Origin of the sequence: Ramlibacter sp. (assembly GCF_036383835.1) — a bacterium.
In the GTDB taxonomy this organism is placed as follows: domain Bacteria; phylum Pseudomonadota; class Gammaproteobacteria; order Burkholderiales; family Burkholderiaceae_C; genus Ramlibacter.
In genome coordinates, this window is record NZ_DASVNN010000092.1 from 1 (window position 1) to 41,560 (window position 41,560).

At 70.4% G+C, this 41,560-nt stretch carries 44 protein-coding genes and 1 pseudogene; 23 read left to right on the plus strand and 22 right to left on the minus strand.

The window, feature by feature from the left end; genetic code table 11:
• Positions 1 to 21: 21 nt before the first annotated feature.
• From VF522_RS15030 to VF522_RS15040, 3 genes are all read right to left on the minus strand, one after another.
• Positions 22 to 3,360, minus strand: coding sequence for a PAS domain S-box protein (locus tag VF522_RS15030; protein ID WP_330909097.1), 3,339 nt, complete (start codon positions 3,358 to 3,360; stop codon positions 22 to 24).
• Positions 3,361 to 3,432: 72 nt separating this feature from the next.
• The gene (locus VF522_RS15035; protein ID WP_330909098.1) at positions 3,433 to 3,819 is read right to left on the minus strand and encodes a hypothetical protein; all 387 of its coding nucleotides are present in this window, start codon (positions 3,817 to 3,819) and stop codon (positions 3,433 to 3,435) included.
• Between the two features lie 163 nt (positions 3,820 to 3,982).
• The gene (locus VF522_RS15040; protein ID WP_330909099.1) at positions 3,983 to 4,828 is read right to left on the minus strand and encodes an SDR family oxidoreductase; all 846 of its coding nucleotides are present in this window, start codon (positions 4,826 to 4,828) and stop codon (positions 3,983 to 3,985) included.
• A 75-nt stretch (positions 4,829 to 4,903) separates the two neighbouring features.
• Between VF522_RS15040 and VF522_RS15045 the strand changes: the two genes are divergently transcribed.
• Positions 4,904 to 5,329 carry a helix-turn-helix domain-containing protein gene (locus tag VF522_RS15045; protein WP_330909100.1) on the plus strand — a complete coding sequence of 142 codons (426 nt, stop codon included), beginning with the start codon at positions 4,904 to 4,906 and terminating at the stop codon, positions 5,327 to 5,329.
• A gap of 223 nt (positions 5,330 to 5,552) precedes the next feature.
• Positions 5,553 to 6,614: an LLM class flavin-dependent oxidoreductase gene (locus VF522_RS15050; protein ID WP_330909101.1), complete on the plus strand. Its 1,062-nt coding sequence runs from the start codon at positions 5,553 to 5,555 to the stop codon at positions 6,612 to 6,614.
• Here the strand turns inward: VF522_RS15050 and VF522_RS15055 are convergent.
• Positions 6,521 to 7,741 (minus strand): MFS transporter, encoded by a 1,221-nt coding sequence (locus VF522_RS15055; RefSeq protein WP_330909102.1) that lies wholly within the window; start codon positions 7,739 to 7,741, stop codon positions 6,521 to 6,523. The genes VF522_RS15050 and VF522_RS15055 overlap by 94 nt on opposite strands.
• Before the next feature lie 128 nt (positions 7,742 to 7,869).
• Here VF522_RS15055 and VF522_RS15060 point away from each other — a divergent pair, with 128 nt between their 5' ends.
• The 7 genes from VF522_RS15060 to VF522_RS15090 all read left to right on the plus strand — a co-directional run bounded on the left by VF522_RS15060 (position 7,870) and on the right by VF522_RS15090 (position 16,026).
• Entirely contained in the window at positions 7,870 to 8,814 is a 945-nt protein-coding gene (locus tag VF522_RS15060; protein WP_330909103.1) for an MlaD family protein, read from the plus strand.
• Positions 8,814 to 9,419, plus strand: a complete 606-nt coding sequence (locus tag VF522_RS15065; RefSeq protein ID WP_330909104.1) for an ABC-type transport auxiliary lipoprotein family protein — start codon at positions 8,814 to 8,816, stop codon at positions 9,417 to 9,419. Before VF522_RS15060 ends, VF522_RS15065 begins: the two co-directional genes overlap by 1 nt.
• A 32-nt stretch (positions 9,420 to 9,451) precedes the next feature.
• Positions 9,452 to 10,558, plus strand: a complete 1,107-nt coding sequence (locus VF522_RS15070; protein ID WP_330909105.1) for a CapA family protein — start codon at positions 9,452 to 9,454, stop codon at positions 10,556 to 10,558.
• 188 nt (positions 10,559 to 10,746) lie between these two features.
• Entirely contained in the window at positions 10,747 to 13,443 is a 2,697-nt protein-coding gene (locus tag VF522_RS15075; RefSeq protein WP_330909106.1) for a S8 family serine peptidase, read from the plus strand.
• Between the two features lie 116 nt (positions 13,444 to 13,559).
• A complete protein-coding gene (locus VF522_RS15080) occupies positions 13,560 to 14,033 on the plus strand; it encodes a Spy/CpxP family protein refolding chaperone (protein ID WP_330909107.1) in 474 nt (157 codons plus the stop codon).
• A gap of 9 nt (positions 14,034 to 14,042) precedes the next feature.
• A complete protein-coding gene (locus VF522_RS15085) occupies positions 14,043 to 14,729 on the plus strand; it encodes a response regulator transcription factor (protein ID WP_330909108.1) in 687 nt (228 codons plus the stop codon).
• A complete protein-coding gene (locus tag VF522_RS15090; RefSeq protein ID WP_330909109.1) occupies positions 14,722 to 16,026 on the plus strand; it encodes a HAMP domain-containing sensor histidine kinase in 1,305 nt (434 codons plus the stop codon). Before VF522_RS15085 ends, VF522_RS15090 begins: the two co-directional genes overlap by 8 nt.
• Here the strand turns inward: VF522_RS15090 and treF are convergent.
• Both treF and VF522_RS15100 read right to left on the minus strand, forming a co-directional pair.
• Complete coding sequence (gene treF / locus VF522_RS15095; protein ID WP_330909110.1) at positions 16,001 to 17,584, minus strand: alpha,alpha-trehalase TreF; 1,584 nt, start codon at positions 17,582 to 17,584, stop codon at positions 16,001 to 16,003. The two genes, VF522_RS15090 and treF, sit on opposite strands and share 26 nt — an antisense overlap.
• Positions 17,572 to 18,123, minus strand: a complete 552-nt coding sequence (locus tag VF522_RS15100) for a cytochrome b (RefSeq protein WP_330909111.1) — start codon at positions 18,121 to 18,123, stop codon at positions 17,572 to 17,574. Before VF522_RS15100 ends, treF begins: the two co-directional genes overlap by 13 nt.
• Positions 18,124 to 18,265: 142 nt before the next feature.
• On the opposite strand from VF522_RS15100, the gene VF522_RS15105 reads away from it, so the two are divergent.
• From VF522_RS15105 to VF522_RS15115, 3 genes are all read left to right on the plus strand, one after another.
• The gene (locus VF522_RS15105; protein ID WP_330909112.1) at positions 18,266 to 18,499 is read left to right on the plus strand and encodes a DUF2630 family protein; all 234 of its coding nucleotides are present in this window, start codon (positions 18,266 to 18,268) and stop codon (positions 18,497 to 18,499) included.
• 11 nt (positions 18,500 to 18,510) lie between these two features.
• Positions 18,511 to 18,744, plus strand: coding sequence for a hypothetical protein (locus VF522_RS15110; protein WP_330909113.1), 234 nt, complete (start codon positions 18,511 to 18,513; stop codon positions 18,742 to 18,744).
• Between the two features lie 124 nt (positions 18,745 to 18,868).
• A complete protein-coding gene (locus VF522_RS15115) occupies positions 18,869 to 19,060 on the plus strand; it encodes a hypothetical protein (RefSeq protein ID WP_330909114.1) in 192 nt (63 codons plus the stop codon).
• A 10-nt stretch (positions 19,061 to 19,070) separates the two neighbouring features.
• Here VF522_RS15115 and VF522_RS15120 read toward each other — a convergent pair whose 3' ends face one another.
• Both VF522_RS15120 and VF522_RS15125 read right to left on the minus strand, forming a co-directional pair.
• Positions 19,071 to 20,438, minus strand: a complete 1,368-nt coding sequence (locus tag VF522_RS15120; RefSeq protein ID WP_330909115.1) for a dicarboxylate/amino acid:cation symporter — start codon at positions 20,436 to 20,438, stop codon at positions 19,071 to 19,073.
• A gap of 93 nt (positions 20,439 to 20,531) precedes the next feature.
• Positions 20,532 to 20,888 (minus strand): winged helix-turn-helix domain-containing protein, encoded by a 357-nt coding sequence (locus VF522_RS15125; protein ID WP_330909116.1) that lies wholly within the window; start codon positions 20,886 to 20,888, stop codon positions 20,532 to 20,534.
• A 129-nt stretch (positions 20,889 to 21,017) separates the two neighbouring features.
• On the opposite strand from VF522_RS15125, the gene VF522_RS15130 reads away from it, so the two are divergent.
• From VF522_RS15130 to aac(3), 8 genes are all read left to right on the plus strand, one after another.
• The gene (locus tag VF522_RS15130; RefSeq protein WP_330909117.1) at positions 21,018 to 21,218 is read left to right on the plus strand and encodes a hypothetical protein; all 201 of its coding nucleotides are present in this window, start codon (positions 21,018 to 21,020) and stop codon (positions 21,216 to 21,218) included.
• Between the two features lie 109 nt (positions 21,219 to 21,327).
• Positions 21,328 to 22,242, plus strand: coding sequence for an alpha/beta hydrolase (locus VF522_RS15135; protein WP_330909118.1), 915 nt, complete (start codon positions 21,328 to 21,330; stop codon positions 22,240 to 22,242).
• 4 nt (positions 22,243 to 22,246) lie between these two features.
• Complete coding sequence (locus tag VF522_RS15140) at positions 22,247 to 23,215, plus strand: tripartite tricarboxylate transporter substrate binding protein (protein ID WP_330909119.1); 969 nt, start codon at positions 22,247 to 22,249, stop codon at positions 23,213 to 23,215.
• Between the two features lie 32 nt (positions 23,216 to 23,247).
• Positions 23,248 to 24,141, plus strand: a complete 894-nt coding sequence (locus VF522_RS15145) for an MBL fold metallo-hydrolase (RefSeq protein WP_330909120.1) — start codon at positions 23,248 to 23,250, stop codon at positions 24,139 to 24,141.
• Positions 24,142 to 24,305: 164 nt separating this feature from the next.
• The gene (locus VF522_RS15150; protein WP_330909121.1) at positions 24,306 to 24,812 is read left to right on the plus strand and encodes a hypothetical protein; all 507 of its coding nucleotides are present in this window, start codon (positions 24,306 to 24,308) and stop codon (positions 24,810 to 24,812) included.
• Positions 24,813 to 24,904: 92 nt separating this feature from the next.
• A complete protein-coding gene (locus VF522_RS15155; RefSeq protein WP_330909122.1) occupies positions 24,905 to 25,444 on the plus strand; it encodes a glycine zipper 2TM domain-containing protein in 540 nt (179 codons plus the stop codon).
• 130 nt (positions 25,445 to 25,574) lie between these two features.
• The gene (locus VF522_RS15160) at positions 25,575 to 26,549 is read left to right on the plus strand and encodes a tripartite tricarboxylate transporter substrate binding protein (RefSeq protein WP_330909123.1); all 975 of its coding nucleotides are present in this window, start codon (positions 25,575 to 25,577) and stop codon (positions 26,547 to 26,549) included.
• Positions 26,507 to 27,382 carry an aminoglycoside 3-N-acetyltransferase gene (aac(3), locus tag VF522_RS15165; RefSeq protein ID WP_414709538.1) on the plus strand — a complete coding sequence of 292 codons (876 nt, stop codon included), beginning with the start codon at positions 26,507 to 26,509 and terminating at the stop codon, positions 27,380 to 27,382. The genes VF522_RS15160 and aac(3) overlap by 43 nt, the downstream gene beginning before the upstream one ends.
• On the opposite strand, the gene VF522_RS15170 is transcribed toward aac(3), so the two are convergent.
• From VF522_RS15170 to VF522_RS15195, 6 genes are all read right to left on the minus strand, one after another.
• A complete protein-coding gene (locus VF522_RS15170; RefSeq protein WP_330909124.1) occupies positions 27,349 to 27,822 on the minus strand; it encodes a hypothetical protein in 474 nt (157 codons plus the stop codon). The genes aac(3) and VF522_RS15170 overlap by 34 nt on opposite strands.
• Positions 27,823 to 27,979: 157 nt before the next feature.
• On the minus strand, positions 27,980 to 28,831 hold the full coding sequence (locus VF522_RS15175) for a hypothetical protein (protein WP_330909125.1): 852 nt from the start codon (positions 28,829 to 28,831) through the stop codon (positions 27,980 to 27,982).
• A 5-nt stretch (positions 28,832 to 28,836) separates the two neighbouring features.
• Positions 28,837 to 29,427 carry a YceI family protein gene (locus VF522_RS15180; protein WP_330909126.1) on the minus strand — a complete coding sequence of 197 codons (591 nt, stop codon included), beginning with the start codon at positions 29,425 to 29,427 and terminating at the stop codon, positions 28,837 to 28,839.
• A gap of 91 nt (positions 29,428 to 29,518) precedes the next feature.
• Positions 29,519 to 29,794: a YkvA family protein gene (locus VF522_RS15185; RefSeq protein ID WP_330909127.1), complete on the minus strand. Its 276-nt coding sequence runs from the start codon at positions 29,792 to 29,794 to the stop codon at positions 29,519 to 29,521.
• 93 nt (positions 29,795 to 29,887) lie between these two features.
• Positions 29,888 to 30,721, minus strand: coding sequence for a class I SAM-dependent methyltransferase (locus VF522_RS15190; protein WP_330909128.1), 834 nt, complete (start codon positions 30,719 to 30,721; stop codon positions 29,888 to 29,890).
• Positions 30,722 to 30,760: 39 nt separating this feature from the next.
• Positions 30,761 to 31,681, minus strand: coding sequence for a LysR family transcriptional regulator (locus tag VF522_RS15195; RefSeq protein WP_330909129.1), 921 nt, complete (start codon positions 31,679 to 31,681; stop codon positions 30,761 to 30,763).
• 112 nt (positions 31,682 to 31,793) lie between these two features.
• Here VF522_RS15195 and VF522_RS15200 point away from each other — a divergent pair, with 112 nt between their 5' ends.
• Together VF522_RS15200 and VF522_RS15205 are read left to right on the plus strand one after the other, a co-directional pair.
• Positions 31,794 to 32,942 (plus strand): mandelate racemase/muconate lactonizing enzyme family protein, encoded by a 1,149-nt coding sequence (locus VF522_RS15200; protein ID WP_330909130.1) that lies wholly within the window; start codon positions 31,794 to 31,796, stop codon positions 32,940 to 32,942.
• A gap of 29 nt (positions 32,943 to 32,971) precedes the next feature.
• A complete protein-coding gene (locus VF522_RS15205; protein ID WP_330909131.1) occupies positions 32,972 to 33,943 on the plus strand; it encodes a tripartite tricarboxylate transporter substrate binding protein in 972 nt (323 codons plus the stop codon).
• On the opposite strand, the gene VF522_RS15210 is transcribed toward VF522_RS15205, so the two are convergent.
• From VF522_RS15210 to VF522_RS15225, 4 genes are read right to left on the minus strand one after another with little or no spacing between them, the layout of a single operon-like run.
• On the minus strand, positions 33,930 to 35,285 hold the full coding sequence (locus VF522_RS15210; RefSeq protein ID WP_330909132.1) for an ATP-binding protein: 1,356 nt from the start codon (positions 35,283 to 35,285) through the stop codon (positions 33,930 to 33,932). The genes VF522_RS15205 and VF522_RS15210 overlap by 14 nt on opposite strands.
• Entirely contained in the window at positions 35,282 to 35,953 is a 672-nt protein-coding gene (locus tag VF522_RS15215; protein ID WP_330909133.1) for a response regulator transcription factor, read from the minus strand. Before VF522_RS15215 ends, VF522_RS15210 begins: the two co-directional genes overlap by 4 nt.
• Before the next feature lie 13 nt (positions 35,954 to 35,966).
• Positions 35,967 to 36,209 (minus strand): PepSY domain-containing protein, encoded by a 243-nt coding sequence (locus VF522_RS15220; protein WP_330909134.1) that lies wholly within the window; start codon positions 36,207 to 36,209, stop codon positions 35,967 to 35,969.
• Between the two features lie 9 nt (positions 36,210 to 36,218).
• Positions 36,219 to 37,268, minus strand: a complete 1,050-nt coding sequence (locus tag VF522_RS15225) for a hypothetical protein (RefSeq protein ID WP_330909135.1) — start codon at positions 37,266 to 37,268, stop codon at positions 36,219 to 36,221.
• 109 nt (positions 37,269 to 37,377) lie between these two features.
• On the opposite strand from VF522_RS15225, the gene VF522_RS15230 reads away from it, so the two are divergent.
• The gene (locus tag VF522_RS15230; protein WP_330909136.1) at positions 37,378 to 37,776 is read left to right on the plus strand and encodes a hypothetical protein; all 399 of its coding nucleotides are present in this window, start codon (positions 37,378 to 37,380) and stop codon (positions 37,774 to 37,776) included.
• Positions 37,777 to 37,810: 34 nt separating this feature from the next.
• On the opposite strand, the pseudogene VF522_RS24545 reads toward VF522_RS15230, so the two are convergent.
• The 4 genes and pseudogenes from VF522_RS24545 to VF522_RS15245 form a co-directional block, all read right to left on the minus strand.
• Positions 37,811 to 38,228: pseudogene (locus VF522_RS24545) on the minus strand (Mut7-C RNAse domain-containing protein).
• Positions 38,228 to 39,679, minus strand: coding sequence for an amidase (locus VF522_RS15235; RefSeq protein ID WP_330909137.1), 1,452 nt, complete (start codon positions 39,677 to 39,679; stop codon positions 38,228 to 38,230). The pseudogene VF522_RS24545 and the gene VF522_RS15235 overlap by 1 nt, the downstream one beginning before the upstream one ends.
• 187 nt (positions 39,680 to 39,866) lie before the next feature.
• Positions 39,867 to 40,289 carry a universal stress protein gene (locus tag VF522_RS15240; RefSeq protein WP_330909138.1) on the minus strand — a complete coding sequence of 141 codons (423 nt, stop codon included), beginning with the start codon at positions 40,287 to 40,289 and terminating at the stop codon, positions 39,867 to 39,869.
• Positions 40,290 to 40,301: 12 nt separating this feature from the next.
• The gene (locus tag VF522_RS15245) at positions 40,302 to 41,000 is read right to left on the minus strand and encodes a TerC family protein (protein ID WP_330909139.1); all 699 of its coding nucleotides are present in this window, start codon (positions 40,998 to 41,000) and stop codon (positions 40,302 to 40,304) included.
• Between the last annotated feature and the right edge of the window lie 560 nt (positions 41,001 to 41,560).

A 41,560-nucleotide genomic window follows, 5' to 3' on the forward strand; every position in this document is an offset into this window, starting at 1 on the left:
GGCACGCGAAGCTTGCCCACCCTACACAACGCTACGATGCGCCAGCAGGTCGCGCAGCAGCGGCCGCAGCACCGCGGTGTCGATGGGCTTGCGCAGCAGCGCGGAAACGCCGCTGGCGGACAGGTCCTGTTCGGCGATGTCCAGGGCGTTGCCGGTGTACAGCAGCACCGGCAGGCCGGGACGCTGCGACTGCGCCAGGCGCGCCAGCGCGAGGCCCGTCATGCCCGGCATCGTCTGGTCCGTCAGCAACAGGGCGAAGGCCTCGTCGGGCGCCGAGAGCCGGCGTGCGGCGGAGCGCGGATCGGCTTCGAGCACCACCTCCAGGCCCCAGCCGCGCATCAGGTCCTGCATGAAGCCGCTGACGATCGGCTCGTCCTCCACCAGCAGCACGCGGCCCTGCAGCGGCGACGCCGGCGGCACGTCGGCTGCCACCGCCGCCGGTGCGTCCGCGGGTTCGCTGTCGTCGAGCGCCGCCGGCAGCAGCACGCGGAACGAGGAGCCCAGTCCCGGCGCCGTGGCGACCTGGATGTGGCCGCCGTGATCGTGCAGGATGCCGTGGACCATCGCGAGACCCATGCCGGTGCCGCGGCCGACCTCCTTGGTCGTGAAGAAGGGCTCGAACATGCGGTCGACGACGTCCTGGCGCATGCCCGGGCCGTCGTCCGCCACCTCGAAGGCGACCCAGCGCTGGGACTCCAGGCGCGCGCTGCAGGAGGCGCAATGCCCCTGCGCCAGGGCGTGGGCGATGCGCAGCCGGATGCAGCCCTGCTCGCCGATGGCATCGCGCGCGTTGATGAAGAGGTTGAGCAGCACCTGCTCGAACTGCACCGGGTCGACCAGCACCGGCGGCACGGCAGCATCGCCCCCACTGCCCGCGTCCCAGTCGACGGTGATCGACGACGGCAGGTTGGGCCGCAGCAGCTGCACGGCTTCGGCGGTGAGCTGCGCGGGCACCAGCAGGCGGCGCTCGCCGCGGCGCGGCCGCGAGAAGGCGAGCAGTTGCGCCACGTGCTCGCGGGCACGCTCCGCGGCCAGGCGCGCCTGGCCCAGCTCGCGCGCGAGCGCCGGGTCGGCGCCGGCCGCCGGGCGCTCCAGCGCCATGTCGACATAGCCGAGCACGCTGGTGAGGATGTTGTTGAAGTCGTGGGCCAGCCCGCCGGTGAGGTGGCCGATGGCTTCCATCTTCTGCGCCTGCCGCAGCTGCCGCTCGAGTTCGGCGCGGCGCTGTTCGGCGGCGACGCGCTCGCTGATGTCGCGCACCGCATAGAGCACGTGCGGCTGGCCGCGGTACGTCATCGGCGTGCCGCGGACTTCCGCCTGCAGCGTGGTGCCGTCCTTGCGGGTGGCCGTCACCTCGAAGCGCAACTGCCGGCCGGCGAGCGCGAGGTCGTGGTCGAGACGGTGGCGCGCCTGCAGTTCGCGGTCGGCCTGCGTCAGCACCCGGGCGGCGGCCGTCACTTCCTCGCGGCTGTAGCCGCTCATGGCCAGGTAGGCCGGGTTCACCTCCACCGCGCGGTACGAGGCATCGCGCAGCACCAGCGCGTCGGCCGACGCATGGAAGATGGCCCGGTACTGCTCCTCGCTGTCGCGCCGCGCCTGCTCGGCGCGCTTGGCCTGGGTGATGTCGCGGCCGATGTAGAGCACGTGCGGCTCGCCGCGGTGCACGATGGGGACGCCGCGCAGCTCGAGCTCGCGCGACGGCCCGTCGCGGCACAGCAGCTGGGTCTCGAGGCGGACCGTGGCGCCGGCCAGCGCCTGCTCGTGCAGCGCGCGGATGGTGGGGCCGATCGCCGCCGGATTGGCCACCACGCGGTCCACGCCGAGCACTTCGGCGCGCGAGTAGCCCGTCCACGCCTCGTACGTCGCATTGACGTCGACGATGCTGAAATCCGCGGCGCGCAGCACCATGGCATCGACCGAGGCGTTGAAGATCGAGCGGTACTGTTCCTCGCTCTGCTGCAGTTCGCGTTCGCGCCGGCGCCGCTCGCTGATGTCGCGCACCGCGGCCAGCGCATGCGGCCGGCCCCCGCGCACGAAGGGCATGACGCGCAGCTCCGCATCGAAGCTGCTGCCGTTCGGCCGCAGCACCCAGGCCTCGACGTGCGTGCTCTCGCCGGCGAGCGCCCGCCGCACCATGTCCAGGCGATCGCGCACGTACTCGGCGGGCATGGTGCGCGGAAAGGTGCGGCCGATCACCTCCTCGCGGCTGTAGCCGTACAGCGCCAGCGCGGCGCGATTGGCGTCCACCACGCGCAACTGCTCGTCCCAGAGGAACAGGCCGTCGAGGGAGCTCTCGAAGATCGCCCGGTACTGTTCCTCGCGCTGGCGCAGGTCTTCCAGCGCCTGCTTCTGCGCGTCGCCCGCGCGCAGCCGTTCCACCTCCGCCGCGGCGCGCACCGCGAAGATCTTGAGGGTCGCCTTGACGCGGTCGAGGTGCGCGAGCGGCCGCTGCGAAGCCACCGACACGAGTCCCAGCGCGCTGCCGTCGCCGGCGACCAGGGGATGCCCGGCATAGCTCTCGACGCCCAGGCCACGCAGCTCCCGGTCGTCCGGAAAGTGCGATTGCACGTGGCCTGGATAGGCGCGGAAGCACTGGCCGACGACGGTGGCGCAGGGAGAGCCGGCGAGCGGATAGGCGATGTCCTGCAGCACCTTGCCGCCGCAGTACAGGGCGAGCATGCGCATGCCACCGGGGCGCTCCGCATCGGGCTGCGCGATGAAGGCGACTTCCACCTGCAGCACGGTCGCCAGCACGCGCACCAGTTCGTCGAACACGGAGCCGCTGCGCGAGGCGGACACCGCCAGCGCCACGGCCCGCAGCGTCTCGTCCGTCCGATGGCGCTCGATCTCGGCGGAGGCACGGCCGGCGGCGATGTGCAGGAGCGCCTCCATGCGGCCGACCTCGCTGCCGGCCAGCGGCCGCCTGTGCATCGCCACCAGCATGCCGAGCGGCTCGCCGGCGCTGTCGGCGAGCGGCAGCGCGAGAAACGCGTCCATGCGTTGCCGGGCGAACAGCGAACGGGGCTGCCACTGCGCCAGCGCGCCGTCGGGAATGAAGTGGCAGGCGCCCGGCGGCAGCGCCGCCTCGGGCAGCGCCGCAGCGGGGAAGCTGAAGTTCGCGCGGACCTGCCCGTCCAGGCACGCGGCGAGCGTGCGCAGCGTGCCGCCGGCCTTCGGCTTGGCGGCGGCCAGGAAGACGAGGGGTGCCTCGAGCGTGGCTGCCAGCTCGCGCACCAGCAGCGTGAACAGCTCCTGTCCCGTGGCCTGCGTGCCCGACAGCACGAGCCGTGCAAGCGGCAGGGCCAGCGCGGGCGACACGTCCTCGCGCGGCTCGACGGGCGGCGGGTTGCGCCTGCGCATGCTGCAGTCTAGGACAGTGGCCGGACCGGCGGGGATGTCCTTGCGCAGGCATCCCCGCGGCGCCCTCGACGGTCAGCGTTCGCCGGCGGCGATCAGCGTGCTGGCCGGCCTGGCCGCCCGGGCCATCGTGGCATGACCGGAGCTGCCGGCCTCCGAGTTCATCACGCGCACTTCGTCGCGCGCGGCGATGTACTCGGCCCGCGCCTGCGCGGGGGTGTAGTCGCTCGTCGGGCGGAAGGAGCCCAGGTAGAGCGCGAACTCGTTCACGTAGCTGGTCAGCTGCGCGCGGTCGCGCATCACTTCGGCGCGCACCTCGGCGCGGGTGAGCGTGCCGACGAAGGGCTTCTGCACTTCGATCGGGCCTTCGGCCAGGGCGTTGCCGGTCATGAGTGCCGCGGCGACGCTGGCCGCTGCGACAGTGCCGGCGAAACCGAGGAAGGATGCGATGCGCTGGTTCATGGTCTTCTCCGTGAGCGAAGGGGTGGGGGATGGGCTGCGGCCTCGCTCCTTGCGCGCGCCCGGTGGGGGTGAACGCAGTCTGGACGCCGCAGGTATTCGCGCCGTTTCCCCTTGCCGCGGATTTGTATTGCGCCGGTATTCGCCGGCGGCACGCGGCCGGCCCCTAGGCCAGGGCGCGCTGCACGGCGACCGACAGCGGCGTCGTGCGGCGGCCGATCAGCCGCGACAGCGTGTGGCTGCCGTCGTCGAGCGCGCCTTGCGCCGCATCGGCGTCCCAGCTGGCGATCGCCTGCGCGAACCCCTCGGGCAGGCCGAATCCCTGCAGCGCCTGCGCGTAGTCGGACGGGGACAGATCGCGGTAGGGCACCGGCTTGCCCGCCTGCCGCGCGATCTCGGCCGCGACATCCGCCAGCGTGTAGGGCTCGTCGCCGGCCAGTTCGTAAACCTTGCCCTGGTGGCCGCTTCCGGTGAGCACGGCCACCGCCGCTTCGGCGTAGTCCTCGCGCGTGGCGCCGGCGATGCGGCCGCTGCCCGCGCTGCCGATGAAGGCGCCGGCCGCGACCGCGCCCGTGGCGGAGCCGAGGTGGTTCTCCATGTACCAGCTGTTGCGCAGGATCGTCGCCGGGATGCCGGAGGCGGCCAGCATCGCTTCGGTCTCGCGGTGTTCGCCCGCGAGGTTCAGGGGCGAAGTGTCGGCGCGCAGCAGGCTGGTGTAGACGATGTGCCTGACGCCCGCCTGCTTCGCCGCGTCGATCACGTTGCGGTGCTGCGGCACGCGCTGGCCGACCTCGTTGCCGGAGATGAGCAGCAGGGTGTCGACGCCGGCGAGCGCCGCCGCCAGCGCCTTGGCGTCGCCGTAGTCCGCGGCGCGGGCCGGCACGCCGAGGTCGGCCGCCTTGGCCGGCGAGCGCATCAGCGCGACGATGTCCGAAGCGGCCACCTTCTGCTTGAGCTTGTCCACCACGATGCGGCCGAGCTGGCCGGTGGCGCCTGTGATTCCGATCTTCATGGTCTGGTCCTGTGAGGGGTGGAGGAAGTCGATGAAGCACTGTAGGATGGTCACAAACTTTTGGTAAGTACTTACATGAAGGTAAGTCAGGAATCCGCGCGCGCCCGGCGCGCCGCCGCGAAAAAGCCGCCCCGCGCCAAGCTGCTGCGCAAGGGCAACCTGCTGGCGGAAGCCTGCCCGTCGCGCGAGGTGCTCATGCACATGACCAGCCGCTGGGGCGTGCTGGTCCTGCTCGTGCTGGAGCAAGGCACGCACCGCTTCAGCGAACTGCGCCGCGCCATCGGCGGCGTCAGCGAACGCATGCTGGCGCAGACGCTGCAGTGGCTGGAGAGGGACGGCCTCGTCGACCGCGTGGCCTACGCGGTCGTGCCGCCGCACGTCGAGTACAGCCTCAGCCCCCTTGGGACACAGGCCGCCCGGCGCGTGCGCGCGCTCGCCGACTGGATCGAGGACAGCCTGCCGAGCGTGCTGTCGGAGCGGGCGAAGCGGGCGGCGGGGTAGACGGCGAACGGGACGCCTTAGGGTGGGCAAGCTCTGCCTGCCCACCGTTCACGATCCGTTCAGCAAGCGGCAACGAGACTATGCGAGTCCTCCCGCGAGGCCTCCCATGCGCATCAAGCTCGTCGCCCAACTCGTCTCCTCCGTGCTGCTGGTGTGCCTGCTGCTCGTCGTGGCGGCGGTTGCGGGCGGCCGCCTGGCCTGAACCCGGGCATCATGGCGGGTCATGCAAGCGAACCCGTCCCGCATCCCGCTGTCCGTCCTCGACCTCGCGCCCATCGTCGAAGGCGGTGACGCCGCGCAGTCCTTCCGCCACACCGTGGAGCTCGCGCAGCATGCCGAGCGGCTCGGCTACCGGCGCTACTGGCTGGCCGAACACCACGGCATGCCCGGCATCGCCAGCGCGGCCACCTCCGTGCTGATCGCGCACGTCTCCGGCCACACGCGCACGATCCGCGTCGGCGCGGGCGGCATCATGCTGCCCAACCACTCGCCGCTCGTCATCGCGGAACAGTTCGGCACGCTGGAAGCCCTCTTCCCCGGTCGCATCGACCTCGGGCTCGGACGCGCGCCCGGCTCCGATCACGCCACCGCCCGCGCGCTGCGGCGCAACCTCGATTCGGACCCTGAGCAGTTTCCGCGCGACGTCGTGGAGCTGATGGACTTCCTGTCGGATGCGCCGCGGCAGGCCGTGCGCGCCGTACCGGGCATCGGTGCGAAGGTGCCGGTGTGGATCCTGGGCTCCAGCCTGTTCGGGGCGCAGCTGGCGGCGATGCTGGGCCTGCCCCATGCCTTCGCCTCGCACTTCGCGCCGCAGCAGCTGATGCAGGCGATCGAGATCTACCGCGCCACCTTCCGTCCTTCGGAGCACCTGGACAAGCCCCACGTGATGCTGGGCTTCAACGTGATCGCCGCGGACAGCGACGAACAGGCCGCGGTCCTTGCGACCTCGCTGCAGCAGGCCTTCGTGAACCTGCGCTCCGGCCGGCCGTCGCGGCTGCCGCCGCCTGCGCCGGGTTTCGCGGAACGCCTGGGTCCCGCCGAGCGCGCGATGCTGGACAGCGTGCTGGCCTGCACCGCGATCGGCGCGCCCGCAACGGTGCGGCGGACGCTGGAGGCTTTCGTCGAGAACACGCAGGCCGACGAGTTGATGATCACCTCGCAGGTGTTCGACCACGCCGCGCGGCTGCGCTCCTACGAGCTCACGGCCGGGGCCTGGGCCTTGCGCCAGAGCAGCACCGCCACCAGCAGCAGCGGCACGGCCAGCACCGCGAAGCCCGCGCGGTAGCTGCCGAACAGCGCGGCGAGTGCGCCGAACACCGGCGGGCCGAGCACCGTGCCGAAGAAGGTGATCGCCAGCGTGCCGCCGGTGGCGATGCCGGCCTTGCCCGCGGGCGCCTGGCGCGCCACCTCGGCGAGGTAGACGCCGTTCCAGCCGATGGCCGAAGCGCCGAACAGGAACAGCACGGCCACCACCACCACGTGCGGCACGCCGGGCACGAGCAGCGAAGTCGCGACCGCGCACAGGCCCATCACGGTGGCGAGGGCCGCCAGCGTGCGCCGCGCGCCCATCCAGCGGTCGGAGGCATAGCCCCAGGACACGCGCCCCAGCACGCCGCCCACCTGCGAGATCGCCAGCACCGCGCCGGCCGCCACCAGGCCGTAGGCGAGGTTGTCGGTGAGGAAGGTGACGAGGTAGGTGGTGAGCGACAGCTGCGCGATCGAGAACATGAAGGAGCAGCCGGCCAGCATGCGCAGCGGCTTTTCCGACAGCACCATCCGCACCGGGTCGAGGAAGCTGCCGAAGCGCAGCGCCCTCGCGGGGTCGCGGTCGGCATCGAAGTCCTTGCGCAGCACCTGCGAGACGAACGCGCACACGATGCAGGCGGCGGCCACTGCGAGCAGCGCCTGCTGCCAGCCCGTCACCTGCTGCAGGCCCGGCACGATGGCCCCGGCGAGCGCGCCGCCCAGCGGCACGCCCGTCTGCTTGATCGAGAACACCAGCGACATGCGATGGACCGGCGTGGTGCGCGCGAGCAGGTGCGAGCTGGCCGGCGTGATCGGCCCGTAGCCGATGCCCACCAGCACCGCGCCGAGCGCGATGGCAGGCACCCACGGCACCGCGCACAGCAGCAACCCGGCGGCGCAGATCCACAGCCCGAGCTGGCTCACGCGGATGGCGCCGTAGCGCCCTACCGCAGGGCCGGCCGCGAGGCTCGCGAGGATGGCGCCCACGTAGGCGAGCGCGATGTAGAGGCCGACGTAGGCGGCGGAGATGCCCACGGCCTGGGCCACGGGGGGCGCCATCGCCGGCAGTGCGAGCAGCGCCATGGACACCATGGACTGGATCGCAAGCGTGATCGTGAGGGGGGCCCAGCTGTTGTCGTCGGGGGAAGGTCGTTCGCGGTCCGTCATCGGCGTGCAATGCTAACGCGACGGGCCAGGAGGCCTTTCGTACGCCTCCACGAAGCGGCAGTTGCAGCAGCACGCCGGGCGGGGCGAGAATCGGCACGCATCCGCCCTGTCCTCGAAGGAGCCAGGTCATGTCCCTCAGTGCCGAAGCCCGCGCGCGGGTGCTCTTCGTCGCGGCCGTGCTGCTCGTGGCGGTGGCCGCGGCCGGCTGGCTCGCCTGGTCCGCGACACGGCATGCGACCTACGAGATCCGCTCGCAGGAGCCCGTCTCCGGGCTGATCCGGGGCGCGCCGGTGGAATTCCATGGCGTGGAGGTCGGCCAGGTGCGCGAGGTCCAGCTGATGGGTCCGCGCGCCGTGCGCGTGCTGCTCGACGTGGCACGCGACGCGCCGATCACATCGGCCACGCGCGCCACCATCACCGGCCGCGGCCTCGCCACGCGCGGCTTCACCGGCTATGTCTACGTGACGCTGGAGGACGAAGGCGCGCCGGGGAAGAAAGTGGCCGTGGCGCTCGGCGAGACCTACCCGCGCATCGCCACCTCGCCGGCGCGCTCGGTGAGCCTCGACACCTCGATCCAGCAGCTGAACGACAGCATGCAGTCGGTGACTGCCCTCCTCGAGTCGGTCCTCGACCGCGAGACGGTGGGCTCGCTGAAGCGATCGCTGGCGCAACTCGACCAGGTGACGCGCACGCTCGCGGCCAACAACGCGAAGCTCGAAGCCCTGATCGACAACGCGGAACTCGCGAGCGGCCAGCTGCCGCCGCTACTGCGGTCCGGCCAGGCCGCCGTGAGTTCCCTGCACGCATTGACCGCCAACACGCAGGACCGGCTCGGCAGCATCCTCGCGCACACCGAGCAGGCGAGCGGGCAGTTCGTGCCGCTGCTGGAATCGACCAGCGAAGCCGTGCGCTCGCTGCAGAACCAGGTGCTGCCGGAGGCGCAGCGCACGCTCACGCGACTGGACCATCTCTCGAGTTCGCTGGACGAAACCGCCACGCGCATCCGCCGCAATCCGGCGGTGCTGCTGCGCGGCAGCGCCTCCGGAACGCTCGGCCCCGGCGAGGGCCGGTGATGCGGGTGACGCGGCGCGTGCCGCTGCTCGGCGGCCTGTGCCTCGCAGGCTGTGCGGCCCTGGCGCCCGTGGATGTGGAAGTGACCACGGCGGTGCTGGACCGCGTGCCGGCCGACGTGCCGCGCGCTCCCCGCAGGCCGGAGACGCTGCTGGTCTATCCGCTGGAAGCCGCCGACCGCATCGACACGCGCCGGATGGCCTACACGCTGCGGCCGCACCACTTCGCCTACTACGCCCGCAACGAGTGGGCGGAAAGCCCGGCACGCATGCTGCAACCGCTGCTGGTGCGCACGCTGGAGGCCACGGGCCGCTTCGCGACGGTGGTGACGCCGCCCGCCTCCGGCGCGCACTACGGACTGCGCGCCGACCTGGAGGAACTGGTGCAGGACTTCGGCCAGGTGCCTCCGGTGCTGCACCTGTCGCTGCGGCTGCGGCTCGTGGACGAACGCAGCAACCGCACGCTGGCCGTGCGCGAACTCGAGGTCCGCGAGCCGCTGCAGCAGCAGACGCCCTATGCCGGCGTCGTCGCGGCCAATGCGGCGCTGGACCGCGCACTGCGCGACGCCGCCGTGTTCGTGCTGGAGGCGGCGCGGCGCACGCCCTAGCCCGCGCGCGCCGGCGGGAACATGATGCGGGCGTGGACACGCTGAAGCTGCTGCTGGCCGGCGACGTCATGACGGGCCGGGGCATCGACCAGGTCCTGCCCCATCCCGGCGACCCTCGCCTCTACGAACACTGGGTGCGCGACGCGCGCGAGTACGTGCGCTTCGCGGAACGCGCCCATGGGGCCATCGCCGCGCCGGTCGCGTTCGACGATCCCTGGGGCGAGGCGCTCGCGGCCATGGACCGGCAGGCGCCGGCGCTGCGTGTCGTCAACCTGGAAACGGCCGTGGCGGACGTCGGGCAGCCGTGGCCCCGCAAGGGGATCCACTACCGCATGCATCCCGCCAACACGCCTTGCCTCGCCGCAGCGCGCCTCGATGCCTGTGGACTGGCCAACAACCACGTGCTGGACTGGGGTCACGCCGCGTTGGAGCAAACCCTCGAAAGTCTTGCCGCGGCCGGACTGCGGACCGCGGGCGCGGGGCGCGATCGCGTGCAAGCCTGGGCGCCGGCCGTCCTGCCGCTGCCGGACGGCCGCCGCGTCCTGCTGTTCTCGATGGCCACGCCGAGCAGCGGCGTGCCGCGGGCCTGGGGCGCGCGCGCCCCTCGGTCCGGAGTCGCGCTGTTGCCGGGACTGTCGGACCGCGCCGCGCGCGTCGTGGCCCGCGCCGTCGCGGCGCATCGGCAGCCCGGCGACCGCGTGATCGTTTCGGTGCACTGGGGCGGCAACTGGGGACTCGCGGTGCCCGATGCGCATCAACGCTTCGCGCGGCGGCTCATCGAACTCGGCGCCGCCGACGTGGTGCACGGCCACTCCTCGCACCACCCGCTGCCGATCGAGGTGTGGCGCGGCCGGGCGATCCTGTATGGCTGCGGCGATTTCCTGAACGACTACGAGGGCATCGGCGGGCACGGCAGCCTGCGTTGCGACGTCGGCTGCCTCTACGCGCTGACGCTCGACGACCTCGGTGCCGTGCAGCGGCTGCAGATCGAGCCCTTCGAAGTGCGCCGCTTCCGCCTGCAGGCCGCGGATGCGACCGCGCGTGCGTGGCTGTGCTCCATCTTCGACGAGGGCGGGCGCGCGTTCGGTACGCGCGTGCAGGGGTGGGATGGGGAGCGATTCGTGCTGGGTTGGGGCTGAGCCACGCGGGATCGCAGCGGCAGATCGAGGGGATGAGGGGCGCTTGAGACCGGAAGCGGACTCAAGCCACACGTGTAAGCTCATCATTCTTGCGAGACCGATTCAGGGACGGAGAAAAGAAAATGGCTTTCCGGAGGAACCAGCGACATCTACGGTGGGCAGGAGTTGCGGCACTTGCCACAGCATTCATGTTTGCCCTCCCGCTCGCGCCATCCTGGGCGGCGACGAGAACCAATTCGCCATCTGCCGCCGCGCCAGTGCTCGACGCGACGCGCAAATCCGAAATCCTCGCGAGGTTCCCTGGTGCCCGATTCATCGAACCAGTGCGAAAGCAGGAACGAGCCGGGGAAGGACGATACCTTGAGATTCTTCCCCGTCGCGGCCGGGCCGTTTCCGCCCTCATCCCGGTCGACATCGGACAACCTGTCGCCTATGCGGTTCGCGGCGAACTGGTCGCCACCCTCCAGCCCGGCGAGGGCGTCGCCACCCTGGAAGCCGCGCTTCGTGCGAACCGCCTCGGCTTCGTGGTGGTGCGACAGATCAGTGCCCGCGGCGTATACCTGCTGCGAAGCCCGGCGCGAGCCGGAAGAAATCCCTGGTCCGCGGCATCCGCCTTGCATGCACCGGGCATCTTCAAGGCCCTGGAACCGAACTATCTGCTCACCCTGAGCGCCAACCAGCACGGGATCACGATCCCCGCCGAACAGTGGTCCCTGGACACTCCCGGGCTGGCGGGAGACGGCGAGGTGGACGGGGACGTGGACGGGATCGAGGCGTTGTCGCGCCTCAAGTACGGCCGCAAGCCGCTGTCCGATGTGGTCGTGGCCGTGATCGACTCCGGTGCTTCGATCGAGCATCCGGCTCTGGCCCCGCGGCTGTGGATCAACTCGGGCGAAATCGCGGGGAATGGACGCGACGATGACGGAAACGGCAAGGTCGATGACCTGCACGGCTGGAACTTCGTCGCCGACAACGCGAACGTTTCGGACGACAACGGGCACGGCACGCACGTGGCCGGCATCATTGGCGCCGCCCAGCACAAGGGTAGTGGGGCCTTGGGTCTCGCTCCGAACGCCAGGCTGATGATCCTCAAAGTGGCCGATCAAGCCAGCATCGACCTCGACAAGGTGGTCAGCGCGATCGACTACGCAGTCGACCAGGGTGCTCGCGTCATCAACATGTCCCTCGGCGGGCGGCAATTCACCACCGCACTCCAAGACGCGATCACGTATGCCGCAAGTCGTGACGTGGTCACCATCGCGGCAGCCGGGAACGAGGGGCTCGACGTAACGGCCGCCGGGAATGGGACTTACCCGTGTCTCATGGCCAACCTTTCGCAGTGCGTCAGCGCCAACGATCGGAACGGCGCTCGTGCGGCTTACTCCAACTATTCCGGTAGCCCGTGGCGAATCTTCCTGCTCGCGGCACCCGGAACGGAGATCTGGTCGACGCTGCCGCGCACCGTGTCAGGCTACGGACGCATGTCCGGCACCTCCATGGCGGCACCCCACGTGACTGCCGTGGCCACGGTCCTGCGCGGGCGCCATGGCGACATGAACAGGGACGGAGTGGCCAGGCAGCTGGTTGCGACCGCCGATGGCGGAATGCGGCTGAACGCCTATCAAGCGATCCATGCCCAAAGGGCCGTGAACGACGAGGACCCTGAAAGCTACTGCAACACCAAGGTCGAAGGTGTCACGCCAAGGAAGTGGATCGTGCCGTTCGCAAGCTCCTGGGAATCAGGCTTCGACGGATCCACTGCGGAGCGCTCGCACCGCATCTGCACACTGCAACAGCTCTTCGCCATCAACACGCTGCTGGGCGAGGAGAAGCATTTTGCGCTGGTGCGCGACCTGGACTGGTCGGAGATCGGAGAACCGGAGTGGAACCGGATCGGAACGGACAGCAAGCCTTTCCAGGGCATCTTCCACGGCGTGGGGCACACCATTCGGAATTTCACGCATCGACGGCAACTCAGCGAGCTCGGACTGTTCGCGCGGATCGGACCCCGCGGACAAGTCGGCAACCTCCGCATGACGAATGTGCTCCTGCAGGGAGTCGACAACGTGGGCGCCCTGGCAGGCATCAATGAAGGGGTGGTCGAAAACGTCCAGGTGGAAGGGGTGGTCCGTGGCAGAACCCGCGTCGGCGGGGTGGTTGGCCTGAGCCAGCGTGCAGTGGGAGGTGCCGCAAGTTCCGGGCGCATCAGCAATGTCTTCTTCGAAGGCCGGGTGGACGGCACCTCCGCAGTGGGCGGACTTGCGGGCGTCGTTGGCAACGATGCGGTGGTTCAGAACTCGTTCGCCAAGGGCTTGGTCAGGGCCACCGCGTCAACGACGGCCCGCGCGTCGGCCGGCGGGCTGGTCGGGAACCTCGAGCATCGCGCGCGCGTCGCCATGAGCCTCTCCGTGTCGAACGTCGTGTCGACGGAGGTCGCTGGAGGGCTGGTCGGTGCGCTGCGATGCGGTGCCGAAGTGCAGGCCAGCTACAGCGAGCTTGCCGGATCCGGGCAAGTGGCCGGCGGCCTGGTGGGGACCCTCGAGAACGCCATCATCCGGGACAGCTATTCGCTGGCCCTTGCTTCGGGCTCGACGGTCTCGGGCGGCCTGATTGGAAGGAAGCAGGACGATGCCGCCGGGCCCCGTCCCGGGACGTTCTCCTGTACGGAGACTTCGCAAAAGCTCCCTCCGTCGGACATCGTGCGCTCCTTCTATCTGTCCACCTTCAACGCGCCCGGTGGCGGCGGTCAACCGAAGACTCCGGCGGAGCTTCGCATGTCCACGACCTACACCGGATGGACGCTGGACGGTTCGGTCTGGCAAATCCAACCGGGCGAGTCCCCCTCGCTGACAAAGCTCCCACGCACTCGCGCCAGCGACGATTAGGCAATCCGTCACCCTCCCCGCCGATACAAACCGAAAAGAACCGCGACCCCCGCGAGATCCTCCCCGCGCCCCTCGCCGGCACGATGCCCTCCTCACCCACTACGAGGGCATGCACCATGCGACCCTGGATCAAGAGGACCCTGTTCGGACTGTTCGGCGCCACCGTGGCGCTGGGCGGCCTCACCGCCTGCGGGCACCGGTACGGGCACGAGCGCTACTCGTCGATGAGCGCGGCGGAGCAGGCGGAGTTCCGCAAGCGCGCGACGGATCGCGTGGCCAGCCGCCTCGACCTGAACGAAGACCAGAAGAAGCGGCTGGACGCCCTGCTGGCCAAGCTGCACGAGCAGCGCGTCGCCTTGCGCGGCGCGACCGATCCGCGCGCCGAGGTGCGGTCGCTGGTGGCCGGCGAGAAGTTCGACCGGACGAAGGCGCAGGCGCTGGTGAGCGACAAGCTGGCCGCGGTGAACACCAGGAGCCCGGAGCTGATCGCCGCCTTCGGCGATTTCTACGACAGCCTGTCGCCCGCGCAGCAGGACAAGGTGCGCGACGTCCTGCAGCATCGCCGGCATGGCTGGTGGCGCCGCGGGTGACAATGCCGCATGCCGCGGATCCTGCTGATCGACGACGACGCGCAGCTGGGCGAGCCGCTCGCCACCTACTTCCGGCGCTTCGACCTCGAACTGGTGCAAGCCACCCGTCCGGGCGAAGGGCTGGCGCGGCTGCGCGAGGGCGGCTTCGACGCGGTGATCCTGGACGTGATGCTGCCCGAGCAGGACGGCTTTGCCGTCTGCCGCGCGATCCGCGGCGAGAGTGACGTGCCCATCGTGATGCTCACCGCGCGCGGCGAGGTGATGGATCGCGTGGTCGGCCTGGAACTGGGCGCCGACGACTACCTGCCCAAGCCCTTCGAGCCGCGCGAGCTGGTGGCACGCATCACCACCGTGCTGCGCCGCCGCCGCGCCGCACCCGTCGCAGCGGATGGACTGCTGCGCTTCGAAGGACTCACGATCGATCCGGTGACGCGCAGCGTGGAGCGGCAGGGCGAGGCCGTGGATCTCACCGGCACGGAATTCGAGCTGCTGCTCATGCTCGCGCGCGAACCCGGCCGCGTCTTCAGCCGCGACGACATCCTGAACCAGCTGCGCGGACACGAGGCCGATCTCTACACGCGGGCGGTGGACATCGTGGTCAGCCGCCTGCGCCGCAAGCTCGAGCCGCTGGCCGCGATCAAGACCTTGCGCAACGCGGGCTATGCCCTCGCGCTGCGGGCGCAGCGGCATGGCTGACCGCTGGCACCAGCGCACACGCCAGCGCCTGCGCCATTCGCTCAAGGCGCGGCTGGTCGCCCTGTTCCTGGTGCTCGCCCTCCTGCTGGCCGGCACCTTCCTGGCCGGCATGCAGAAGGCGCTGGGCATCGGCTGGCGTGACGCCGCGAAGCCGCTGGTCACCGACTACGTCGACCGGCTCGCGGCGGAGATCGGGTCGCCGCCGTCGGTGGATCGCGCCCGTGCGATGACCGATCGCCTGCCGATCACGGTGCGCATCGCGGGTCCGCAGGTGAACTGGGACAGCGATCCTCGACGCGAATCCGCTGCGCCGTGGCAGCGGCACGAACACTGGCGGGGCGACGAGGGCCTGCTGGTGCGCAGCACGGCCGACGGCCACCGCATCGCCTTTGGCGTGAACGTGCAGCCGTGGCGCGACCGGCCGCGCGTGTGGGCCTGGCTCACGCTGGCCGTGCTGCTGGTGCTGACGGCCATCGCGTACAAGTTCGTACGGCGGCTGCTGCGGCCGCTGGACGACATCCGCGCCGGCGCGCAGCGCTTCGGCCGCGGCGAATTCGGCGAAGCGATCCCGGTGCGGCGCGGCGACGAGCTGGGCGAACTGGCGGGCGACGTGAACGCCATGGCCTCCAGCATCCACCAGATGCTGGAGGCCAAGCGCACGCTGCTGCTGGCGATCAGCCACGAGCTGCGCAGTCCCCTCACCCGCGCGCGGGTGCACGCGGAACTGCTTCCGGAAGGCGGCGAGGCCGCCATGCGGCGCGAGGCCCTGCTGCGCGAGTTGCAGGCGATGGCGCACCTGGTGACGGAACTGCTGGAAAGCGAGCGCCTGGGCCAGGGGCACGCCGCGCTGCAGCGCGAACCGACCGACCTGGGCGCGCTCGTGCGCGAGGTGACGGCCGATACCGGCGTGCGCACCGAGATCGCGACGGACCTGCCGCCGCTGCCACTGGACCGCGTGCGGATGCGGCTGCTGCTGCGCAACCTGGTGGACAACGCGCTGCGCCATGGCGCCGGAGCCGAGCCGCCGCTGGTGCGCGTCGTGCGGGAGCCCGGCGCGGGCATCGCCCTCACGGTGCGCGACTTCGGCCCGGGCGTGGACCCCGCGGTGCTGCCGCAGCTCGCCGAACCCTTCTACCGGCCAGACGCCGCGCGCGAGCGAGCCACCGGTGGCGTCGGCCTCGGGCTGTACCTGTGCCGGCTGATCGCGCAGGCGCACGGCGCCGACTTCGCGCTGCGCAATGGGAAGCCCGGGTTCGAGGTCGCCGTGCGCTTCAGGAGCGAGACGTCCAGCGCCTGACCACCCCGTTGGTCCAGCCGAAGCCATCCTGCAGGGGATATTCGCCGCCGCTGCCGCCGCACGGTTCGTGTTCGTCCCCCGAGCGCAGCGCGTACTTCTCCACCAGCCGGTTCTCCCGGTCGAACACGACCTGCACCGTGCGCATCCAGCGCTTGCGGATCTCCTCCGCGGTGTGGTCGCGGCCGTAACGCCGCAAGCCCTCCACCGCCATCCACGCCAGCGGCGCGAAGCCGTTCGGGCGGTCCCATTGCTCGCTGCTGTTCCGCTCGGTGGTGAGCAGGCCGTCGCGCACCAGCAGGCGCTCGCGCACGGTGCGCTCCACGGCGTGCGCCTGCCGCTCGCTGGCGACGCCGCAGAACAGCGGCACCAGCGTGGCCGCGGTCAGGACTTCACGCCGCCGCTGCGTGCGCCAGTTCCAGTCGGCGTACAGGCCCGCCGCGGCATTCCAGAAGTAGCGTTCGATCGCGCTCGCGCGTGCGCTGGCGCGGGTGCGGAAATGGGCCGCCGTCGCGCCGTCACCGCCTGCCGCGGCCAGCCGCGCGATCGTGCATTCCAGTTCATGGAGGAAGCAGTTCAGGTCCAGAGGCAGGATGTCGGTGGTGACGATGCTGGGCAAGCCCACGTTCGCATCGGCCATCCAGCGCGTGCTGAAGTCCCAGCCGGATTCCGCCGCGGCGCGCAGGTGGCGCCAGACTTCCTCGTGCGGCCTGCCGCTTGCCGCCGCCGTGGCGACGTCCTCGCGCCACGACTCCTCGCGCGGCGTGCAGCGGTCGTCCCAGTAGCGGTTCAGGAGCACGCCGTCCGCCGTGCGCACCACGCGGCGATGGGCCTGGCCCGCATCGACGCGATCCTCGCCGTCCATCCAGAACGCGTGTTCGCGCCGGAGCTGCGGCAGGTACTGCGATGCCGGCGGTCCGCCGCGCTGCTCGCACAACTGGGTCATGAGCGCGAACACCGGTGGCTGCGACCGGCTCAGGTAGTAGGTGCGCGTGCCGTTGGGAACCAGGCCGAAGGTGTCGACCAGGTAGGCGAAGTTGTCGGTCATGCAATGCAGCATCTCCGCGTAACCGCTGTCCGCCAGGCCCAGCATCGTGAAGTACGAGTCCCAGTAATAGAGCTCGACGAAGCGGCCGCCCGGCACGATGTAGCAATGCGGCAGTTGCAGCAGCGAACCTTGCGGCGGATGCTGCAGCGGCTCGCGGATGAGGAAGCCCCACAGGTCGTCGATGTGCTGCGCCAGGGTCTGGCCGGCCACCGGCACGTAGTCGCAGCGCGCGGGCTCGGGCGAGCCGAAGTGCTCCCTCACGAAGTGCCGCAGGTCGAAGCCGTGACGGTGCCGGCCGGCGCGGTAGCGGGCCAGGATCTCCTCCGGCGCGATGCGCGGCGCGCAATCGGGGAAGGTCTTGCTGTCGTGGAAGACGACCGCGCGCTGCACCTCGACGAAGAGCTCCCGGTAGCGTTCGGCCGGCGTGCGGGTGTCCGGCGGAGGGCTGGCGGCGGCGGCGGCCTGGCGCGCCTGCGGATGGGCGAGCGGGATCACGCCGGCTAGCCGTGCCACATGCGCAGCAGGGTGTCGTCGCGGTCCACCCAATGGTGCTGCAGCGCGGCCGCCATGTGCAGCGCCACCAGCAGCATCAGCGCGTACGCGAGCCAGTGGTGCACGTTGATCCAGATGCGGAACATGGCCTCGTTCCGCGGCACGAAGTCGGGCAGCTCGAACCAGCCGAAGAAGGAGACGGGATAGCCGCCGGCCGACGACATCAGCCAGCCGGTCAGCGGCAGGGCCAGCATCAGCGCGTAGAGGCACAGGTGCACGAAGCGCGCGGCGACCTGCTGCCACATCGGCGTTCCTTCCACCAGCCGCGGCAGCACGTTGCCCACGCGCCAGGCGAGCCGCAACAGCACGATCCATAGCGCCAGCAGCCCCAGCGCCTTGTGCACGAGGATCAGCGTGATCTTCACGCGGTCGAACCCCGTGTCGGGCAGGGATCCCATGTACAGCCCCAGGGCCACGAGCACCAGCAGCAGGCCGGCCATGCCCCAGTGCAGCAGGATGGCGAGCGCGCCGTAGCGGCCGGGAGTGTTGGCGAGCAGCATGGGTCGACGCGGCGGTGCGGAGTCTCCCGCAGCAGCGTACACCCAGCGGCGGCCCTCGGGGCCGGGCGTCGCGCCGAACGCCAGAGCGTGAAAAAAGCGGCGGCGCGTCGTACGATGCGCCTTCCGCCACAGGAGTGCCGCCATGAGCGACCAGTCCATCCTCGCCCGCATCTCTTCCCTCATCGAGGAAGAACACAAGATCCGCGACCACCCGAGCGCGCCGGGATCCAGCGCGCCGCGCCTGAAGGAGCTCGAGGAGCAGCTGGACCAGTGCTGGGACCTGCTGCGCCAGCGCCGCGCCAAGCGCGAGTTCGGCCAGGATCCCGAAGCGGCCCAGCCGCGCGACATCGGCACGGTGGAGCGCTACGAAGGCTGAGGCAGCGCTCCATGCACCACTCGGAGGACCAGCTCGACGCCCTCTGGGCCGCGCTCAAGAGCGACGATGCCGCCCAGCGCGCCAAGGTGCTGCAGCGCTACGCCAACCCGATGATGCGCGGCGCGTTGCCGCAGATCGTCTGCGACGACGCCCATGCGCAGGTGCTGAGCGTGCCCACGCCGGACCATCCCGGCCGGCACGTCTACGTCCGGCGGCCCGGCGGCAGCTGGTCGGAGCAGCACTAGCGATAACTCCGAGGAATCGCCATAGGTGATTTTTCAGGGATGTCTCCGCCTGTCTTGGTCGTCGCTGACGCGGATGGACAAAGCGGTGCGCATGTGGCTACCATCCGGCCGCTGAGTGCACGCCATGCCAGACCGCATCGTCTATCTCGACCCCGAGGTGAAACCGCCCGAGTACCGCGTCCCGCGCGGGCGCAGCGGCCATGGCTCGAAGTCCGCGCTGGAAACCCTGCTGCAGGACCTCGAAAGGATCCGCCGCGCCAAGGAAGCCTACGGCGACTTCCCTCGCAGCGCGGACCAGCCCCAGTACCGCTTCTGACGCTGACGGGTCAGCGCTGCGCCGCCTCCGGCGCCATGTGTTCCGTCTTCGCGTCCAGCACCGCTTCCGGTTCGTCCGCCTCCGCCTCGCTCGGGTTGGCCAGGCGCGTGCGCAGCTGGTCCAGGTCGAGGTCCTTCGTCCAGCGCGCCACCACCAGCGTGGCCACCGCGTTGCCCACCAGGTTGGTCAGCGCGCGCGCCTCCGACATGAAACGGTCGATGCCCAGGATGAGCGCGAGTCCCGCCACCGGCACGTTGCCCACCGCGGACAGCGTGGCCGCCAGCACGATGAAGCCGCTGCCGGTGATGCCCGCCGCGCCCTTGGAGGTCAGCAGCAGCACCGCCAGCAGCGTGAGCTCCTGCGTGAGCGTCATCGGGGTGTTGGTCGCCTGCGCGATGAACACCGCGGCCATGGTCAGGTAGATCGACGTGCCGTCGAGGTTGAAGGAGTAGCCGGTGGGGATCACCAGGCCCACGGTGCTCTTGCGCGCGCCGAGGTTCTCCATCTTCTCCATGATCCGCGGCAGCACCGACTCGGAGGACGACGTGCCCAGCACGATCAGCAGTTCCTCCTTGATGTACTTGATCAGCTTCCAGACCGAGAAGCCGTGCAGGCGCGCGATCGTCCCCAGCACCCCGAAGATGAACAGCAGGCAGGTGAGGTAGAACGCGCCCATCAGCTTGCCCAGCGAGAACAGCGAACCGAGGCCGTACTTGCCGATGGTGAACGCCATCGCGCCGAAGGCGCCGATCGGCGCCAGCTTCATCACGAAGCCCACCATCGTGAAGAGCACGTGCGAGCCCTTCTCGATGAAGTCGAACACCAGCGTGCCGCGGCCGCCGAAGCGATGCAGCGCGAAGCCGAACATCACCGCGATCAGCAGCACCTGCAGGATCTCGCCCTTGGCGAAGGCGTCCACGAAGGTGGTGGGGATGATGTTCAGCAGGAACTCGGTGGTGCCGGCCATCTTGCCGGGCCCCGTGTACTGCGCGATGGCCTTGGTGTCCAGCGTGTTCGGGTCCACGTTCATGCCCGCGCCCGGCTGCAGCACGTTCACCACGATGAGGCCGATGACCAGCGCGATGGTGCTGACGACCTCGAAGTAGAGGAGCGCCAGACCGCCGGTCTTGCCGACCTTCTTCATGTCCTCCATGCCGGCGATGCCCACCACCACCGTGCAGAAGATGATGGGCGCGATCAGCATCTTGATCAGCTTGATGAAGCCGTCGCCGAGCGGCTTCATCTGCTCGCCCAGTTGCGGATGGAAGTGCCCCAGGAGCACGCCGGCGATCACCGCGGCGATCACCTGCAGGTAGAGGGAGCGGTAGAAAGGCTTGCGCGCACGCACGGGCGCGGCTTCGGCGGCGGGGGGAGTCATGCTGGGACGGGCCGGAAGGACCTAGGGGAAAACCCTAGATTGTGCAACTTCCGGGCGCCCGTGGCCAGAAAGACGCACTTCAGGACGAGCGGCTCAGGCGCCCTTGGCCGCCTTGACGAGGGCCTGCGACAGCTGCGCGTAGTGCTGCAGCGCGGCGTCCGTGAGGGCGAGCTGCTTGCGGCGCGCGTCCTCGGTGTCGGCCAGCACGATCCAGCCCTTCACGCGCATGGACTTCAGCCGCGCGTGGATGGTGGCGGGCGCGCCGAACTCGTCGCGCCCCATCATGTCGCGCACCGAGAGGCGCTCGCCGGCGCTGCCCGCGCGCGCGACCCAGGCCAGCATGCGCTCCTCCAGCGGATCGAGCGGCGGCAGCGAGTGCAGCCCGCGGATCGCTTCCGACAGCTGAAGGAAGCGCACGTAGATGTCTGCGGCGGTCTTGCCTTTCTTCAATGCAGTGCACTCCGGCGGATGAACTCATTGTGATGGAAAACCCCAAGCTCCATCCGGAACCTCCGAATGGGGGATGGACCGGCTCCGGGCGGCGCGGCTAACCTGCGGACCGTTCCGAAATCCGACACGATGAAGACGGTCCCCACCCTCCTCCCTTCGCCCCCCGGCATCCCGGTGCGGCGGTACGGCACCGTCCCGGACCTGCCGGACACCGTGTACGAGATGGAGCCCGCGCCGGGCGGCCGCACCATCGCCGAACGCGGCGGCCTCGCGGTGCTGCTCGCGGCCCTCATGGTGGGCGCCGCCGGGGCCTGGCTGCTTTACTTCTGAGGCGCCTGTCCCCGGTTCACCCGGGGGAACCCGCTTGCGCTCCGCGCCATCCGACTTGCAGAATCGACGCTCCCTATTGAGCAGACGATCAGCAAGGAGATGCGACGCGATGAAGGAAGTGAAGTGGACGGGCGGCGAGGAGCACTGGGCGCGCAAGGGCGACATCAGGCTCTTCCTGTGGAACAAGAAGGCGAAGGCGGGGGTGCCGCACCAGGGCACGATCTTCTTCGTGCACGGTTCCTCGATGGCCTCGCAGCCCACGTTCGACCTGCACGTGCCCGGGCGGCCGTACTCGTCGGCGATGGACTGGTTCGCCGAGCGCGGCTTCGACACCTGGACGATGGACAACGAGGGCTACGGCCGCTCGGACAAGCACCGGCCGATCAACGCGAACATCTCCAACGGCGCCGATGACCTGGCGGCCGGCAGCGAGTACATCCTGGCGAAGACCGGCGCGAAGAACCTGCTGATGTACGGGATCTCCTCGGGCGCGCTGAAGGCGGCCCTGTTCGCGCAGCGGCACCCCGGGCGCGTGGCCAAGCTGGCGCTCGACGCCTTCGTGTGGACCGGCGAAGGCAGCCCCACGCTGGAGCAGCGCAAGAAGAAGCTGGCGGAGTTCCAGGCGAAGAACCGCCGCGACATCGACCGCGCCTTCGTGCACAGCATCTTCAACCGCGACCATTCCGGCGCCGCGGACGAAGCGACGATCGAGGCCTTCGCCGACGCGATCCTCACGCTCGATTCGTCGATGCCCACCGGCACCTACGTCGACATGTGCTCGAAGCTGCCGCTGGTGGACCCGCAGCAGATCCGCAACCCGACGCTGGTCATGCGCGGCGAATACGACGGCATCGCCAGCGAGCAGGACCTGCTGGCCTTCTTCCAGAAGCTGCCGAACATGAGCAAGCAGTTCGTCTTCATGGAAGGCATCTCGCACGCGAGCTTCCAGCAGAAGAACTACATGATGGTCTACCAGATCCTGCACGCGTTCTTCACGCAGCAGGCTCCCGTCTACAAGGGGTGACGCCATGAAGTCCAGGATCCAGGTCTGGGCGGCGGGCGCGGTGCTCGCGCTGGCCGCCGCTTCCGTGCAGGCGCAGGGATATCCCAACCGGCCCGTGCGCCTGATCGTCCCGTTCGCCCCCGGCGGCTTCACCGACGTCGTCGCGCGCATCCTGGGGCAGAAGATGTCGCAGTCGCTGGGGCAGCAGTTCGTGGTGGAGAACAAGGCCGGCGCCGGCTCCACCATCGGCAGCGACCTCGTGGCCAAGGCACCGCCGGACGGCTACACGCTGCTGATGGTGTCCAGCACGCACGTGATCAGCCCCTGGATCTACAAGAGCCTGCCCTACGACCCGATCAAGAGCTTCACGGTCGTCGGCAAGCTGGTGGACTCGCCCTACGTGCTGCTGGTGCACCCCAAGGTGCCGGCGAAGAACGTGCAGGAATTCATCGCGCTGGCCAAGTCCAGGCCCGAGGAGATCCACTACGCGTCGTCGGGCAACGGCAGCGCGCAGCACCTCATGGGCGGCATGTTCGTGGCGATGACGGGTGCGCCGCTGAAGCACGTGCCTTACAAGGGCAGCTCGGGCGCCGCGACGGACCTCGTCGCCGGCGTGGTGGAGAGCAGCTTCGCGGGCGTGCCCAATGCGCTCGCGCAGGTGCCGCAGGGCCGGCTGAAGGCGCTCGCCGTCACCACCGGCAAGCGCGCGCCGCAGCTGCCGGACGTGCCGACGCTGCAGGAAGCCGGCGTGGCCGGCTACGACGCCTCGGTGTGGCTCGCCCTGCTGGCTCCCGCGGGGACGCCGCCGGAGATCGTGGCGAAGCTCAACACGGAAATCGCCAAGCTGATGAACGCGCCCGACACGAAGAAGGCGCTGTTCGACGCCGGCGTCGAGCCCTCGCCCTCGAGCCCGGAAGAGATGACCACGTACATGACCCAGGAGCTCACGCGCTGGGGCAAGGTGGTGAAGGACGCCGGCATCAAGCTGGAGTGAGCGGGTCCAGGCGCGGGCGTTAAGCTCCGTGCATGGAATCCCCGCTGCGCTTCGGCGCCGTCTCCGTGCATCTGGGCCACCGCTCGGGCAAGTATCCGGACGGCAATCAGATCCTCGTGCAGGGCGCGGACACGCGCGTCGCCTTCGACACGCCGATCGTGGCGAACACCATCGGCGCCGACTTCGACGACGTCGACCTGGTGATCCTCGGCCACGTGCACGAAGACCACATGGCCGGCCTGCACCGCGTGCCGCATGCGCGCGTGGAGGTGCACGAGGCCGATCTCGCCGCCGCGCGGTCCTGGGAAGGCATGAAGGCGCATTACGGCTACCCGGACGACGTGCTCGCCGACTACCGGCAGGTGATGGAGCGCGACTTCCACTGGCAGCCGCGGCCCGATGCGCAGCCCTATGCGCACGGCGCGCAGTGGGACGTCGGCGGCGGCGTGCGCATCCGGGCGCATCACCTGCCGGGCCACACCTCCGGCCACTGCGCGCTCGTCGTCGAAAGCGAAGGCCTTGCCTTCATCGGCGACCTCGACCTCACCGGCTTCGGCCCTTACTACGGCGATGCGACCTCCGATCTCGCGCAACTGCGCCGCAGCCTGAAGGAAGTGGCGCAGCTCGATGCGCGCATCTGGGTCACCTCGCATCACCGCGCCGTGGTCACCGAACGCGCAGTGTTCGAGCGCGACCTCGCACGCTTCGCCGCCAAGGTGGACGAACGCAGCGAGCGGCTGCTGGGGTATTTGCGCGACGGCCCGCAATCCATCGAGCAACTCGCGCGCCGCCGCGTACTGTATCCGCCGACCTACGACGCTCCGTTCGTGCACGGCGTGGAGTGCCGCACGATCGCGATGCACCTGGAGGAGCTGATGGGCCAGGGACGCGTCGCGCGTGACGCAGGTCTTTACCTGCTGGCCTGATCCCTCCGTCATTCCCGCGCAGGCGGGAATCCAGAGCTTCCGCTCCCTGATGCCCTGGATCCCCGCCTGCGCGGGGATGACAGAAAAAAAGAGCGTTCACGCGACGTTCATGGGCCCAGTCGCAAACTCACCTCCACATCCAACCCACCACGTGAGGTGACTCCATGAAATCGCTTCGTTCCCTCCTCTCCGCCGCGGCCCTGGCCGCCGTGCCTGCCGTCGCCCTGCTGGCGTCCACGCCGGCCCTGGCGGACCATCGCGACAACGACGAGCAGTCCGATCGCTGGGGCCAGCAGCGCTTCTACCGCGACCAGGCCGCGCCGCAGATCGTCGATGTCACGCCCGACCAGGGCGATCGCGTCGACGACCGCCGCCGCACGCGCATCTCCGCGCGCTTCGAGGACCAGGGAACCGGCGTGCAGGCCGCCTGGCTGCGCGTCGACGGCCGCGACGTCACCGGCTGGTCGCGCTTCGACGGCGAACAGATCCGCTACCGCGACGACCTGGCGCCCGGCCGCCACGTCGCCGAAGTGATCGTGCGCGACCGCGCCGGCAACGTGAACCGCCGCGCCTGGAGCTTCGTGGTCGTGGACCGCGACCGCCACGACCGCGGCTACGAGGGCCGCTACGGCTACTACGGCCAGCCGCAGCCCCAGCCTTACCGCTGGTAACACGCCATGAACGGGTGCTTGCCACCCGTTCATCTTGCGTTCATACGGACGAGCCTACGCTCTCAGCACAACGAACCCACGGAGCCCCCGCAATGAAACTCAATCGCCTCGCCCTCCTCCCCCTGCTCGCCACCGGCGCCGTCGCCGCCTTCGCGCAGCAGGCTCCCGGCTTCTTCGACCGCGCCCGCGTGCAGGACGTGCAGCCGCAATACCAGACGGTGCAGACGCCGCGCAACGAGTGCAGCAGCCAGTGGGTCACCGAGAACCAGCCCGTGGCGGGCGGTGGCGGCGGCTACGGCGGCGCGATCATCGGCGGCGTGGCCGGCGGCCTCCTGGGCAACCAGGTCGGCAAGGGCCATGGCCGCGAAGCGGCCACGGCGGCCGGCGCGGTGATCGGCGCGATCACCGGCGACCGCATCTCCAACGGCCAGCCGCAGTACGCGCAGCCGGTGCAGCGCGAGGTGCGCAGCTGCCGCACGGTGTACGACGCGCAGCAGCAGCTCACCGGCTACCTGGTGACCTACGAATACCGCGGCCACCAGTACAGCACCGTGATGCGCGAGCAGCCGGGCAACACCGTGCCCGTGCGCGTGTCGGTGACGCCGGTGGACGAGCGCGAGTTCCGCCGCTAAGCCGTACCGCTTCCGTTGCACCTCTCGGTGCAAACCCTCATCCGCACCTCGCGGGGGAGCCGCGTTTCCCGCGCTAGCATGGTCGGCGCCCAGAAGTCGGGCGTCCAACCAACAAAGGCAGGAGACCTCCATGCATCGTCGCAGCATCGTCATCGCGGCCGTCGCCGCGCTGGGCGCCACCTTCACGGCCGTCCACGCGCAGGACAAGTGGCCGACCAAGCCGATCACGTACATCGTGCCTTTCGGCGCCGGCGGGACCACCGACGTGCTCGCGCGTCTCCTCACGCAGAAGGCCGGCCTCGCGCTCGGCACGTCGTTCGTGATCGAGAACAAGGCCGGCGCCGGCGGCAGCATGGGCTCGGACTTCACGGCCAAGTCGGCGCCGGACGGCTACACGATCCAGGGCGGCACGATCAGCTCGCACGCCATCAACGTGAGCCTCTATTCGAAGCTGCCGTACGACCCGATCAAGAACTTCCAGCCGATCACCATGATCGGCTCCATGCCCAACGTGCTGGTCGTGCGCGCGGACAGCCCCTACAAGACGGTGCAGGACGTGATCGCGGCGGCCAAGGCCAGGCCGGGCACGATCAACTACGCGTCGTCGGGCAACGGCACCTCGCAGCACCTGTCCGGCGTGTTCTTCGAGCAGCTCACGGGCGGCAAGATGGTGCATGTGCCTTACAAGAGCAGCGCCGAGTCGCTCAACGCGCTGCTCGCGGGCCAGGGCGCCGACGTCATCTTCGAGAACCTCGCACCCGCCATGTCGCACATCAAGGCCGGCAAGATCCGCGCGCTGGGCGTGACCTCCGCCAAGCGCTCCGCGGCGGTGCCCGAAGTGCCGGCCATCGGCGAAGTGCTGCCCGGCTTCGACATCTCCTCGTGGCAGGCGATCTTCGCGCCCGCCGGCGTGCCCAAGCCGGTGGTCGACCGGCTCGCGGCCGAAATGATCAAGGCCGTGAAGGATCCCGAGATCAGCGCGAAGCTCGTGGCGCAGGGCATCGATCCCGGCGGCATGACGCCCGCCGAACTCGCCGCCTTCCAGAAATCGGAAATCGACAAGTGGGCCAAGGTGATCAAGGCCGGCAACATCAAGGTGGAGTGAACGCCGCCGCACCGGCCGATCGCTCCCGGCTGGTGCGCGACCTCCGGGCGCTCGGGCTGCGGCCCGGCGACCTGGCGATGGTGCACGCCTCGCTGCGTGCGCTGGGGCCGGTCGAAGGCGGGCCGGCGGAAGTGCTCGCTGCATTGCTGGACACCGTGGGCCCCGAAGGCACGCTGTTCGCCTTCGTGTCCTGGGACCAGTCTCCCTACCTGGAAACGCTGGACGGCCGGTCGCTGCCGGCCGAGGCGCGCGCGAACTGGCCGGCGTTCGATGCGGCAAGCGCGCCGCCCTATCGCGAGTTCGGCGCCTTCAACCGCTTCGTCTGCGCGCACCCGCAGGTGCGGCGCAGCGCGCATCCCGATGCCAGCATGGCCGCGATCGGACGGCTCGCAGACGAACTCACCCGCGACCACTCGCTGCACGAGGGCTACGGCCGCGGCTCGCCGCTGGAGCGCTTCGTGGCGCACGGCGGCCGCGTGCTGCTGCTCGGTGCGCCGCTCGATGCCGTGACGGTGCTGCACTACGCAGAGGCGATCGCGGACATCCCCGGCAAGCGGCGCGTGCGCTACGAGGTTCCGGTGCTGCAGGACGGCCGCAAGGTTTGGTTGCGCGCGGAGAACTTCGACACCAACGGCATCCTCGACGTGTTCGCCCACGAAGGCGAACCGGATGCGGTGGAGCGGATCGCGCGGGACTACGTCGCGCAAGGACACGGCCGCCGCGGCCGGGTCGGCAACGCGCCGTGCCACCTGTTCGAGGCGGACCCCATCGTGGCGTACGGGGTGCGCTGGCTGCAGGCTCAGGGCCTCTCGTCGAATCCCACGCGGCGGTAGAGCACCTTGTTGCGATGCACGTGGTCGACCCCGCGGAATTCGTTGCGGGTCTCGAACTTGATCTCGAAGGTCGCGAACGGCACGTTCAGGCGTGACGGCGGCTTGCCGTTCATGAGCGTGTACTTGCGCTTGAGGTTGGTGCCGTCGTAGAGCCAGGTGCCCCGGTGCTCGAAGCGCGTCTCCGCGCCCTGCGCGTCGACCGTGCGCACGCTTTCCTGGAAGGTGCCGCCCGCGTCCAGTGTGAGGACGCGCCGCACCTGCACGCCGTCCGCGCTGTACTCGCGCAGCCAGGCGCCCGGCAGCATGTCCTGGATGTCGTGCGCGCTGCGCGCGAGGATGCCCGGCCCGGCGCCGGGCCGGGTGCCGTCCTGGATCGCGAACAGCCCGCCGAGCGCCAGCGCGGCGAGCCCCCAGGTCAGCGGGCCATGGAGGCGGGACATCGGCGTTCTCCCCGGCCGGCGAGCGGCCCTGCGAGGAGAGCTTATACGCCCTGCGCGGGCGTTCGGCCATTCCTGTTCAGGCCGTAGGGTGGGCAAGCTCCGCTTGCCCACCGTGCCCGTGCATGGATGGTGGGCAAGCGAAGCTTGCCCACCCTACCTAATAGCCGCCGGAGTCGCTCGCGGCCTTCACGGCCAGCGCCACCGTCACCAGCACCGGCACCACGGTCAGCACGGCCGAAGGCAGCCACGCCCAACCGACCGGCGCGCGGGCGCGATGCAGCAGCGCGTCCAGCACGGGCTGCGCGAGCAGCGCACCGACCAGCAGCGCCAGGTAGGACGGCGGAAATCCCGCGTAAAGATGCGCGTTGGCGAGCAGCGCGCCCAGCAGCACGACGACCACGCCGGTGGCCGCGGGAGCGAACGCCACGCGCAGGCGCGGCCAGGCGAACAGCAGGCAGGCGGCGAGCGTCATCGCCAGCGCGCCGCTGAGCCGGCCCGCCGATTGCGACGAGTCGAGCATCAGCGCCAGGCCGGCGCCGCCGGCCACCACCGCCAGCAGGAAGGGTTGCACGGCCTTGCCGCGGTTCGACGCGGCCAGCAGGCTCCACACCAGCGTGACCAGCGCCGCGGTGACGACGATCGCGATCGCGGCTTTCGCGGCGCCGAAGCTCGCGAGGGCCGGCCACACGACCAGCGCCGCGGCGATGAGGGCCACGACGCCGCGCGCCAGGATGCGCGCGAAGCCGTCGCGGGTCTCGATCGGCAGCGCCGCCGCCGCGGCGACGACGACGGTCCACGGCAGCCAGTCCAGCGCCACCTTCGGCACCGGCGACCATTGCGCGTGCAGCGCGGCGAAATACGAAGCGAGGAAGCCGGCGGCGACGGCCAGCACGGAGGCGGCCGCCTGCAGGCGCAACGCGCGACCGGCGAACAGCACGGCCAGCGCCACCGCGAAGGGCAGCAGCGCGCTCTGCCACAGCATGGGCAGCACGATGGAAGACCCGGGCATGCCGATTACTGCTTGACGGCTTCGATGTTGATGCGCAGGTCCACTTCGTCGGTGGCGGCGCCCGGCACGCCGAAGCTGATGCCGAACTCGCTGCGCTTGATGGTGCCCGTGGCCACGTAGCCCACGCGCTGCTCGCCCTTCATGCCCTTGCCGCTGCCGATCTGCTTGAGCTTGAAGGTGACCGGCTTGGTCACGCCGCGCAGCGTCAGGTTGCCGGCGACGGTGCCTTCGCCCGCCGGGTTCAGCGTGACGGCAGTGGAAGTGAAGTTCAGGACGGGGAACTGCACCGCGGCGAAGAAGTCCGGGCTCTTCAGGTGCTTGTCGAGGCCTTCGTGGTTGCTGTCGACGCTGTCGGTCTTCACGTCCACCTTGATGCGGGTCTTCTCGGGGGTGTCCACCACCAGGTCGCCGGAGATGTCGTTGAAGCGGCCCATGAAACGGCTCACGCCACCCATGTGGCCGACTTCGAAGAAGGCGCCGGAATGGGCGGTGTCGATCTTGTAGTTGCCGGCCGGCGCGGGCGTGGCGGCGAGGGCGGAGACGGCAAGGGTCGCGGCGGCGAAGGCCAGCGCGAGGCTGCGGGCGATGGAGGTCATGCGGGTTCCAGTGAGGGTTGGGTCAACCCTCACTTTAGGAACGCGAGTGGAAGGCCGATGTGCGTTTACGCACATCGCCGCGCAAGCCGGGTCAGGCGCCCCGGCGGGCGGCGGCCGCGGCCGCGATCTCCGGCGGCAGGCGCTTCAGGAGCCAGCGGATCGCCAGCGGCACCAGCACGATGTCGTCCATCGCGCCGAAGAAGGGGATCACGTCGGGGATGAAGTCGATCGGCGAAAAGACGTACAGCACGATCAGCGCGGCCCCGAGCTTCAGCCAGCCGGGCGCGGCCGGGTGGCGCAGGGCGAACCAGAGCTGGCGCGCGTCGCCGCGCAGCACGGTCCACAGCAGGGTCAGGCGCTTGAACATGGCGGGGTACTCCTCACGGCCGGGGCGGCCGTGCGGTCCCTATTTGACGCCCGCGGCCCGCCCTGCAAGACCTCGCCGGCCGACTTTTACAAATCAGCAGCGGCCGCCGCGGGCCCGGGTGAACAGCGCCTGGCCATTGAGCATCGGGTAGTCCGTGCGGCCGATGGCGCGCAGGGCATCGCCCGCGACCTCCAGCTCCATGCGACGGTCGCCCTTCGTCTCGAGGTGCAGGATGCGGCCGGCGAGGCGCCCCGCGCCCTCGCGCGTGCGGCCGCGGCGCGTGAGCTTGCCTTCGACCTCCTGGAACTTCTGCGTGAGTTCCAGCGCGCCGGGCCCCATCAGGGGATGCGGGCACCAGAGGCCTTCCACCTTCGCGGGCACCACCCAGAAATGGATCTGGCTGGACTTCTCCAGGCCCACCTGCTTGTCCGGCACCGGCACCAGGGTGGTCCGGTCCGGCTTCCAGTCGCCCAGGTCCCAGTCGTGCGAGACGATGCGCGTGCCAGGCTGCAGGGCCAGCAGGCGCGGGCGCAGCTGCAGGTTCACGTCCGGCAGCAGGTACATGGTGACGACCGTCGCGCGCGCGAGGTCGGTCTGGAACAGGTCCTGCTCGCGGAATTCCACGCGGTCGGCGACGCCGGCGTCGCGCGCATGGCGCTGGCTCTGCCGCACGAGGTCCGGCACGATCTCCACGCCCAGGCCGCTGGCGCCGAAGCGCTTGGCGGCCGTGATCACGATGCGGCCGTCGCCGGAGCCGAGGTCGATCAGGTGGTCCTGCGCGCCCACGCCGGAAATGCGCAGCATCTCCAGCGTGACGTTGTCGGGCGAGGTGATGAAGGGCACCTCGTCGCCCGTCTGCGCCAGTGCGGCGAAGGGCGCCAGGACGAATGCGGCGAGCGCGGCGAAGGACGAGGTGCGGGACGTCATGGCGGGCAACATACCACGCGGCCGCGGCGCCGCCGGCGGCTACCCGGCCGGGCGGCGGGCGCGCGGCTTGCGGACTTCATCGCGCCACATGGACTTCAGCAGCGCGATGAAGGCGGCCGCGGCCGCGGAATCGCTGCCTGGGCGGCGGCGCACCACGCAGATTTCGCGGTCGGCGATCGGCAGCTTCACGGGGATCGCCGCCAGCCCGGGCAGGCGGAACTGGAACAGCGCCAGCGTGGGCACCAGCACCACGCCGACGCCGCTGGCAGCCAGGCCCGCTGCCGTCACCGGGTGCGTCACCTCCATGCGCGTCAGCGGCTGCGCCGGGTAGAAGGCGGCGTCGATGTGCTGCCGGATGCTGCTCTCGCGGTGGAAGGATATCTGCGGCAGGTCCGCCACGTCGCGCAGCGCGAGCTGCCGGCGCGCGGCCAGCGGGTGGTCGTCGCGGCACACGAGGTGGAAGCTGTCGGCCAGCAGCGGCTCCGAGGCGAGGTCCGCGCCGGGCGCGATCGCCGCGGTCAGCGCGAAGTCGACCTGGCGCGCGCGCACGGCCTCGAGGCAATCGTCGGACGTGACGTCCTGCAGCACGACCTCGATGCCCGCGTGCTCGTCGAGGAAGCGCGCGATCACCGGCGGCAGCGCGCCGCCGGCCAGCGAGGGCAGCGCGGCGATGGTGACGCGGCCCTTGCGCAGCTTCACGTGGTCGCGCAGCTCCCCGAAGGCATGGTCGAAATCCTGCAGCAGGCGCGCGGCGGTGGTCTCGAAGATGCGGCCTTCGGCGGTCAGCTCCACCATCCGCGTGCTGCGATGGAACAGGCGCGCCCCCGCCTGCTCCTCCAGGTTGCGCATCAGGGTGCTGAACGCCGGCTGCGACAGGTTGCAGCGCTCGGCGGCGCGCGTGAAGTTGCGCTCCTGCGCCAGCGCCACGAAGGCGCGCAGGTGCTTGATCGAGAGGTTCATGGACAGCCGCGGCGACTCATTCGAGTCCTGGATGAATTCATCCAATATATCAATTTCACAGGCGTCGCCCCGCTTCCTAGACTGGCCCGGCATCCCCAAACCCAGGACTTCCGTGGCCCGCATCGAATCCGTCTCCGTCTGCATCGCCAGCGTCCCGCTGGACCACCCCGTGACCTTCTCCACGCGCACCGTGCGCGCGCGCGAGTACTGCCTCGTGCGCGTGCGCTCGGTCGACGGCGTCGAGGGCATCGGCTACTGCTACGCCGTCAACACCTCCGGCCGCCTGCTGGCGGTGGCCGTCACCGACCTGCTCGGTCCCCTGCTGGTGGGCCAGGAGTCGCTGCGCGTGGAAGGCCTGTGGCAGGCGATGTACCAGGAGGCCCTGCTGCAGGGACGCGCGGGCGCCGTCATGCGCGCGATCTCCGCGCTCGACACCGCGCTGTGGGACCTGAACGCACGCGCCGCGGGACTGCCGCTGTACCGCTACATGGGCTGCTGGGCCGAGGACCGCGTGCCGGCCTATGCCAGCGGCGGCTACTACCAGCCGGGCAAGACCAACGCGCACCTCGCCGAGGAAATGGCCGGCCACGTGCGCAAGGGCTTCCAGGCCGTGAAGATGAAGACCGGCCGGCTCTCGCCCGGCGAGGAGGAGAAGCGCTTGGCCGCCGTGCGCGAGGCCGTCGGGCCGGACGTGGTCGTCATGCTGGATGCCAACAACGCGTGGAAGGATCTGCCCACGGCCCTGTCGTATATGCGCCGCTTCGAGCGCTACGACCCGTACTGGATCGAGGAACCGTTCTCGCCGGACGACATCGACAACCACGCGCGGCTGGCGCAGGCCACGAGCGTCACCGTCGCCACCGGCGAGATCGAGGCCGGGCGCTGGCGCTTCAAGGACCTGCTGGAGCGCGGGGCGACCACGCTGGTGCAGGCCGATGCCACGGTGTGCGGCGGCATCACGGAGTGGCGCCGCATCGCCGCGACGGCCGCGAGCTACGGAGTTTCCGTCGCGCCGCACGCCTGGCACGACGTGCACGTGCACTGCGTGGCTTCGGCGCCCAACGCGACCTATGCCGAGTACATGCCGGACGACACCATCGTCAACTTCCGCCGCCTGATCGACGTTCAGATCCGCGACGAAGGCGGCCAGCTGCTGCTGCCGCAGACGCCGGGCCTGGGCTTCAACTTCGCGCCCGAGGCGATGAAGCGTTACGGCGTCGTGCAGCGGGGCGAGGACAGCTGCTGGCAGACGGTACGCTGAAGCAAGACCATTCCAAAGGAGACACAGAGATGAAGTTCCTACGCACTGCGCTGCTGCTCCTCGCGGCGGCCGCCCTCGCCCCCGCCTTCGCCCAGGGCGACGGCTATCCGGCGCGCGCCGTGACGGTGGTGGTGCCCTTCCCCGCCGGCAATTCCGGCGACGTGCTGTGGCGCACGCTGGGCGAATCGCTCAGCAAGGAGTGGGGCAAGCCTCTCGTGGTCGACAACAAGCCGGGCAGCGGCGGGGCGCTCGGGGCGCAGCTGGTGACGAAGGCCCCGGCGGACGGCTACACGCTGCTGCACGGCTCCAGCGGGCCGATCGCGATCGGGCCGCACCTGAACAAGAACGTCACCTACGACCCGCGCAAGGACTTCACGCCCATCATGCTGGTGGCCGGCGTGACGCAGGCAATCGTGGTGCGCGCCGATTCGAGGTTCAAGACCGTGCAGGAACTGATCGCGCATGCGAAGGCCAACCCCGGCAAGCTGAACTACGGCTCCGCCGGCAACGGCTCGACGCAGCACCTGACCGGCGAGCTGTTCAAGCAGCGCGCGAACGTCTTCATCACGCACGTTCCCTATCGCGGCGCCGCGCCGGCGTACACCGACCTGCTGGGCGGCCAGGTGGACTTCGTGGTGGACTCGATCTCCAGCGCGGTGCCCTTCGTGCAGTCGAAGCAGATGCGGATCCTGGCCGTGTCCACCGCCAAGCGCGACCCGGTGGCGCCCGATGCGCCCACGCTCGCCGAAAGCGGCCTGCCCGGTTTCGACGTGCTCGGCTGGATGGGCCTGGTCGGCCCGCCGAACATGAATCCTGCCGTGCGCGACCGCATCAACGCCGACGTGCGCAAGGCGATGGCGCAGGAGTCGGTGAAGCAGACCTTCGCCAAGCTGGGCCTGCAGGCCGTGGGTGGCAGCGCCGAGGACTTCCGCCGCTACATCGATTCGGAGTACGCGCGATGGGGCGACGTCGTGAAGGCCGCCGGCATCAAGCCGGAGTGAAGGTGGAGGTGGGGCCCGGCAAGTCGATGTCGACCCGCCCGCCCCCGAATTCGCTGCGACCGAGCTTCAGCTCCCCGTGGTAGCTGGCGACGAGGTCGTTCACCACCGCCAGCCCCACGCCGTGACCCGGCACGCGCTCGTCGCCGCGCACGTGGATCTGCAGCACCGACTGCGTGTCGCTGAAGCCCGCGCCGTCGTCGTCGACGCGGATCGTGAGCCGGCCGGCTTCGCGCCAGGCCCGCACGGCCACCTGCTGTTTCGCCCACTTGGCCGCGTTGTCCATCACGTTGCCCATCATCTCGAACAGGTCGCCCTCCTCGACGCGCCAGGCGAGTTCCGGCGCGCAGTCCACGGTGAAGCGCAGTCCCTTGTCCGCGTAGACCTTGAGCAGCGCCTCGCGGATGCGCTCCAGGATCGGGCCGACCAGCAGCGGCGCCGCGAAGCGCGTCGCGCCGCCGGCGGCCGCGCGACCGAGCTGGTGCTGCACGATGTCGTCCATGCGCGCGACCTGCTGTTCCACCGCCGATGGCAGTTGCAGCGGGTCGTTCAGCGCGTTGCGCAGCACCGCCAGCGGGGTCTTGAGGCTGTGCGCCAGGAAGCTCAGCGCCTCCTTGTAGCGCGTCTGGCGCACGCGCTCCTGCTGGATCAGCGTGTTGAGGTTGTCGGTGAGGCCGGAGATCTCGTCCGGGTAGCGTCCCTCGATGCCCGCCTGCTCGCCGCTTTCGATGCGAAGGACCTCGGTCGTCACCTTGCGCAGCGGCGCCAGGCCCCAGCGCAGGAGCAGCAGCTGCGCCAGCAGCAGCAGGACGGCGGCGCCGCCGAGCCACAGCCACAGCGTGCGGGTGAAGATGCCGATCTCGCGGTCGAAGGTGCTGCTGTCCTCCAGCACCGACAGCACCAGCGGCGCCGCGCGGCTGCGGCCCGCCCAGTTCACGGCGTAGCTCGCGGCGAGGTAGGCGCCCTGGTCGGTCTCCAGCATCTCGTAGCGCCACTGGCCCTGCGGCACCTCGCGGCGGAACGGCGGGTCCTTCACGCCCAGCGTGGACGCGGAGCGCCACTCCTCGTTGCGGCCGATGTTGTAGACGGCGGCATAGAGGCCCGAGGCGGGCAGCGACAGACGCGGTTCGGCCAGGCCGACCGGCATGACGAGCGCACCGGCCGCATCGAGCTCCGCGCCCGCGAGCAGCAGGTACACGGTGCCCTGCAGGCGGCTGAAGTAGGAAGCGCGCACGCTGTCGGCGTGCGCGCGCTGCACCGCGTAGCCGGCGCCGGCCATGAAGGCCAGCAGCACCAGCGCGGCACCGAGCAGGAGGCGGGCGCGGATCGAGTAGCCGGCCCTCATCCGAGGGTGAAGCGGTAACCCCGTCCGCGCACGGTCTCGATCGGCGCCAGCTTGCCTTCCGGGTCGAGCTTGCGGCGCAGGCGGCCCATGAGGACCTCCAGCACGTTGCTGTCGCGGTCCTCGCCGTGCGGGTACAGGTAGTCCGAGAGTTCCTGTTTGGTGACGATGCGCGCGCGCTCGCGCACCAGGTATTCGAGCAGGCGGTATTCGAAGGCGGTCAGCTCCAGCGGCGCGCCGTCCAGGCACACCGTCTGCGCCGGGAAGTCGAGCTCCAGCGGCCCGAAGGCGATCACGTCCGACACCGCCTTGAGCGAGCGCCGCAGCAGCGCCTTCACGCGCGCGGCGAGCTCGGGGTAGTCGAAGGGCTTGACCAGGTAGTCGTCGGCGCCGGCTTCGAGGCCGGCCACCTTGTCCTGCCAGGTGCTGCGCGCGGTGAGGATCAGCAGCGGGATCTGCTTGCCCTCGGCGCGCAGGCGCTGGACGATCGTCAGGCCGTTCACCTTGGGCAGGCCCAGGTCCACGATCGCGAGGTCCACCGGGTATTCCTGCGCGAAGTAGAGGCCCTCGGCGCCGTCGGCGGCCTGGTCGACGCGGTAGCCCTCGGCCTCGAGCTGGCGCGCCAGGCCCTGGCGCAGCGCGGCGTCGTCCTCGATCAGCAGCAGGCGCATGGCGACGCTCCGGTCAAAAGGGACGGCCGCTGGCCACGTCGACCAGGATGACGCGCACGTCGCCGCGCTGGGTGACCACCTTGACACGCCACACGGGGCGGTTGCCCGCATCCGCGCGTTCGACGGTCAGCACCCGGCCGCCGGTGGCGCGCTGGGCGATCACCGCGGCGTCGTCGCGGCTCACGTCCGCCCAGGCGGGCAGGGCGGCGGCGAGCAACAGGGCGCAAAGCAGCTTGGCAAGAGTCTTCATGGCCATGCGGCGATGTTACTCAACCCGGGTGCGCAGGCGCAGGTGCTGCTGCAGCGCGGGGCCGTGCGGGACGTCGGCGACCACTTCGACGTCGATATAGTCCGGCACCCGTTGCATCGGGGACCGCAGGAACCGCACGCTGAACCTGCCGTCGGCATCGGCGCGCGTGACCTGCTCCACCGACGGGAACTCCTGTCCGAACAGGTTCGGGCGCAGCTCCACCCGTACCCGGGCGTTCGGAGCCGTGCGGCCTTCCAGGGTCAAGGGCCAGCGCAGCTCCGAGGCGGCATCGGTGGTGGGGCTCGTGATCTGCAGCGTGGGCTGCATCGCGCGGCGCGCTTCCGTCACATCGAAACTCCAGTTGCGGCGCGCCACGTTGCCGGCGCGGTCGCGCACGGACAGTTCGGCCGTATGGCGGCCGAGGCCGAAGACGTCCACGAACTCCACGCCTTCGGGCGAGATCCGTGCACGGGAGGTCACGTCGATGCCGTCGATGCGCAGCAGCACGGAAGCCGGATCCACGCCGGCGCGGCCCGCATCCTCGAAGCGGGCGGCCACGCGGGCGCGGCCCCGCTCCATGACGCCGCCCTGCGCCGGCGTCACGTCGGTGATCTGCGGCGGGCGTTCGTCGCGGCGCTCGTCACGGCCCTGGCGCTCGTCGCGGTCCTCGCCGCGGCGGTCGAGGCGCGCGCTCTGGCGCACCGAGCCCGACTGCACGGTAGCGGTGGCGCGGTCGAAGGCATCGACGTCGTCGCGGGTGCGGATCACGTACTCCGCTTCGTAGCGGCCGGAGCGCGTCTCGCGCAGCGGCAGGCCGCCGATCACGCCGGGCACGTCCACCCAGGCCTGGGCGCCGGGCACCGCATCCAGCCGGAAGCGCAATTCCTCCCCGGCGCGCAGGCGGCCGTTGGGACGCATCACGAAGCGCTCGATCAGGGACGCGGGCGCCACGGCCTGGCCGCGGTACTCCCCGTACTGCGCGGCGGCCGGCTCGGCCACCATGGCGAGACCGAGCGGAAGCAGCATCAGGGCAGCAGCGGCGTGGGTACGGAATCGGGTCGTCATGGCACCTCCAGATCAGGTGGGATGGACTTTAGGGCCAAGCCCATGAACGCATCCTGAACCGGATGCCGCGAGCGTGCGTCAGAATCCGCTGGCTCTGCCGGAAACCGTGATGAAGTTGCGCCCGTTTGCCCTCGCCCTCCTTGCCCTGGCGCTCGCCGCCGCCGTCCTGCTGGGCTACGAGTTCTACTGGCGGCTGGACCACCGCCTGCTCAAGACCCAGGCGCCCGCTCCCGGCGGCGCGCTGGTGGCCGAGGTGCGTGGCCTGCCGGTAGGGCAGGAGCTCGCGCTCCGCGGCACCGGCGTGTTCGTGCGCGGCCGCTGGGACTACCTGCGGGCACTGCGCCCGCGGCTGGTCTTTGCCGGCGACTGCGAAACGGTGGAGACGCGCTGGTTCGGCGACCACCGCCTGGTGATCGAATGCGAGCACCGGTCGGGCGAGCCGCGGCTGCTGCAGGACATGGTGGACGGGGTGGTGATCGAACTGGTGGTGAACCGGCGGTTTGCTTGAATGAAGGGGCGGTGGGCAAGCGAGCTTGCCCACCCTACGCCGGGCCACATGGCGCTCGAATTCCGCGTAGGGTGGGCAACGGCCCGTTGCCCACCGTTCGGCCTCGCGGCCCCAGCCTCCCCCACCCGGGCAGCACCCGCTCCAGCGCGTGCCGCATCCGCCGCACGTGCGAACCCTCCCAATACAGGCGCCCGCAGGACGGGCAGCGTCGCACGGGTTCGGGCACGTCCTCGATATCCGGCGGCAGCAGCGGCAAGGCAGGTTCCGCCAGCAGGGTGTTGCACAGCAGGCAGCGGGTGAACAGATCCTCCGGCGGCGCGAGTGCGAGTTCCTGCACCACGTCGCGCAGTTGGCGCAGCGGATCGCTGTCGTACCGTGTCGTAGCCCAGCGCGCGCAGCCAGCGCGCCAGCCGCCCGAGCATGGCATCGGCGGCGAAGCGCGGCTCGGGCATCAGGCAAGCCGGGCCAGCGCCGGCGGACGCTGCTTGTCCCAGGGCGAGATGCGTTCCCAGGCCTGGGCCAGCGCGAGCACGGGCAGGTCGGCCCGCGGCGGGCCGGCCAGCTGCAGTCCCATCGGCAGGCCGCCGGCACCGAAGCCCACCGGCACGCTGGCGACCGGCAGGCCGGCCAGCGTGAAGGGCGACACGATCTCCATCCAGCGGTGGTAGGTGTCCATCGCGACACCGGCCACGCTTTGCGGCCAGTGCTGTTCCGCCGGGAACGGGAACACCTGCGCGCTCGGTGCCACGACGTAGTCGAAGCGTTCGAACAGCCGCCGGAACGCGTGATAGACCTGCGTGCGCTGCGCCGAGGCCTCGGCCAGCTGCGCGCCCGTGAGCTGCAGGCCCTGCTCCACTTCCCAGAGCGCCTCCGGTTTCATCAGCGCGCGCAGTTCCGGCCTGGCATAGACCGCGCGCAGCTTGCCGCCGGTGAGCATCTGGCGCAGCCGCAGCCAGGCGCTCCAGTTCACCTCGCGCGGCACGTCCAGCGAGCAGGGCTGCACGTCGAAGCCATGCTGCTGCAATCGGACGAGCGCCGATTCGCACAGCTCGCGGACGCCGGCTTCCAGCGGCAGGTCGGGCCAGATGCTGCCCAGCCAGCCGATGCGCCGGCCCGGCTCGATCGCAAGCAGGTCCGGCGATGTCGCCTCCGGCAGCGGGTCGGTGAGCGACAGCGGCGCGCGCTCGTCCCAGCCGCCCATGGTGCAGAGCAGCCGCGCGACGTCTTCCACCGTGCGCCCCATCGGTCCCTCGGTCCCCAGCTGCGCGAAGAAGGCGTCTTCGGCGGGCACCGAGGGAACGCGTCCGCGCGAAGGGCGGAAGCCGACGACGTGGTTCCAGGCGGCGGGATTGCGCAGCGAGCCCATGAAGTCGCTGCCGTCGGCGAGCGGCACCATGCCCAGCGCGATCGCGACGGCGGCGCCGCCGCTGCTGCCGCCGGCGGACCTGCCCGCGTCCCACGCGTTGCGCGTGATGCCGAACACCTCGTTGTAGGTGTGCGAGCCCAGGCCGAACTCCGGCGTGTTGGTCTTGCCGATCACGATCGCGCCCGCCGCCTTCATGCGGTGCACGAACAGCGCATCGCCGGTTGCGATGCGGCCGCCGCTGGTGCGCGAGCCGGACGTGGTGGGCAGGCCCTGCGCGTCGCTCAGGTCCTTGATCGCCACCGGAAAGCCGTGCATCCAGCCGGTGGCTTCGCCGCGGGCGAGCGTGGCGTCGCAGGCATCCGCCTCGGCGAGCAACTCGCGCGGATCGCGCAGCGACACGATCGCGTTCCAGGTGGGGTTGAGCGCGGCGATGCGGTCGAGGCTCGCGCGCATCAGCTCGCGGCAGGAGACCTCGCGCGCGGCGATGCGGCGCGACAGCGAGGTCGCATCGAGGGCCAGCAGGGCACGATGGTCCATGCGTTCAGGCCTCGCCGAATTGCGACTGGAAGCGCTGGCGCAGTTCGCGATTGAGCAGCTTGCCGCTCGGGTTCTGGCGGCGGATGGCGGAGTCCACGGCATCTCCTCGGGGTGGCCGCCTATGGTGCCGCAGCGGAAATGAAAACGGGGGCACGCGGCCCCCGGAGTTGTCCCGATGAAAAGCGGCTCAGGAGCCGATCACCTGCGCGCCGCCGCCCATGAGGTGACGCACCTGCTGCGCCAGGGTGCCGAATACCCGGCCCGCGAGGCCGCGCTCCTCGCCGAAGACGATGCGGTCGCAACCGAAGTCGCGGGCCGCCTTGGCGATGGTCTCGGCGCTGCGCCCCACCAGCACGGTGCTGGTGTGGGGCACGCCCGCGTTGGCGAGCAGGGTCTCGGCGAACTGCAGTTCCTCGGTGCCCGCCTCGTGCTGCAGCTGCTGCAGCTCGCGGTTACCGAAGAACATCGCGACGTGGGAGGTCAGGCGGGGCTGCACGCGCACCAGCCGGACCTCCATGGGTTCCTGGCGGTACAGCCGCACCACCTCGGAGATCTGCGAACGGGTGCGGTCCTCGTTCGACGGATCGATGGGAACGAGCACTTGTCGCATGGAGCGTCCTCCTCAGGCCGCCGGCTGGTCGGCGGTCGCCGGCTCTTCGCCGCGCGAGGCCAGCCACTTGCCGACGACGACCACGAGCACGGCGCCCAGCGCCGGCAGGATGTTGTGCAGGTAGTGGTGCGCCTCGACGAAGTTCTTGGTCGCCGGGTCGGTCAGGGCCATGTCACCGGCCACCCAGCCCAGCAGGCCGGCGCCGATCGTGATGATGACCGGGAAGCGGTTCATCAGCTTCAGGATCAGGGTCGAGCCGAAGATGATCAGCGGGATGCTGATGACGAGGCCGAAGACCAGCAGGGGCACGTTGCCCTTGGCGGCGGCGGCGACGCCGATCACGTTGTCCAGGCTCATCACCAGGTCGGCGATGATGATGGTCTTGATGGCGGCGGCCAGGTTCGAGTGGCCTTCCATCTCTTCCTCGCCGTCCTCGCCCTTCAGCAGGCCGACACCGATCCACAGCAGCAGCGCGGCGCCGATGAGCTTCAGGTAGGGCAGGCTCAGCAGGTAGACCGCGAAGAACGTCAGGATCACGCGCAGCACGATCGCGCCGACGCTACCGAAGACGATGGCCTTCTTCTGCTGGTGCGGGGGCAGCGAGCGGCAGGCCAGCGCAATCACCACCGCGTTGTCCCCCGAGAGCACGATGTTGATCAGGATGATCTGGGAAAGCGCGATCCAGAACTCTGGACTGGACAGGAAGGCCATGGTGTCTCCTAATGGAATTGAAAAGGCGCCCGGGACCCGATCGGGTCCCGACGGGAAGGAGAGTACGGACCGCCGCTGACAGGCACTTAGTGGTGGGCTGTCAGGATGTTGAACCCGAGCTGTCAGTCCGCTTACAGCGGGGCGTTGGCATGCGTCGTTTGGCATGCGCCGTCGTGCCCGCGCAGGCGGGGATCCAGGGCTTCCTGTATTGAAGCGGCTGCGCCGCTTGCACCGCCTGCCGCGACGGTCAGCGCTCTGCTTGATCGGCCGGCTCGAGACCCCTGGAGGGTGGGCAAGCTTCGCTTGCCCACCGTGACGGCCCACGGGGGAATGGTGGGCAAGCGAGCTTGCCCACCCTACGGCCCTGGTCATGGCCATGGCGGTGACGGCAGCAACGGATCGATGCGCCACCGCCTTGCCCTGCTGCCAGCCCCCGTGCGGGCGGGGCCGGGGTCGCGCATCAAGGCATGGCGCCTGCGAGGACCGGGCAGGCGGCCCAGCGCGGCTACGAGAGCGCTTTAGCGCGTATCGAGCCGCGCGTACGTTTCTGACTCGCGACA

What these genes read in the sequence shown, in the direction of transcription:
- VF522_RS15030 (WP_330909097.1), bottom strand. Translation starts at nt 3,360, where the DNA reads ATGCGCAGGCGCAACCCGCCGCCCGTCGAGCCGCGCGAGGACGTGTCG.
- VF522_RS15035 (WP_330909098.1), bottom strand. Translation starts at nt 3,819, where the DNA reads ATGAACCAGCGCATCGCATCCTTCCTCGGTTTCGCCGGCACTGTCGCA.
- VF522_RS15040 (WP_330909099.1), bottom strand. Translation starts at nt 4,828, where the DNA reads ATGAAGATCGGAATCACAGGCGCCACCGGCCAGCTCGGCCGCATCGTG.
- VF522_RS15045 (WP_330909100.1), top strand. Translation starts at nt 4,904, where the DNA reads ATGAAGGTAAGTCAGGAATCCGCGCGCGCCCGGCGCGCCGCCGCGAAA.
- VF522_RS15050 (WP_330909101.1), top strand. Translation starts at nt 5,553, where the DNA reads ATGCAAGCGAACCCGTCCCGCATCCCGCTGTCCGTCCTCGACCTCGCG.
- VF522_RS15055 (WP_330909102.1), bottom strand. Translation starts at nt 7,741, where the DNA reads ATGACGGACCGCGAACGACCTTCCCCCGACGACAACAGCTGGGCCCCC.
- VF522_RS15060 (WP_330909103.1), top strand. Translation starts at nt 7,870, where the DNA reads ATGTCCCTCAGTGCCGAAGCCCGCGCGCGGGTGCTCTTCGTCGCGGCC.
- VF522_RS15065 (WP_330909104.1), top strand. Translation starts at nt 8,814, where the DNA reads ATGCGGGTGACGCGGCGCGTGCCGCTGCTCGGCGGCCTGTGCCTCGCA.
- VF522_RS15075 (WP_330909106.1), top strand. Translation starts at nt 10,747, where the DNA reads ATGTTTGCCCTCCCGCTCGCGCCATCCTGGGCGGCGACGAGAACCAAT.
- VF522_RS15080 (WP_330909107.1), top strand. Translation starts at nt 13,560, where the DNA reads ATGCGACCCTGGATCAAGAGGACCCTGTTCGGACTGTTCGGCGCCACC.
- VF522_RS15085 (WP_330909108.1), top strand. Translation starts at nt 14,043, where the DNA reads ATGCCGCGGATCCTGCTGATCGACGACGACGCGCAGCTGGGCGAGCCG.
- VF522_RS15090 (WP_330909109.1), top strand. Translation starts at nt 14,722, where the DNA reads ATGGCTGACCGCTGGCACCAGCGCACACGCCAGCGCCTGCGCCATTCG.
- VF522_RS15100 (WP_330909111.1), bottom strand. Translation starts at nt 18,123, where the DNA reads ATGCTGCTCGCCAACACTCCCGGCCGCTACGGCGCGCTCGCCATCCTG.
- VF522_RS15105 (WP_330909112.1), top strand. Translation starts at nt 18,266, where the DNA reads ATGAGCGACCAGTCCATCCTCGCCCGCATCTCTTCCCTCATCGAGGAA.
- VF522_RS15110 (WP_330909113.1), top strand. Translation starts at nt 18,511, where the DNA reads ATGCACCACTCGGAGGACCAGCTCGACGCCCTCTGGGCCGCGCTCAAG.
- VF522_RS15115 (WP_330909114.1), top strand. Translation starts at nt 18,869, where the DNA reads ATGCCAGACCGCATCGTCTATCTCGACCCCGAGGTGAAACCGCCCGAG.
- VF522_RS15120 (WP_330909115.1), bottom strand. Translation starts at nt 20,438, where the DNA reads ATGACTCCCCCCGCCGCCGAAGCCGCGCCCGTGCGTGCGCGCAAGCCT.
- VF522_RS15130 (WP_330909117.1), top strand. Translation starts at nt 21,018, where the DNA reads ATGAAGACGGTCCCCACCCTCCTCCCTTCGCCCCCCGGCATCCCGGTG.
- VF522_RS15135 (WP_330909118.1), top strand. Translation starts at nt 21,328, where the DNA reads ATGAAGGAAGTGAAGTGGACGGGCGGCGAGGAGCACTGGGCGCGCAAG.
- VF522_RS15140 (WP_330909119.1), top strand. Translation starts at nt 22,247, where the DNA reads ATGAAGTCCAGGATCCAGGTCTGGGCGGCGGGCGCGGTGCTCGCGCTG.
- VF522_RS15145 (WP_330909120.1), top strand. Translation starts at nt 23,248, where the DNA reads ATGGAATCCCCGCTGCGCTTCGGCGCCGTCTCCGTGCATCTGGGCCAC.
- VF522_RS15150 (WP_330909121.1), top strand. Translation starts at nt 24,306, where the DNA reads ATGAAATCGCTTCGTTCCCTCCTCTCCGCCGCGGCCCTGGCCGCCGTG.
- VF522_RS15155 (WP_330909122.1), top strand. Translation starts at nt 24,905, where the DNA reads ATGAAACTCAATCGCCTCGCCCTCCTCCCCCTGCTCGCCACCGGCGCC.
- VF522_RS15160 (WP_330909123.1), top strand. Translation starts at nt 25,575, where the DNA reads ATGCATCGTCGCAGCATCGTCATCGCGGCCGTCGCCGCGCTGGGCGCC.
- VF522_RS15170 (WP_330909124.1), bottom strand. Translation starts at nt 27,822, where the DNA reads ATGTCCCGCCTCCATGGCCCGCTGACCTGGGGGCTCGCCGCGCTGGCG.
- VF522_RS15175 (WP_330909125.1), bottom strand. Translation starts at nt 28,831, where the DNA reads ATGCCCGGGTCTTCCATCGTGCTGCCCATGCTGTGGCAGAGCGCGCTG.
- VF522_RS15180 (WP_330909126.1), bottom strand. Translation starts at nt 29,427, where the DNA reads ATGACCTCCATCGCCCGCAGCCTCGCGCTGGCCTTCGCCGCCGCGACC.
- VF522_RS15185 (WP_330909127.1), bottom strand. Translation starts at nt 29,794, where the DNA reads ATGTTCAAGCGCCTGACCCTGCTGTGGACCGTGCTGCGCGGCGACGCG.
- VF522_RS15190 (WP_330909128.1), bottom strand. Translation starts at nt 30,721, where the DNA reads ATGACGTCCCGCACCTCGTCCTTCGCCGCGCTCGCCGCATTCGTCCTG.
- VF522_RS15195 (WP_330909129.1), bottom strand. Translation starts at nt 31,681, where the DNA reads ATGAACCTCTCGATCAAGCACCTGCGCGCCTTCGTGGCGCTGGCGCAG.
- VF522_RS15205 (WP_330909131.1), top strand. Translation starts at nt 32,972, where the DNA reads ATGAAGTTCCTACGCACTGCGCTGCTGCTCCTCGCGGCGGCCGCCCTC.
- VF522_RS15210 (WP_330909132.1), bottom strand. Translation starts at nt 35,285, where the DNA reads ATGAGGGCCGGCTACTCGATCCGCGCCCGCCTCCTGCTCGGTGCCGCG.
- VF522_RS15215 (WP_330909133.1), bottom strand. Translation starts at nt 35,953, where the DNA reads ATGCGCCTGCTGCTGATCGAGGACGACGCCGCGCTGCGCCAGGGCCTG.
- VF522_RS15220 (WP_330909134.1), bottom strand. Translation starts at nt 36,209, where the DNA reads ATGGCCATGAAGACTCTTGCCAAGCTGCTTTGCGCCCTGTTGCTCGCC.
- VF522_RS15225 (WP_330909135.1), bottom strand. Translation starts at nt 37,268, where the DNA reads ATGACGACCCGATTCCGTACCCACGCCGCTGCTGCCCTGATGCTGCTT.
- VF522_RS15230 (WP_330909136.1), top strand. Translation starts at nt 37,378, where the DNA reads ATGAAGTTGCGCCCGTTTGCCCTCGCCCTCCTTGCCCTGGCGCTCGCC.
- VF522_RS15235 (WP_330909137.1), bottom strand. Translation starts at nt 39,679, where the DNA reads ATGGACCATCGTGCCCTGCTGGCCCTCGATGCGACCTCGCTGTCGCGC.
- VF522_RS15240 (WP_330909138.1), bottom strand. Translation starts at nt 40,289, where the DNA reads ATGCGACAAGTGCTCGTTCCCATCGATCCGTCGAACGAGGACCGCACC.
- VF522_RS15245 (WP_330909139.1), bottom strand. Translation starts at nt 41,000, where the DNA reads ATGGCCTTCCTGTCCAGTCCAGAGTTCTGGATCGCGCTTTCCCAGATC.